This is a genomic window from Microbispora amethystogenes (assembly GCF_016863015.1).
In the GTDB taxonomy this organism is placed as follows: domain Bacteria; phylum Actinomycetota; class Actinomycetes; order Streptosporangiales; family Streptosporangiaceae; genus Microbispora; species Microbispora amethystogenes.
Window position 1 is genome coordinate 1 of sequence record NZ_BOOB01000026.1, and the last position, 55,001, is coordinate 55,001.

At 71.0% G+C, this 55,001-nt stretch carries 57 protein-coding genes, 2 tRNA genes and 1 other RNA gene; 35 read left to right on the forward strand and 25 right to left on the reverse strand.

Annotation, left to right across the window (positions count from 1 at the left end; genetic code table 11):
• Positions 1–139: 139 nt before the first annotated feature.
• A complete protein-coding gene (locus Mam01_RS17935; protein WP_204286464.1) occupies positions 140–676 on the reverse strand; it encodes an aminoacyl-tRNA deacylase in 537 nt (178 codons plus the stop codon).
• A gap of 143 nt (positions 677–819) precedes the next feature.
• Here Mam01_RS17935 and Mam01_RS17940 point away from each other — a divergent pair, with 143 nt between their 5' ends.
• A complete protein-coding gene (locus Mam01_RS17940) occupies positions 820–2,256 on the forward strand; it encodes a CCA tRNA nucleotidyltransferase (RefSeq protein WP_204286465.1) in 1,437 nt (478 codons plus the stop codon).
• Between the two features lie 19 nt (positions 2,257–2,275).
• Here Mam01_RS17940 and Mam01_RS17945 read toward each other — a convergent pair whose 3' ends face one another.
• Both Mam01_RS17945 and Mam01_RS17950 read right to left on the reverse strand, forming a co-directional pair.
• Entirely contained in the window at positions 2,276–3,520 is a 1,245-nt protein-coding gene (locus Mam01_RS17945) for an adenosylmethionine--8-amino-7-oxononanoate transaminase (protein ID WP_239101405.1), read from the reverse strand.
• 47 nt (positions 3,521–3,567) lie between these two features.
• Positions 3,568–4,866: an MFS transporter gene (locus Mam01_RS17950; protein WP_150933515.1), complete on the reverse strand. Its 1,299-nt coding sequence runs from the start codon at positions 4,864–4,866 to the stop codon at positions 3,568–3,570.
• 101 nt (positions 4,867–4,967) lie between these two features.
• Here Mam01_RS17950 and idi point away from each other — a divergent pair, with 101 nt between their 5' ends.
• Complete coding sequence (idi, locus tag Mam01_RS17955; RefSeq protein ID WP_204286466.1) at positions 4,968–5,558, forward strand: isopentenyl-diphosphate Delta-isomerase; 591 nt, start codon at positions 4,968–4,970, stop codon at positions 5,556–5,558.
• A 92-nt stretch (positions 5,559–5,650) separates the two neighbouring features.
• Here idi and Mam01_RS17960 read toward each other — a convergent pair whose 3' ends face one another.
• Together Mam01_RS17960 and Mam01_RS17965 are read right to left on the reverse strand one after the other, a co-directional pair.
• Positions 5,651–6,730 (reverse strand): inositol-3-phosphate synthase, encoded by a 1,080-nt coding sequence (locus Mam01_RS17960; protein WP_150933513.1) that lies wholly within the window; start codon positions 6,728–6,730, stop codon positions 5,651–5,653.
• Between the two features lie 13 nt (positions 6,731–6,743).
• Positions 6,744–7,382, reverse strand: a complete 639-nt coding sequence (locus Mam01_RS17965) for a PadR family transcriptional regulator (protein ID WP_150933512.1) — start codon at positions 7,380–7,382, stop codon at positions 6,744–6,746.
• Positions 7,383–7,507: 125 nt separating this feature from the next.
• Between Mam01_RS17965 and Mam01_RS17970 the strand changes: the two genes are divergently transcribed.
• From Mam01_RS17970 to Mam01_RS17985, 4 genes are all read left to right on the forward strand, one after another.
• Positions 7,508–7,891 carry a DUF5318 family protein gene (locus tag Mam01_RS17970; protein WP_204286467.1) on the forward strand — a complete coding sequence of 128 codons (384 nt, stop codon included), beginning with the start codon at positions 7,508–7,510 and terminating at the stop codon, positions 7,889–7,891.
• Between the two features lie 84 nt (positions 7,892–7,975).
• Complete coding sequence (locus tag Mam01_RS37365; protein WP_204286468.1) at positions 7,976–11,044, forward strand: transglycosylase domain-containing protein; 3,069 nt, start codon at positions 7,976–7,978, stop codon at positions 11,042–11,044.
• Positions 11,045–11,183: 139 nt separating this feature from the next.
• On the forward strand, positions 11,184–12,584 hold the full coding sequence (locus Mam01_RS17980; protein WP_204286469.1) for a glycosyltransferase family 87 protein: 1,401 nt from the start codon (positions 11,184–11,186) through the stop codon (positions 12,582–12,584).
• A 124-nt stretch (positions 12,585–12,708) separates the two neighbouring features.
• Complete coding sequence (locus Mam01_RS17985; protein ID WP_204286470.1) at positions 12,709–13,944, forward strand: glycosyltransferase 87 family protein; 1,236 nt, start codon at positions 12,709–12,711, stop codon at positions 13,942–13,944.
• Between the two features lie 46 nt (positions 13,945–13,990).
• Here Mam01_RS17985 and Mam01_RS17990 read toward each other — a convergent pair whose 3' ends face one another.
• Positions 13,991–14,779: a deoxyribonuclease IV gene (locus tag Mam01_RS17990; protein ID WP_204286471.1), complete on the reverse strand. Its 789-nt coding sequence runs from the start codon at positions 14,777–14,779 to the stop codon at positions 13,991–13,993.
• 178 nt (positions 14,780–14,957) lie between these two features.
• Here Mam01_RS17990 and Mam01_RS17995 point away from each other — a divergent pair, with 178 nt between their 5' ends.
• A complete protein-coding gene (locus tag Mam01_RS17995) occupies positions 14,958–15,134 on the forward strand; it encodes a hypothetical protein (RefSeq protein WP_165900793.1) in 177 nt (58 codons plus the stop codon).
• Positions 15,135–15,224: 90 nt separating this feature from the next.
• On the opposite strand, the gene Mam01_RS18000 is transcribed toward Mam01_RS17995, so the two are convergent.
• A complete protein-coding gene (locus tag Mam01_RS18000) occupies positions 15,225–15,557 on the reverse strand; it encodes a hypothetical protein (RefSeq protein WP_150933506.1) in 333 nt (110 codons plus the stop codon).
• A gap of 180 nt (positions 15,558–15,737) precedes the next feature.
• On the opposite strand from Mam01_RS18000, the gene rpsF reads away from it, so the two are divergent.
• The 7 genes from rpsF to Mam01_RS18035 all read left to right on the forward strand — a co-directional run bounded on the left by rpsF (position 15,738) and on the right by Mam01_RS18035 (position 20,223).
• Positions 15,738–16,028, forward strand: a complete 291-nt coding sequence (gene rpsF, locus Mam01_RS18005) for a 30S ribosomal protein S6 (RefSeq protein ID WP_117408411.1) — start codon at positions 15,738–15,740, stop codon at positions 16,026–16,028.
• A gap of 91 nt (positions 16,029–16,119) precedes the next feature.
• Positions 16,120–16,668, forward strand: coding sequence for a single-stranded DNA-binding protein (locus Mam01_RS18010; RefSeq protein ID WP_204286472.1), 549 nt, complete (start codon positions 16,120–16,122; stop codon positions 16,666–16,668).
• Positions 16,669–16,778: 110 nt separating this feature from the next.
• On the forward strand, positions 16,779–17,015 hold the full coding sequence (gene rpsR, locus Mam01_RS18015) for a 30S ribosomal protein S18 (RefSeq protein ID WP_036324737.1): 237 nt from the start codon (positions 16,779–16,781) through the stop codon (positions 17,013–17,015).
• Positions 17,016–17,032: 17 nt separating this feature from the next.
• A complete protein-coding gene (rplI, locus tag Mam01_RS18020) occupies positions 17,033–17,479 on the forward strand; it encodes a 50S ribosomal protein L9 (RefSeq protein WP_204286473.1) in 447 nt (148 codons plus the stop codon).
• A 184-nt stretch (positions 17,480–17,663) separates the two neighbouring features.
• On the forward strand, positions 17,664–18,551 hold the full coding sequence (locus Mam01_RS18025; protein ID WP_204286474.1) for an ABC transporter substrate-binding protein: 888 nt from the start codon (positions 17,664–17,666) through the stop codon (positions 18,549–18,551).
• The gene (locus tag Mam01_RS18030; protein ID WP_204286475.1) at positions 18,548–19,483 is read left to right on the forward strand and encodes an amino acid ABC transporter permease; all 936 of its coding nucleotides are present in this window, start codon (positions 18,548–18,550) and stop codon (positions 19,481–19,483) included. Before Mam01_RS18025 ends, Mam01_RS18030 begins: the two co-directional genes overlap by 4 nt.
• The gene (locus tag Mam01_RS18035) at positions 19,480–20,223 is read left to right on the forward strand and encodes an amino acid ABC transporter ATP-binding protein (RefSeq protein WP_204286476.1); all 744 of its coding nucleotides are present in this window, start codon (positions 19,480–19,482) and stop codon (positions 20,221–20,223) included. The genes Mam01_RS18030 and Mam01_RS18035 overlap by 4 nt, the downstream gene beginning before the upstream one ends.
• 1 nt (position 20,224) lies before the next feature.
• On the opposite strand, the gene Mam01_RS18040 is transcribed toward Mam01_RS18035, so the two are convergent.
• Entirely contained in the window at positions 20,225–21,553 is a 1,329-nt protein-coding gene (locus tag Mam01_RS18040) for an MATE family efflux transporter (RefSeq protein WP_204286477.1), read from the reverse strand.
• A gap of 291 nt (positions 21,554–21,844) precedes the next feature.
• Between Mam01_RS18040 and dnaB the strand changes: the two genes are divergently transcribed.
• Entirely contained in the window at positions 21,845–24,715 is a 2,871-nt protein-coding gene (gene dnaB / locus Mam01_RS18045) for a replicative DNA helicase (RefSeq protein ID WP_275409030.1), read from the forward strand.
• Between the two features lie 40 nt (positions 24,716–24,755).
• Here dnaB and Mam01_RS18050 read toward each other — a convergent pair whose 3' ends face one another.
• Positions 24,756–25,700 (reverse strand): SDR family oxidoreductase, encoded by a 945-nt coding sequence (locus Mam01_RS18050; RefSeq protein WP_204286478.1) that lies wholly within the window; start codon positions 25,698–25,700, stop codon positions 24,756–24,758.
• A 173-nt stretch (positions 25,701–25,873) separates the two neighbouring features.
• Between Mam01_RS18050 and Mam01_RS18055 the strand changes: the two genes are divergently transcribed.
• A complete protein-coding gene (locus Mam01_RS18055) occupies positions 25,874–26,467 on the forward strand; it encodes a TetR/AcrR family transcriptional regulator (protein WP_204286479.1) in 594 nt (197 codons plus the stop codon).
• 51 nt (positions 26,468–26,518) lie between these two features.
• Here Mam01_RS18055 and Mam01_RS18060 read toward each other — a convergent pair whose 3' ends face one another.
• A complete protein-coding gene (locus tag Mam01_RS18060) occupies positions 26,519–27,196 on the reverse strand; it encodes a PadR family transcriptional regulator (protein ID WP_239101406.1) in 678 nt (225 codons plus the stop codon).
• Positions 27,197–27,292: 96 nt separating this feature from the next.
• Between Mam01_RS18060 and Mam01_RS18065 the strand changes: the two genes are divergently transcribed.
• Positions 27,293–27,868 carry a hypothetical protein gene (locus Mam01_RS18065; RefSeq protein WP_204286480.1) on the forward strand — a complete coding sequence of 192 codons (576 nt, stop codon included), beginning with the start codon at positions 27,293–27,295 and terminating at the stop codon, positions 27,866–27,868.
• A 52-nt stretch (positions 27,869–27,920) separates the two neighbouring features.
• Positions 27,921–29,219 carry a carotenoid oxygenase family protein gene (locus Mam01_RS18070; RefSeq protein WP_204286481.1) on the forward strand — a complete coding sequence of 433 codons (1,299 nt, stop codon included), beginning with the start codon at positions 27,921–27,923 and terminating at the stop codon, positions 29,217–29,219.
• A 65-nt stretch (positions 29,220–29,284) separates the two neighbouring features.
• Here Mam01_RS18070 and Mam01_RS18075 read toward each other — a convergent pair whose 3' ends face one another.
• The 5 genes from Mam01_RS18075 to Mam01_RS18095 all read right to left on the reverse strand — a co-directional run bounded on the left by Mam01_RS18075 (position 29,285) and on the right by Mam01_RS18095 (position 33,372).
• The gene (locus Mam01_RS18075) at positions 29,285–30,019 is read right to left on the reverse strand and encodes a metallophosphoesterase (protein ID WP_204286482.1); all 735 of its coding nucleotides are present in this window, start codon (positions 30,017–30,019) and stop codon (positions 29,285–29,287) included.
• Positions 30,020–30,185: 166 nt separating this feature from the next.
• Positions 30,186–30,638, reverse strand: coding sequence for an SRPBCC family protein (locus tag Mam01_RS18080; protein WP_204286483.1), 453 nt, complete (start codon positions 30,636–30,638; stop codon positions 30,186–30,188).
• Positions 30,639–30,727: 89 nt separating this feature from the next.
• A complete protein-coding gene (locus Mam01_RS18085) occupies positions 30,728–31,519 on the reverse strand; it encodes a helix-turn-helix domain-containing protein (protein ID WP_204286484.1) in 792 nt (263 codons plus the stop codon).
• Between the two features lie 138 nt (positions 31,520–31,657).
• Positions 31,658–32,419, reverse strand: coding sequence for an ABC transporter permease (locus Mam01_RS18090; protein WP_204286485.1), 762 nt, complete (start codon positions 32,417–32,419; stop codon positions 31,658–31,660).
• Positions 32,416–33,372, reverse strand: coding sequence for an ABC transporter ATP-binding protein (locus Mam01_RS18095; protein WP_204286486.1), 957 nt, complete (start codon positions 33,370–33,372; stop codon positions 32,416–32,418). The genes Mam01_RS18090 and Mam01_RS18095 overlap by 4 nt, the downstream gene beginning before the upstream one ends.
• A gap of 132 nt (positions 33,373–33,504) precedes the next feature.
• Between Mam01_RS18095 and Mam01_RS18100 the strand changes: the two genes are divergently transcribed.
• From Mam01_RS18100 to dnaN, 3 genes are all read left to right on the forward strand, one after another.
• Positions 33,505–35,004 (forward strand): sensor histidine kinase, encoded by a 1,500-nt coding sequence (locus Mam01_RS18100; protein WP_204286487.1) that lies wholly within the window; start codon positions 33,505–33,507, stop codon positions 35,002–35,004.
• On the forward strand, positions 34,995–35,648 hold the full coding sequence (locus Mam01_RS18105) for a response regulator transcription factor (protein WP_204286488.1): 654 nt from the start codon (positions 34,995–34,997) through the stop codon (positions 35,646–35,648). Before Mam01_RS18100 ends, Mam01_RS18105 begins: the two co-directional genes overlap by 10 nt.
• A 130-nt stretch (positions 35,649–35,778) precedes the next feature.
• Positions 35,779–36,870 carry a DNA polymerase III subunit beta gene (gene dnaN, locus Mam01_RS18110; protein ID WP_204286489.1) on the forward strand — a complete coding sequence of 364 codons (1,092 nt, stop codon included), beginning with the start codon at positions 35,779–35,781 and terminating at the stop codon, positions 36,868–36,870.
• A gap of 35 nt (positions 36,871–36,905) precedes the next feature.
• On the opposite strand, the gene Mam01_RS18115 is transcribed toward dnaN, so the two are convergent.
• The 6 genes from Mam01_RS18115 to upp all read right to left on the reverse strand — a co-directional run bounded on the left by Mam01_RS18115 (position 36,906) and on the right by upp (position 41,007).
• On the reverse strand, positions 36,906–37,595 hold the full coding sequence (locus tag Mam01_RS18115; protein ID WP_117408393.1) for a FadR/GntR family transcriptional regulator: 690 nt from the start codon (positions 37,593–37,595) through the stop codon (positions 36,906–36,908).
• A gap of 99 nt (positions 37,596–37,694) precedes the next feature.
• Complete coding sequence (locus Mam01_RS18120) at positions 37,695–38,972, reverse strand: helix-turn-helix domain-containing protein (RefSeq protein ID WP_239101407.1); 1,278 nt, start codon at positions 38,970–38,972, stop codon at positions 37,695–37,697.
• 182 nt (positions 38,973–39,154) lie between these two features.
• Positions 39,155–39,685, reverse strand: coding sequence for a PH domain-containing protein (locus Mam01_RS18125; RefSeq protein ID WP_204286491.1), 531 nt, complete (start codon positions 39,683–39,685; stop codon positions 39,155–39,157).
• Entirely contained in the window at positions 39,682–39,858 is a 177-nt protein-coding gene (locus Mam01_RS18130; RefSeq protein WP_165900791.1) for a hypothetical protein, read from the reverse strand. Before Mam01_RS18130 ends, Mam01_RS18125 begins: the two co-directional genes overlap by 4 nt.
• A 73-nt stretch (positions 39,859–39,931) precedes the next feature.
• The gene (locus tag Mam01_RS18135) at positions 39,932–40,150 is read right to left on the reverse strand and encodes a hypothetical protein (protein ID WP_150933485.1); all 219 of its coding nucleotides are present in this window, start codon (positions 40,148–40,150) and stop codon (positions 39,932–39,934) included.
• 218 nt (positions 40,151–40,368) lie between these two features.
• Positions 40,369–41,007, reverse strand: a complete 639-nt coding sequence (gene upp, locus Mam01_RS18140) for a uracil phosphoribosyltransferase (protein ID WP_204286492.1) — start codon at positions 41,005–41,007, stop codon at positions 40,369–40,371.
• Positions 41,008–41,145: 138 nt separating this feature from the next.
• On the opposite strand from upp, the gene Mam01_RS18145 reads away from it, so the two are divergent.
• From Mam01_RS18145 to Mam01_RS18160, 4 genes are all read left to right on the forward strand, one after another.
• Positions 41,146–41,634 carry a tRNA adenosine deaminase-associated protein gene (locus Mam01_RS18145; RefSeq protein ID WP_117408420.1) on the forward strand — a complete coding sequence of 163 codons (489 nt, stop codon included), beginning with the start codon at positions 41,146–41,148 and terminating at the stop codon, positions 41,632–41,634.
• A 15-nt stretch (positions 41,635–41,649) separates the two neighbouring features.
• Positions 41,650–42,132, forward strand: coding sequence for a tRNA adenosine deaminase-associated protein (locus tag Mam01_RS18150; protein ID WP_117408388.1), 483 nt, complete (start codon positions 41,650–41,652; stop codon positions 42,130–42,132).
• A 32-nt stretch (positions 42,133–42,164) separates the two neighbouring features.
• A complete protein-coding gene (locus Mam01_RS18155; RefSeq protein WP_204286564.1) occupies positions 42,165–42,650 on the forward strand; it encodes a nucleoside deaminase in 486 nt (161 codons plus the stop codon).
• A 63-nt stretch (positions 42,651–42,713) separates the two neighbouring features.
• Positions 42,714–42,801 (forward strand) — tRNA-Ser (locus Mam01_RS18160).
• Between the two features lie 87 nt (positions 42,802–42,888).
• On the opposite strand, the gene Mam01_RS18165 is transcribed toward Mam01_RS18160, so the two are convergent.
• Together Mam01_RS18165 and ypfJ are read right to left on the reverse strand one after the other, a co-directional pair.
• Positions 42,889–43,185, reverse strand: a complete 297-nt coding sequence (locus tag Mam01_RS18165) for a type II toxin-antitoxin system VapB family antitoxin (protein WP_150933483.1) — start codon at positions 43,183–43,185, stop codon at positions 42,889–42,891.
• A gap of 78 nt (positions 43,186–43,263) precedes the next feature.
• Positions 43,264–44,124 (reverse strand): KPN_02809 family neutral zinc metallopeptidase, encoded by an 861-nt coding sequence (gene ypfJ / locus Mam01_RS18170; RefSeq protein WP_204286493.1) that lies wholly within the window; start codon positions 44,122–44,124, stop codon positions 43,264–43,266.
• Between the two features lie 140 nt (positions 44,125–44,264).
• Here ypfJ and Mam01_RS18175 point away from each other — a divergent pair, with 140 nt between their 5' ends.
• On the forward strand, positions 44,265–45,842 hold the full coding sequence (locus Mam01_RS18175; protein ID WP_239101408.1) for a dolichyl-phosphate-mannose--protein mannosyltransferase: 1,578 nt from the start codon (positions 44,265–44,267) through the stop codon (positions 45,840–45,842).
• 98 nt (positions 45,843–45,940) lie between these two features.
• On the opposite strand, the gene Mam01_RS18180 is transcribed toward Mam01_RS18175, so the two are convergent.
• A tRNA-Ser gene (locus tag Mam01_RS18180) sits at positions 45,941–46,026 on the reverse strand.
• Between the two features lie 85 nt (positions 46,027–46,111).
• Here Mam01_RS18180 and ffs point away from each other — a divergent pair.
• The 9 genes from ffs (at position 46,112) to Mam01_RS18225 (ending at position 53,762) form a co-directional block, all read left to right on the forward strand.
• Positions 46,112–46,207, forward strand: an RNA gene (gene ffs / locus Mam01_RS18185) — signal recognition particle sRNA small type.
• Positions 46,208–46,249: 42 nt separating this feature from the next.
• Positions 46,250–48,415, forward strand: a complete 2,166-nt coding sequence (locus tag Mam01_RS18190; RefSeq protein ID WP_204286494.1) for a DNA polymerase III subunit gamma and tau — start codon at positions 46,250–46,252, stop codon at positions 48,413–48,415.
• A gap of 191 nt (positions 48,416–48,606) precedes the next feature.
• Entirely contained in the window at positions 48,607–48,960 is a 354-nt protein-coding gene (locus tag Mam01_RS18195; protein ID WP_150933480.1) for a YbaB/EbfC family nucleoid-associated protein, read from the forward strand.
• Positions 48,961–48,963: 3 nt separating this feature from the next.
• The gene (gene recR, locus Mam01_RS18200; RefSeq protein WP_150933479.1) at positions 48,964–49,563 is read left to right on the forward strand and encodes a recombination mediator RecR; all 600 of its coding nucleotides are present in this window, start codon (positions 48,964–48,966) and stop codon (positions 49,561–49,563) included.
• Complete coding sequence (locus Mam01_RS18205; protein WP_111697605.1) at positions 49,556–50,086, forward strand: DUF5063 domain-containing protein; 531 nt, start codon at positions 49,556–49,558, stop codon at positions 50,084–50,086. The genes recR and Mam01_RS18205 overlap by 8 nt, the downstream gene beginning before the upstream one ends.
• Before the next feature lie 108 nt (positions 50,087–50,194).
• Positions 50,195–51,469, forward strand: coding sequence for an aspartate kinase (locus tag Mam01_RS18210; protein WP_150933478.1), 1,275 nt, complete (start codon positions 50,195–50,197; stop codon positions 51,467–51,469).
• Positions 51,466–52,533 (forward strand): aspartate-semialdehyde dehydrogenase, encoded by a 1,068-nt coding sequence (locus Mam01_RS18215; RefSeq protein ID WP_204286495.1) that lies wholly within the window; start codon positions 51,466–51,468, stop codon positions 52,531–52,533. The genes Mam01_RS18210 and Mam01_RS18215 overlap by 4 nt, the downstream gene beginning before the upstream one ends.
• A gap of 72 nt (positions 52,534–52,605) precedes the next feature.
• A complete protein-coding gene (locus Mam01_RS18220; RefSeq protein WP_225311379.1) occupies positions 52,606–53,253 on the forward strand; it encodes a TetR/AcrR family transcriptional regulator in 648 nt (215 codons plus the stop codon).
• A 113-nt stretch (positions 53,254–53,366) separates the two neighbouring features.
• Positions 53,367–53,762 (forward strand): YkvA family protein, encoded by a 396-nt coding sequence (locus Mam01_RS18225; RefSeq protein ID WP_204286496.1) that lies wholly within the window; start codon positions 53,367–53,369, stop codon positions 53,760–53,762.
• Here Mam01_RS18225 and Mam01_RS18230 read toward each other — a convergent pair.
• Positions 53,759–54,955: an amidohydrolase family protein gene (locus Mam01_RS18230; protein WP_150933474.1), complete on the reverse strand. Its 1,197-nt coding sequence runs from the start codon at positions 54,953–54,955 to the stop codon at positions 53,759–53,761. The genes Mam01_RS18225 and Mam01_RS18230 overlap by 4 nt on opposite strands.
• Between the last annotated feature and the right edge of the window lie 46 nt (positions 54,956–55,001).

The window sequence follows — 55,001 nt, forward strand, 5'->3', positions numbered from 1 at the left end:
CCCCGCCGGTACGGCGGCAGCCGTACCGGCCATGCCCGCGGGGGACGCGAGCAGGGCGGTCAGCAGGGTCAGCAGTGCGGCCTTGCGAATCATGTGCGGGCCAGCGGTGAGGAACGGCGCACGCCCAGAATGCTATGGCCTAAGCGGTCCGCATAGGACTCGCGAGGCTCGCCACGCCCCTCCGGGGGATCGTCCTGATGTCCACGGCCTTGGCCGCGACCAGGTCGAACAGGTGGATCGCGCGCAGCCGCAACGCGGTGCGGCGCTCGCCCGTCGCGGTGTGGACGACCTCGTCGGGATCGAGGCGGTCCCGCAGCCGCTGGTCCACCAGCACGGTCAGCTCGTCGGGCAGCAGCAGCGGGCAGACCAGCCCGTCGGCGTAGTCGGTCGCCGAGTTCACCGTGAAGGACGAGGCGGGGCGTACCCTGGGGGTACGCAGCAGGGAGGCCACCGCCGCGGGCGCGGGAGAGCGGCCGACCGTGCTCACCACGGCCACCGCCTGGGTGCCCGCCCGCGCGGTCACCTCGAACAGCGACACGCACAGGCAGGTCTCGGGGGCCACCCCCAGGACCTCGGGCAGCTCGTCGGCGCAAGTCAACGGACGCGGAAGACGTACGATCTCATGGTGGATCTGGTGGGCGAGGAGCCAGCGGTGAATCGCGAGAGCGTCTTTCATCTCTTGTGCTCCTTGCGTCGTCCAGCGCCCCCGAACCGTCCGTGGCCTGGTGATCGCTAGGCGTGTCTCCCCCTGGGTGACACTCCGGCACCTGGGCCATCGGGGGAGAGTCTCTGTTCCGTGACCGAAGGACCTACCCAGCCTTGTCCGTTTCAAATCTGAGCGACAGCCAGCAGCACGCCGTGAACGAACTGTTCCGCCGGATCGCCCCGGTCGCCGACGAGCTCGGCGAGCTGTTCGCGGCCCGGGGACACGAGCTGGCCCTGGTCGGCGGATCCGTCCGCGACGTCTTCCTGGGCCGCGTGGGCAAGGACATCGACCTGACGACGGACGCCAGGCCCGACCGGGTGCTGGAGATCGTCAAGGACTGGGCCGACGCCGTCTGGACGATCGGGATCGAGTTCGGCACGGTCGGCGTCCGCAAGGGCGGCTGGCTCCTGGAGATCACCACCTACCGCAGCGAGTCGTACGACCCGGCCTCCCGCAAGCCGGACGTGATGTACGGCGATTCGCTCGACGGCGACCTCGCCCGCCGCGACTTCGCGGTCAACGCGATGGCGGTCCGCCTGCCCGGCCACGAGTTCGTCGACCCGTACGGCGGGCTGCCCGACCTCGCCGCCAAGGTGCTGCGCACGCCCGGCGCCCCGGAGCAGTCGTTCGACGACGACCCGCTGCGGATGCTGCGCGCCGCGCGCTTCGCCGCGCAGCTCGGGTTCGCGGTCGCCCCCGAGGTGGTCGAGGCCATGACCGCGATGGCCGGCCGCATCGAGATCGTCTCGGCCGAGCGCATCCGCGACGAACTCGACAAGCTGGTCTGCGGCACGCACCCGAGGGCCGGCCTCACGCTGCTCGTGGACACCGGGCTCGCCGCGCACGTGCTGCCCGAGCTGCCGAAGCTGCGGCTGGAGATCGACGAGCACCACCGGCACAAGGACGTCTACGAGCACACGCTGATCGTGCTGGAGCAGGCGATCGGGCTGGAGACGGCCGGGCCGGACCGCGTGCTGCGGTGGGCCGCCCTGCTGCACGACATCGGCAAGCCGAAGACCCGCCGCAACGAGCCGGGGGGCCGGGTGTCGTTCCACCACCACGAGGTGGTCGGGGCGCAGATGGCCAAGAAGCGGCTGACCGAGCTCAGGTTCCCCAAGGACGTGGTGGCCGACGTGTCCAAGCTCGTGGAGCTGCACCTGCGTTTCCACGGGTACGGCACGGGAGAGTGGACCGACAGCGCCGTGCGCCGCTACGTCCGCGACGCCGGGCACCTGCTGTCCGGCCTGCACAAGCTGACCAGGGCCGACTGCACCACCCGCAACAGGCGCAAGGCGCAGGCCCTGTCGCGCACCTACGACCAGCTGGAGGTGCGCATCGCCCGGCTGGCCGAGGAGGAGGAGCTCGCCAAGATCCGGCCCGAGCTGGACGGCAACGAGATCCAGGAGATCCTCGGCGTGCCGCCCGGCCCGGTCGTCGGCCGGGCGTACAAGCACCTGCTGGAGATCCGCATGGACCACGGCCTGATCGGCAAGGAGGCGGCCGGGGAGGCCCTGCGCACCTGGGCCCGCGAGAACGGTCTCCTGTCCTGAGCTCGGTTCACCGCGGCGTTCAGCTTGTGGCGGCGGCGACCATGGCGCGGGTGATCGCGGCGATGTCGCCGGGCTCGCAGGCGTACGGCGGCATCGTGTAGATCAGCCGGCCGAACGGCCGGAGCCACACGCCGTGCCGCAGCACGACGTCCTGGACGCGCGGCACGTCGACGGGATCGCGCATCTCGATCACCCCGATCGCGCCGAGGACCCGCACGTCCCGTACGCCGGGGTGGCCGGCGGCCGGGGCGAGGCCGTCGAGGAGCCCGGCCTCGATCCGCTTGACCTCCTCCCGCCAGGGACGCTCGGCGAGCAGGTCGAGTGAGGCGCCCGCGACCGCGGCGGCGAGCGGGTTGCCCATGAAGGTCGGCCCGTGCATCAGCACGCCGACCGCGTCGGCCACCCGCGCCGTGCACAGGGTGGCCGCCAGGGTGAGGTATCCGCCGGTGAGCGCCTTGCCGAGGCACATGATGTCCGGCCGGATCCCGGCGTGGTCGCAGCCGAACAGCTCGCCGGTGCGGCCGAAACCCGTCGCGATCTCGTCGGCGACGAGCAGGACGCCGTGTTCGTCGGCCAGCTCACGCAGCCGCCGCAGATAGGCGGGATGGTAGAAGCGCATGCCACCGGCGCCCTGCACGACCGGCTCGACGATGATCGCCGCCAGCTCCGCCGCGTGCGCCGTGACCAGCGCCGACAGCTCCGCCAGGTACGCCTCGTCGGGCGGCGTGCCGTACCCGGCGGGCGGAAGCGGAGCGAAGACGTGCCGAGGGAGCACGCCGGAGAACAGGTGGTGCATGCCGTTCACCGGGTCGCACACCGCCATCGCGCCGAACGTGTCGCCGTGGTAGCCGCCCCTGACCGTGAACAGCCTGGTCCGCCCGGGTCCCGCGGCCTGCAGGGCCATCTTGATCGCCACCTCGACCGCCACCGAGCCGGAGTCGGCCAGGAACACCCGGTCCAGCCCGGTCAGCTCCGCCAGCCGCTTCGCGAGCCGTACGGCGGGCTCGTGCGTGAGGCCGCCGAACATCACGTGCGCCATATCGTCGAGCTGGTCGCGGGCGGCCTGGTTCAGCCGGGGATGGTTGTACCCGTGGATCGCCGCCCACCAGGACGACATGCCGTCGACGACCTCCCGCCCGTCGCCGAGAGTGAGCCGCACGCCGTGAGCCCCCCGGACCACCTGCGCCGGCGCCCCCGGCGGCACCGCCGCGTACGGATGCCAGACATGCTCCCGATCCAGCCGCGAGATCTCCTCAGCCTCCACGCCCCGGACCCTACGCGACCACCGACGCCGCGGGCCGGTTGCGGGTGTCAATCGGAGGCGGCGACGGGGTGGCGGGGGGTGGAGGAGGGGAGGACCACGCGGTAGACCACCGCGCCGAGCACGTAGCCGGCGGCGATCACGCCGAGCGCCGGGTAGGACCTGCCGTCATGGGGCAGCAGAGCCGCCGCCAGCACCGCGCCGAGCACCGTCATGCCGTTGAACAGCATGTCGTACACCGAGAAGGCGCGGCCGAGGTAGGCGTCCTCGACGTCGCGCTGCACGACGGTGTCCGCGCAGATCTTCACGCTCTGTCCCGCGATGCCGATCACGAACCCGGCGCCGAGGAACCCCCACTCGCGGAACGTCACGCACAGCGCGAACTCCAGGATTCCGCAGGTGACCAGCATGGCCGGGACCCAGGTCTCGATGCGGACGCGTTCGGTGGCCCACGGGGTGACCAGCACCGCGGCGAAGCTCCCGGCGCCGACGGCGCCCAGCACGAGCGCGATGCCCTTCAGCGCGTCGTCGGGGTCGGTGGTGAACGAGTAGCGGTAGATGAGGACCACCGCCGCCGTCGAGATGCCGAACATGAGACGGTGGGCGGCCATGCCGGTCAGGGCGGCCGCCGCCGGCCGGCGGTGCGCGACGTGCCGCGCGCCGTCCACCAGCCCGGTCAGCACGTGCCGTACGGCCTCGCGGGCCTGCGGGCGGTCCGGGTCGTACGCGGGGCCGAGCAGGGAGCGCTCCATCGTCCGGGCGATCAGCGCGCTCAGCCCGAAGACGACGCCGGAACAGATCAGCAGCACCGCCACGCCCCGGTCGTCCGATCCGGCGACGGTGCGGAGCGCCATGGCCGTGCCCATCCCGACGAACGTCGCGACCGTGCCGGAGGTGGGCGTCACCGCGTTGGCCATCATCAGCTGGTCGCCCGGCACGACGTGGGGCAGCGACGCGCCAAGGGCCGCCAGGAAGAAGCGGTTGACCGCGAGCACGCCGAGCGCCGCCACGTAGAAGACGACGTCGGAGGTGCCCGCCGCGACGAGGCAGGCGGCCAGCACCAGCAGCGTCCCGCGCACGATCGGCGCGATCACGAGGATCTGCCGCCGCGACCAGCGGTCGATGAACACCCCGACGAAGGGCCCGAGCACGCTGTACGGCAGGAGCAGCACGGCGAGGCCCGCCGCGATGTCGGCGGCGTTGGCCTGCCGTTCCGGGCTGAAGAAGGCGTACCCGCCGACGGCGAGCTGGAAGATCCCGTCCGAGAACTGCGAGACGAGCCTTGTGGCGAAGAGCCGCCGGAAGTTGCGACCCCGCAGGACCACCCGCAGATCGGACACGTAGGACACGGCGACAGCCTACGCGGACGATCTCCGAGAGGCATCAGGATCAACCCCGATAAAACCCCCTGCCACTGACCGGCGACAGCCTGACACCGTACTCTCTGACGGTGACCTCACCGGAACATGTCGTGCTTGTCGACGTCGAGGGCAACCCGATCGGCACCGCTCCCAAGTCCACCGTCCACGGCGCGGACACTCCGCTGCACCTGGCGTTCTCCAGTTATGTCTTCGACCGGCAGGGCCGGGTGCTGCTGTCGCGGCGGGCGGGCCACAAGCTGACCTGGCCCGACGCGTGGACCAACAGCTGCTGTGGCCACCCGCTGCCCGGGGAGCCGCTGTCGTCGGCGGTGGTCCGCCGCCTGGAGTTCGAGCTGGGGCTGGTCGTCGAGTCCGTCGACCTGATCCTGCCGCGCTTCGCCTACCGCGCGGTCATGGACAACGGGATGGTCGAGCACGAGCTGTGCCCGGTCTACCGGGCGGTGGTGACGGGAGAGGCCGTGCCCAACGCCGAGGAGGTCGGCGAGGTCCGCTGGGAGCCCTGGGCGAGCTTCGCGGCCGGTGTGCTGAGCGGAGAGCTGGACATCTCGCCCTGGGCCCGGGAGCAGGTGCCGCAGCTCGTCGCGCTCGGGCCGGACCCGCTGGCCTGGCCGGTGGCCGACCCGGCCGCCCTGCCGCCGGCCGCGCTCCCCGTTTCCTGAGTCACGGTCGCCTGAGCCAAGGAACGTGCCCTGGGAAGACCACCGCCCCGGTCCGACACGGAACCGGGGCGGGACACGGGGAGAAGAGCCCGTCAGCGCTCGTTCTCGCCCCGGATGAACTTCTCGACGGCCTCGCGGGCGGCGTCGTCGGAGTACTGCTCCGGCGGCGACTTCATGAAGTACGACGAGGGCGACAGCAGCGGGCCGCCGATGCCCCGGTCCAGGGCGATCTTGGCCGCGCGGACCGCGTCGATGATGATGCCGGCCGAGTTGGGCGAGTCCCAGACCTCGAGCTTGTACTCCAGGTTCAGCGGGGTGTCGCCGAACGACCTGCCCTCCAGGCGGACGTAGGCCCACTTGCGGTCGTCCAGCCACGGCACGTGGTCCGACGGGCCGATGTGGACGTCGGCCTTCCCCATCTCGTGCGGGATCTGCGAGGTGACCGACTGTGTCTTGGAGATCTTCTTGGACTGGAGGCGGCTGCGCTCCAGCATGTTCATGAAGTCCATGTTCCCGCCGAAGTTGAGCTGGTAGGTGCGCAGCAGCTCCACTCCGCGGTCCTCGAACAGCTTGGCCAGCACGCGGTGCGTGATCGTGGCGCCGACCTGCGACTTGATGTCGTCGCCCACGATCGGCACGCCGGCCTCGGTGAACTTCGCGGCCCACTCGGGGTCGGAGGCGATGAAGACCGGCAGCGCGTTGACGAAGGCGACCTTGGCGTCGATCGCGCACTGCGCGTAGAAGCGGTCGGCCTCCTCCGAGCCCACCGGCAGGTAGGAGACGAGCACGTCCACCCGGGCGTCCTTGAGCGCCTGGACGACGTCCACCGGCTGCTCGTCGGACTCCTCGATGATCTCGCGGTAGTACTCGCCCAGCCCGTCGAAGGTGGGACCACGCTGCACGGTGACGCCGAGCGGCGGCACGTCACAGATCTTGATCGTGTTGTTCTCGGAGGCGACGATGGCCTCCGACAGGTCGCGACCGACCTTCTTGGCGTCCACGTCGAAGGCGGCGACGAACTCCACGTCACCGACGTGGTAGTCACCGAACCGCACGTGCATGAGGCCCGGCACACGGCTGCCCGGATCCGCGTCCCTGTAGTAGTGGACGCCCTGCACCAGCGATGAGGCGCAGTTGCCCACACCGACGATGGCTACGCGCACCGAACCCATAGCACTCGCTCCTTTACCTATCTGCCTCGGGCGTGTCCGCCCTCTGGGTCTCTTCCTGTACGGCCTGCGCGGGACCCCGGGGGTGATCCCCCTCGCCGGGAGCCGACCGGCTCCGCCGTTCCGAGTCGATCAGCTCGTTCAGCCAGCGAACCTCGCGCTCGACCGACTCCAGCCCGTGGCGCTGGAGCTCCAGCGTGTAGCTGTCCAGTCGCTCTCTCGTGCGGGACAGAGCCTCGCGGACGCGGTCGAGGCGTTCTTCCAGGCGGCTGCGGCGGCCCTCAAGGATGCGCAGCCGCACCTCGGCTTCCGTGTGGCGGAAGAAGGCGAAGCGGATGCCGAAGCTCTCGTCCTCCCAGGAGGACGGGCCCGACTGGTTGAGCAGCTCCTGCAAGCGCTCCTTACCCTCCGCCGTCAGCCGGTAGACGATCTTCGACCGGCGGCCGAGGACCGTGTCCTGCGGGGGCTCCTCCTCGACGATGAACCCGTCGTTGAGCAGGCCCCTGAGGCAGGGATACAGCGAGCCATAGGAGAACGCACGGAACATGCCGAGCAGCGTGTTGAGCCGTTTGCGCAGCTCGTAACCGTGCAGGGGTGTTTCGTGCAGCGACCCCAGGACGGCGAGCTCCAGCACACCTCCACGAGAGCCCGTCACTGGAACCACCCCCTGTGTCCGACCGATGTATCGACTCGATACATCAGCAGGATACGTCGGGGTGTCATATATGGCAACGGGTCAACAGTTGGGCAAGATTTGGCAAAGGGCCGTAATCTGGCCACATGTGCTCACAGCGATCGGTCGAGGCCCGTGGCTTCGCCAGGCGGGCGGCCGTACGGTCCGTCCGTGCCGATCGCACGCGGGCGCGGGACTTCTGGGACGCCCGCCCTCCACTCCCACATGCGGCCCGGCCTCACGCTGAGCCCATGCCTCGCATCTGCCCCACGCGCGGGCGAAGGAACGTGACCAACGTCACACCTGTGTACGGGGCCGAACGGGGACGAGCGGCGGGACGGGCCAGGGGGAGGGCGGAGCGCGCCGCGACGGCCCGGGAATACGGCGAATCCCGGGTCTGCGTGGGGGAGGTCTGCCAAGGTTGTACCTGGAACCACCTGGCGGTGTCGTTCGTCCACGGAACAGCCGATCCCCCGGGCCCTTCCCTGTAGGGCGACCTCCACCTTTCCAGGAGGAACGCTCCCGGCCTGCCGGCCGACGTCGATCAGTTTCCCGAGAACATCTGACGAGGACGTGTGACTTACAGCAGCTACGGACCGGAATCGTCCGGCCGCCCCGAGGACGCCTCGGGCTCCGGTGGATCATCCCGCCCTGGGCGCCGCCGTCGCTCGCCCCGGGAATCCGACGAGTACGGCGCCTATGGCGACCACGGGGGCGAATACGGCGAACCCGCCCCGCCGCGGCAACGCGGCCAGGGGCCCGCGCCGCAGCCGCCCCGCCCCGAGCAGGACCCCCGCCGCCGTGAGGCGGCGGCCTTCGAGGACACGGCCGCCATGGGCGCGGTGCCGCCTTCGCCACAGGGTCAACCACACGGCCCCGCACAGGGTCCGCGGGGTCCCGTGGGCGGCGGCCGCCCGCCGGGAGGCCGCGACCCGCGCTACGGCGCCCAGGGCCCCGGCGGTCCCGGCGTCGGAGGCCCGGGTGGCCCCGGCGGTTTCGGTGGTCCGGCCGGCCCCGGTGGTCCGGGAGGTCCGGGACGGCCGGGGGCTCCGGGCGCCGACGAGCGCACCCAGGCGCTGGGCATGCCGGCGGGCGGCCCCCGTCGCGACGCCGAGGGGCAGCCCACCGAGTCGATGCAGACCGGCGGCCAGACCGGCGGAAGGCGCCGCAGGCCGCCCGGCCGCGGCGGACGCGGGCCCGGCGGCCCTGGAGGCCCCGGTGGTCCGGGGGGACCGGGTGGGCCCGGTGGTCCGGGAGGACGTGGTCCGCGTGACCCGCGCGACTTCGACGACGACGACTTCGAGGAGAACGACAAGCCCCGCCGTACGGGCTGGAAGCGGTTCGTCCCGAGCTGGAAGATCCTCCTCGCCAGCCTCACCGTGCTGTGCGCCGGCCTCTTCGGCATGATCGCGGTCGCCTACGCCAACACGGATCTGCCCTCCGAGCACGACGCGCAGGAGACGGCCAAGGCCCAGGGCAGCACCTTCTACTACCGCGACGGCTCGGTGCTGGCCCGCCTCGGCACCAAGCGGGTGGCGGTCACCATCGACCAGGTGCCGCAGCACGTCCAGGACGCGGTGGTGGCGGCGGAGAACCGCTCGTTCTGGGAGGACGGCGGCATCGACATCGCCGGCCTCACCCGGTCGGTCTGGATGACCGCCACGGGCCAGCAGACGCAGGGCGGTTCGACCATCACCCAGCAGATGGCCCGCAACTACTTCAACGGCCTCAGCACCGAGCAGACCATCAAGCGCAAGGTGAAGGAGATCTTCATCGCGGTCCGGCTCGACAAGGACTGGTCGAAGAACAAGGTCCTCGAGTACTACCTGAACACGGTGCCGTTCGGCCGCAACACCTACGGCATCGAGGCGGCGGCGCGCGAGTTCTTCAACGTGCCCGCCAAGAAGCTGACCGTGGCGCAGGGGGCCTACCTGGCCGGGCGCATCCAGCAGCCGAGCAACTTCGACAAGGCCGAGGCCGACGGCAACTACGCGGGCACCGAGGAGCGCTTCAAGTACGTCCTCACCGGCATGTCCCTGATGACGGACAAGGACGGCAAGCCCAAGTATCCGGATGTGCTGACCGCGAAGTTCCCCAAGCCGAAGCCGCAGAAGAATCCGCAGGAGTTCAGCGGGCTCAAGGGCTACATGCTCAGCCAGGCGCTGCACGAGCTGGAGGGCCGCAAGCTCAGCCGCGAGCAGATCGAGAGCGGCGGCTACAAGATCTACACCACCTTCGACAAGAAGCTCATGCAGGCCGCGAAGAAGGCGGTCCTGAACACCACGTCGTCGATGTCGAAGGAGTTCCACACCGGCCTTGCGGCCGTGGACCCGACGAACGGCCGGGTGATCGCGTTCTACGGCGGCAGCAACTACCTCAACGAGACCTGGAACGAGCCCTTCGACTCCAGGAAGCAGGCGGCCTCGGCGTTCAAGCCGTACGTGCTGGCCGCCTGGCTCGACGCGGGCTACAGCCTCAACAGCTACGTCCCCGGCAAGGAGACGATGCCGAAGACCCTGCCCGGCACCACTCCGATCACGAACGGGCACTCCGTGCCCGCGTCGATCGACGTGATCTACGCGACCGCGCACTCGATCAACACGGCGTTCGCCTCGATGGCGTTCAAGCTGCCCGGCCAGCTGGACGACCTGCGGTCGCTCACCGAGGCGGCCGGCATCAGCAAGCGGGCGCTGGAGGAGGACAAGAACGGCGTCGGCGGCCAGAGCGGGCACGGCTACCAGCTCGCGATCGGCAGCGTCGGCGTCACGCCGGTGGAGCAGGCGGCCGGCTACTCGATCTTCGCCAACGCGGGCAAGCACGTCGACTACCACGTGATCAAAGAGGTCAAGCAGGGCAACACCGTCGTGCTGACCGAGGCCCGCGAGGTCAAGCAGGTGATCTCGCCGGAGGCCGCGGCCGACGCGACCTACGCCATGGAGCAGGTCATCAAGTCCGGTACGGCCAGCCGCTGGGGTCCCATCGGGCGCCCCGCCGCCGGCAAGACCGGCACCAACAACGACGAGAAGGAAGCCTGGTTCGTCGGCTACACGCCGCAGCTGGTGACCGCGGTCGGCATGTACCGCGAGCAGTGCGTGACCAAGAGCGGCAAGATCGTGCAGCCGCGCTACTCCAACTGCCCGATCACGCCGAACGGCAAGGAGCACCCGAAGTACAACGGGAACAACCCGTACACCCGCGTCAAGGAGGTGTCGCTGGGCTTCGAGGGCGCCGACGCCCCGACGCACATCTGGCACGACTTCATGGTCGCGGCGCACGAGGGCAAGCCCGTCGAGCAGTTCCCGGCGAAGGCCGGCATGGGCAGCCCGGAGAACATCGTGCCGAGCCCGACGCCCACCCCGTCTCCCAGCCCGGAGGACGGCGGCGGCGGGTTCCCCAACGACATGCCGACCGACTTCCCGAACGGCGGCGGCGACGGCAGCGGCGGCGACGGCTCCTGTCTGCCCGGCGACCTGTCCTGTGACGGCGGCGCCGGTGGTGGCGACGACGGCGTGGGTCTCGACCTCGGCGAGGACGGCCCCGGACAAGGGGGGCCGCCGGGAGGACCGGGGGGACAGGGCGCTCCGGCCGACGGCGGCAGCGCCCCGGCGTCGGCGCCCGTGCCGCAGTCCGGGACCAGTCCCTGATCCCGTCCCGGGTCGTCCCGAGACCATGAGCCCGGGACGTCCCTGAGACCGTGACGAGAGGGCCCGCGGCGACACGCCGCGGGCCCCCTCGACTCGCCGGAGTCGCCAACTCACGGCGTTCGATGGTGCAATACCCACCATGACGACCCGGACCACGAACGACTCCGCCCCGATGCCCGGGGTCGCCGCGCGAACGGTGCCGTACCTGCCTCTCGGGCTCCTCGCGGGACTCGGCGCCGTCCTCGCCTATCTGTGGAAGTATCCCTGCCGGTTCGGCGGCGCCTGGGACGGCGGAATCGGGCAGTACACGCACTTCTGCTACACCGACATCTATCCGCTGTTCTGGGCGGAGAAGCTCAACGAGGGCAAGGTCCCGTACGTCGACTACCCGGTCGAATATCCGGTCGGCATCGGCGGGATCATGGAGTTCGCCCGGCGTCTCGCCGGCGGCGACGGGGTCGTGTTCTACGACGTCACCGTGGTCCTGATGGGTCTTGCGCTGGTCGCGGGCGTGCTGCTGACGGCCGCGCTCGCGGGCCGCCGCCCCTGGGACGCCCTGTGGTACGCCATCGGCCCGGCCGTCATCCTCTGCGCGTACATTAACTGGGACCTCGCCGCGGGCGCGCTCGCGCTGGGCGGCCTGCTGGCCTGGGCCCGGAACCGGCCGTGGCTGGCCGGCGTGCTGCTGGCCCTCTCCGTGGCCACGAAGTTCTATCCGCTGATGTTCTTCGGCGCGTTGTTCCTGCTCACCCTGCGTACGGCCAGGTGGGTGCCGTTCCTGAAGACCGTCGCTGGAGCGGCGGGCGCCTGGCTGCTGGTCAACGTGCCGATCATGATGGTCAACTTCGAGGGCTGGCAGCGGTTCTACGCCTTCAGCAGCGAGCGCGGCGCCGACTGGGGCGGCCTGTGGTTCTTCTTCCAGAAGACGCAGTGGTTCGGCCACGACCGGCCCGAGTTCCTGGCCTTCCTCGGGGACTCCGAGAAGCTGAACACGATGGCCATGGCGGCGCTGGCGGTGCTGCTGCTGGGAGTGGCCGTGCTCGCCCTCGTCGCGCCGCGACGGCCGCGCCTGATGCAGCTGTGCTTCCTGGCCCTGGCCGCCTTCATGATCACCAACAAGGTCTGGTCGCCGCAGTACGTCCTGTGGCTGGTGCCGTTCGCGGTGCTGGCCAGGCCGAGGTGGGGGGCCCTCGCCGCCTGGCAGGTGGCCGAGTGCTGGTACTTCTTCTCGATCTGGCTCTACCTGATCACCCAGATCCCCGACCAGGCCTCGCTCGGCATCGGCGACGACCCGTACTTCCTGTCGGTCTGGGCCCGGCTGCTGACCATCCTCGTTCTCATGGGGCTGGTGGTCTGGGAGATCCTGCGCCCCGAACACGACGTCGTCCGGCAGGGGGATGTGGACGATCCGTCCGGCGGCCCGTTCGACCAGGCCGAGGACCGTTTCGTACTGCGCCGCGCGTTCCTCTCCCGGGGCGGGAGCGAGGAGCGTGGCGGACCGGAGGAACGGGGCGGAGAGGCGCAGCCCGAACCGGTCTGAGTCATGAATCTTTCATCGGATTTCGCGGCCCGTGCGAGCCCTCTCCGGACGTCCCCGGGAGACGCGCGCGCGGGCTTCGCGTAACGTCGCTCGCAAGCGTGCGGCGAACGGGGAGGAGACGGTGATGCGCCGGAGGCCGCCATGGCTTCTGCTGCTCGTGTGGACGGTGACCCGGGCGGGGCTGTTCCTCGTCGCGACCCAGACCATCCCGACCGGCCACGGCGACTCGTTCAGCAACGACGTCACCCTCTACCAGGGCTGGTCGGACGTCCTGGCGCGCGGGGAGTTCCCCTCGGGGGACGACAAGTGGCAGTATCCGCCGTTCGCGGCGCTGCCGATGCTCCTCCCCAGGCTGCTGCCGTTCGAGTATCACGTCGCCTTCTATCTGCTGTCCCTACTGTGCGACCTCGCGATCCTGTTCCTGGTGTGGCGGTTCTCGCGCTCCCCGCGCGGCGGAGGCCGCACCGGCCCGTGGGCGTGGACCATCGGCGCGGCCCTGCTCGGGCCGGTGCTCCTCGGCCGGTACGACCTGATGGTCACCCTGGTGGCGGTGCTGGCGCTGACGGCCTCGGCGCACCCGGTGGTGCGCGGGGCGCTGATCGGCGTCGGGCTCATCGTCAAGGTGTGGCCGGTCGCGCTGCTCACCGGCCTGCGGCGGTGGCGTGAACTGCTGACCGCCACCGGCTCCACGATCGTCGTCGCGGTGGCCGGCTGCGGCATGGCCGCGCTGACCCTGCCGCACGCGCTCGACTTCCTGACCGCGCAGCAGGAGCGGGGGCTGCAGATCGAGTCGCTCGCCGCGACGCCGTTCGCGCTCGCCCGGGCCGTCGGGTGGTGGGACGGCTTCACCACCTACCAGCACGGCTCGATGGAGGCCGTGGGCCCCGGCGTGGACACCGCGATCTGGGTGAGCCTGGCGGCCACGCCCGCGGCGCTCGTGCTGATCGGGGTGTGGTGGCTGCGCGCCGCTCCGAGCCCGCGCTCCTACTACGACGCCGCGCTCACCACCGTGCTGTTCCTGGTCGTCACGAGCCGGGTGCTGTCGCCGCAGTACTTCGTCTGGGTGATCGGCGTCGCCGCCGTCCTCCTGTCGGTGCGGCGCACGGAGCCGGGCCCGACGCAGCGGCCGGCCGCCTGGCTCGTCGTGGTCGCCGCCCTGCTCACCGGGATCATGTATCCCTGGGTGGAGCAGGACTACAGCTGGGAGGGCGCGCTGCCCGGCACCGTGGTGCTGACCCTCCGGAACCTGGTCTTCCTGGCCGCGGCGGTCACGTCGTACGTGCAGCTGTGGCGGGCCACGCGCAGGCCGAAGCCGGCGAAGAACGAGCAGGACGTTCCAGAAGCTCTACCCGTTTTCTGAGCTTCGCAATCCGCAGATTTATCCACAGGCTGTGGACGGCCGTTCTCTACAGGTGTTTGCGCAGGAACGCGATGTCCTCGGCCTGACCCTCGAACGGTGTCTCGACCACGATCGGCGCGCCGGCCGCGCGGCAGACCGCGAGGATCAGCTCGGGGTCGATCCGGCCGGCGCCGAGGTTGGCGTGCCGGTCGGCGCCCGAGTCGAACGCGTCCCGCGAGTCGTTGCAGTGCACGAGGTCGATCCGGCCGGTGATCGCCTTCACCCGCTCCACCAGCCCCGCGAGCTCCTCGCCGCCCGCGTGGAAGTGGCAGGTGTCGAGGCAGAAACCGACCATCGACGCGTCCGGCGCCCCCGCCGTCGCGGCGTCCCACAGCCGGGCGATCCGCTCCAGCCGGCGCGCCATCGCGTTGCCGCCGCCCGCGGTGTTCTCGATCAGGACGGGAATCGGGCACTCGGTGCGCTCGAAGACCTTGCGCCAGTTGTCGAACCCGGTCTGCGGGTCGTCGCCCGCGTTGACGTGCCCGCCGTGGACGATCAGCCCCTTGGCGCCGATCGACGCCGCCGCCTTGAGGTGCGCGTCCAGGAGCTTGCGGCTCGGGATGCGGATGCGGTTGTTCGCGGTCGCCACGTTGATGACGTACGGCGCGTGCACGTAGACGTCGACGTCCGACGCGCGCAGGGCGTCGGCCGTGGCCGGGAGCACGGGGCTCTTCCAGCCCTGCGGGTCGCCGAGGAAGAACTGCACCACCTCGGCGTCGCGGGCCGCCGCGTGCGCCAGCGGGTCGTCCTGGTCGACGTGGGCCCCGATCCGCGGGCCGGCGCTGTGGCTGTCCATGGAGGTCCTCCAACACATGCGTGCCTGGTGAGCGGCTGCCGGACGCGGAGGGCGAACTGTAGGCGCTCTCCAAGAGCGTTTCAAGAGGGCGTGCTGTTTCAAGAGAGCACGCAGGGGAAGTCGCGTGTCACGCGCCCTGAGACCCGCGCGCCGATCCTACTTCGTCAGGGAGACGAGCATGAGATATCGCTTAGGCAGCTTCATCCTTCTCATCTACATCCTCGTCGGCCTCTACGTGGCCTGGATCCACCACTACATCACCCCCACCCTCATCAAGCAGGTCGCCCAGGCCCTGATCGCGGTCTTCCTGTGGTTCCTCGTGCTCCTCGGCGTCGACCTGCACATCGGCGGCTGAGGCATACCCGGTCGGAGCGGCGCCGCGGAGACGAGCCCGTCGCGCAGAGTTCGACAGGGTTCGATCGCGCGGGGTTCTCTTGCGCAGTGGTCAGTTGCGCAGGGTGAACCCGCGTGGGAAGAACCCGCCGTGCGCGATCCCCAGCGCCGCGCCGACGAACGACCCCACGATCCCCACGATGATCAGTGCTCGTTGCCTGCTGGTCGACGAGACGAACTGCGCGTAGAGGCCGCCCCAGAACCCGGCCGCGCCGACCCATGACGCGACCATGTGCGCCCGCACGACGAACCCCGTGACGAACGCCACCAGACCACACGCGAGCGTGGCGATCGTCATCGCGTTCTCCCGCGGGTGCGGCCGCCCGTCGGTGTTCAGCGTCAGGCGAACGGGGCGCCTCTTTCCCCGGCCGATGACACGTGGCATCACGCCTCCCCCCTCTGACCTCCAGTTTCGCTCTCCGTCCGGCTCACGGCCAAGGGGCTGGTAGCCTTGTTCGACTGCGTCTGACACAGCGCGGGCGGCTGACCGCCCGGCATCGCGCAGGGTCCTCCTGTCACGGCAAGGTGTCGTGACCGCAAGAGTCCAGAGGAGGTTGGATAACACATGCGTCGCTACGAGATGATGGTCATCCTCGACCCGTCCCTCGACGAGCGCACCGTGCAGCCGTCGCTCGACCAGTTCCTCGCCGTCGTCCGCAATGACGGCGGAAGCGTGGAGAAGGTCGACGTCTGGGGCCGTCGCCGCCTGTCCTACGACATCGAGAAGAAGTCCGAGGGCATCTACGCGGTGGTCGACCTGACCGCCGAGCCCGCCACCGTGAAGGAGCTGGACCGCCAGCTCAACCTGAACGAGGGCATTCTCCGCACCAAGGTCATCCGCCCCGAGCTGCACTAGACGGCTCCGAAGCCCGGCGGTTTGTCGGGCCCGAGCCGTACTCTGAGCCCTTGACGGCTCAGCTGACGGGATAGGAAGGCGAAAGCGACCGATGGCAGCAGGCGACACACAGATCACCATTGTCGGCAATCTTGTCGACGACCCGGAGCTGCGCTTCACCCCGACGGGGCAGGCCGTGGCCCGGTTCCGCATCGCGTCCACTCCGAGGTTCCTGGACAAGCAGACCAACGAGTGGAAAGACGGCGAGGGCCTGTTCCTCACCTGCAACGTCTGGCGGCAGGCGGCGGAGAACGTCGCCGAGAGCCTCCAGCGCGGCATGCGGGTGATCGTGCAGGGACGGCTGCGCCAGCGTTCGTACGAGACCAAGGAAGGCGAGAAGCGCACGGTCTACGAGGTCGAGGTCGACGAGGTCGGCCCCTCGCTCCGCAACGCGACGGCGAAGGTCAACAAGACCTCGCGCCAGGGCGGAAGCGGCGGCGGGGGCTTCGGCGGCGGCCCGGCCAACGACCCGTGGGCGTCCGCGTCTCCCGCTCCGCAGGGTGGCTACGGCTCCGGCGGAGGGGGCGGTGGCGGTTTCGGCGGCGCTCCCCAGGGTGGCGGCGGCTTCGGCGGCGACTTCAGCGACGAACCGCCCTTCTAGGGAAACGACCTTCGGGAACGACCCGGTCCCGGGCCTTCCGGTCCCACTCACCGTAAACACAACCGAGCGACCATTCCCGCGAAACGCGGGGCTCTGAAAGGAGCACCACGATGGCGAAGCCGGCAGTGCGCAAGCCGAAAAAGAAGGTTTGCCTCTTCTGTCACGACAAGATCTCCTACGTCGACTACAAGGACACGGCGCTGCTGCGGAAGTTCATCTCCGACCGCGGCAAGATCCGTGCCCGCCGGGTGACGGGCAACTGCACCCAGCACCAGCGCGACGTGGCCACCGCTATCAAGAACGCTCGTGAGATGGCCCTGCTGCCGTACACGAGCACCGCGCGCTGAGAAGGGAGACCCAGGACATGAAGCTCATTCTCACCAATGAGGTCTCCGGGCTCGGCGCTCCCGGCGACGTTGTCGAGGTCAAGGACGGCTACGGCCGCAACTACCTCATTCCCCGTGGCTTCGCCATCCGCTGGACCCGCGGCGCCGAGTCGCAGGTCGCCTCGCTGAAGAAGGCACGCGCCTCCCGCGAGATCCGCGACCTCGGCTCCGCCAAGGAGGTCGCCGGCCAGCTCGGCGCGCTCAAGGTCAAGCTGAAGGTCCGCGCCGGCGAGTCCGGCCGGCTGTTCGGCTCGGTCACGACCGGTGACATCGCCGACGCCGTCAAGGCCGCCGGCGGTCCCCAGCTCGACCGCCGCCGCATCGAGATCGGCAACGCGATCAAGAGCGTCGGCACCCATAAGGTGAGCGTCCGGCTGCACCCGGAGGTCGCCGCCACCATCGATGTCGAGGTGGTCGCGGGCTGACACCCGCAGCACGTCCGTCGAGGGCCCTTCTCCGTCCGCGGAGAGGGGCCCTTCGTCGTCCCGGCCGTTCCGGAGGGCCTGGATGTCCGCGATATCCCCAGGTAAAGGGGGGTTATGCGGAACGCTAGTATCGTCCCATCCGTTTCAACGGATTTCGTGGAAAGACCCTCTGATGGAGGCTGTGATGCGCCGTCCCTCTCTCCTGCTGGCGTCAGGCGCCCTCACGCTGGCGGCCGCCGCCTGCGCCCCGGCGAACGACGCCTCCACCACCGCGAGCTCTTCGGCGGGCACGTCGGCGGGTGCCTCCACGGGCGCCGACGCCTGCGCCAAGGAGAGCCTGAAGCTCACCACCCCCGGCAAGCTCACCGTCGGCACGGACAAGCCGGCGTACGAGCCGTGGTTCAAGAACGACGACCCTTCCAGCGGCCAGGGGTTCGAGAGTGCCGTCGCCTACGCGGTGGCCGGGCAACTGGGCTTTACCCGGGACGAGGTCGCGTGGACGGTCGTGCCGTTCGACTCGTCGTTCGCCCCCGGGCCCAAGCAGTTCGACTTCGACGTCAACCAGATCTCCATCACCCCCGAGCGGGCCAAGGCCGTCGACTTCAGCCAGGGCTACTACACGGTCAAGCAGGGCGTGGTCGCCCTGGAAAGCGGCAAGTACGCTTCCGCCACCAGCCTCGCCGATCTCAAGGACGCCAAGATCGGGGTGCAGGCGGCCACCACCGCGCTGCAGGCCGTACGGTCGGTCATCCAGCCGGCCGAGGACCCGAGCGTGTTCAACCAGCAGGTCGACGCGATCACGGCGCTGAAGAACAAGCAGATCGACGCCATCGTCGTCGACCTGCCCACCGCCTTCTACGTCACGGCTGCGCAGGTCAAGGGCTCGAAGATCGTCGGCCAGTTCGCCGCGACCGGCGGCGAGCCGGAGGAGTTCGGCCTGCTGTTCCAGAAGGGCAGCTCCCTGGTGAGCTGCGTCGACAAGGCGCTCGGCGAGCTTCGGAGCTCCGGTGAGCTGGCGAAGATCGAGGGCGAGTGGCTGACCGCCGCCGCGGGCGCGCCGGAGCTCAAGTGACCGACGGGCACGCGGCGGCGCCGTACGGGCCGCCCGGCTGGGAGGACGATCCCGATCGCGATCCGGCCGGGCCGGGCGATCCGCCGGAGTGGGTGAAGAGCGAGCGGCAGCTTCGCCGGGAGGCGGAGCTGCGCGCCCGCGGGCGGCGGTCGGTGTCCATCGCCACCGCCTCCACCATCGTCGTGGTGGTCGCCCTGGTCGTCGGGATCACCAAGTCGCCGGGGTGGCCTCGCGTCCAGGAGACCTTCCTCAGCCCCGAGGCGTTCGTCGCCGCCCTGCCCGACGTGCTGCGCGGGTTCCTGCTCAACATCAAGATCTTCCTCATCGCCGAGGCGTTCATCCTGGTGGTGGGCCTTCTCGTCGCGCTGGTGCGCGGCCTGCGCTCGCCGGTGTTCTTCCCGCTGCGCGCGCTCGCCGTGCTCTACACCGACGTCTTCCGCGGCATCCCGACCATCCTGCTCATCTATCTGGTCGGGTTCGGCATCCCGGCGCTCCAGTTGCAGGGCGCGCCGAGCGACCCCGTCACGCTCGGCATCATCGCGCTCGTCCTGTCCTACGGAGCGTACGTCGCGGAGGTGTTCCGGGCGGGGATCGAGTCGGTGCACCCGAGCCAGCGGGCGGCGGCGCGGTCGCTGGCCCTGAGCCACGGCCAGACCATGCGCTACGTGGTGCTGCCCCAGGCCGTCCGCCGGGTGGTCCCGCCGCTGCTCAACGACTTCGTGTCGCTGCAGAAGGACACCGCCCTGGTGGCCGTGCTCGGGCCGCTGGAGGCGCTGCGGCAGGCTTACATCCACGCCTCCTACGACTTCAACTACACGCCCTATCTCGCCGCCGCGCTGCTGTTCATCGCGCTGACCGTGCCGATGGCGCGGCTCACCGACCATCTCGCCGCGCGGGTCGCCCGGCGCCAAGCGGGAGGCGGCACGGCATGAGCCTGCTCACGATCGAGGGCGTCTGGAAGCACTACCACGGGCAGAGCGTGCTGCGCGGAATCGACCTGGAGGTCGCCCCGCACGAGGTGGTCTGCCTGATCGGGGCGTCCGGCTCGGGCAAGTCGACGCTGCTGCGCTGCGTCAACCTGCTGGAAACCATCGACGACGGTGCGATCCACCTGGACGGGACGGAGATCACGGACCCGCGGGCCGACGCGGACGACGTCCGCCGCCGCATCGGCATGGTGTTCCAGGCCTACAACCTGTTCCCGCACATGACCGTGCTGGAGAACATCACGCTCGCGCCGCGCAGGGTCCACGGCGTACGGGCGGAGGAGGCCGAGGCGCGGGCGCGCGAGCTCCTGGACAGGTTCGGGCTGGCCGGCAAGGCGGACGAGTATCCCGACCGGTTGTCCGGCGGGCAGCAGCAGCGCGTCGCCGTGATCCGCGCGGTCGCGACCGGCCCGCGCCTGCTGCTGCTCGACGAGGTGACCTCCGCGCTCGACCCGACGCTGGTCACCGAGGTGCTGGGGATCATCCGCGAGCTCAAGGACACCGGGATGACCATGATCCTGGCCACCCACGAGATGGGCTTCGCCCGGGACATCGCCGACAAGGTCTGCTTCCTCGAAGGCGGCGTGCTGCTGGAGAGCGGCCCGCCCGGGCAGATCTTCACCGAGCCCCGGCACCCCCGCACCCGCGCGTTCCTCCAGCGGGTGCTGGAGGCCCGCCGCATGTGAGTCAGGTCGCCGTCCGCGAGGTGCCGGTGACCATCCAGGCGGTGCCGTACGCGCGGACGCCGAGCGTGACCAGCCGGGCGGCCATCCAGGCGCCGAGCGCGAGCCACAGGGCGACCAGCGTGTCCGCGACCATGGCGAACGGCAGGAAGGCCAGCGTCGTCCACAGCCCGGCGTGGGCGAGGTAGCGCTGGTCGCCGGCGCCGATCAGCACGCCGTCCAGCACGAACACGACACCCGCGACGGGCTGGAGGAGGGCCACCGGCCACAGCACGGCCAGCAGCTCGGCCGCGGCCTCGCCCCGCGCGTCGAACAGGGCCGGGACCAGCGGCCGGGCGGCCAGCACGAGGGCCCCGAACACCACGCCGCAGGCGACCCCCCAGATCAGCATGCGCCGGGTCGCCGCGCGGGTGCCCGAGGTGTCTCCCGCGCCCAGCGCCCGGCCGGTGATGGCCTGACCGGCGATCGCGATGGCGTCGAGGGCGAAGGCGAGGAACGTCCAGATCCGGGTCGCGATCGTGTGCGCGGCGATCCGCTCGTCACCCATGCGGGTGGCGATCGCCGCGGCGACGAGCAGCACCGCCTGCAGGCACGCCGTACGGACGACCAGGGCGAGCCCGGCCGTTCCGGCGGCGCGCAGCCCCGCGAGGTCGGGCAGCAGCGAGGCGCCGTGCGCGCGGGCGGCGCGCACGACCATCACGAGATAGGCCGCCGCCGCGAGGGCCTGGGCGAGCACCGTGCCCCAGGCCGACCCGGCGAGCCCCCAGCCGAGCCCGAGCACGAACCAGGCGTTGAGCAGACCGTTCAGGGCGAAGGACGCCACGGAGACCACGAGCGGCGTGCGCGTGTCCTGCATCCCGCGCAGCACGCCGGTGCCGGCGAAGACCAGCAGCATCGCGGGGACGCCGATGAGGCTGATGCGCAGGTAGGTGACGGCCTCCGTGGCGAGCTGGCCCACTGCTCCGAACAGGTGTACGATAAACGGAGCAAGAGGCCAGCACGCCACACCGACGGCCAGGCCGATGATCGCGGCCAGCCACAGGCCGTCCATCCCCTGGCGCATCGCCTGCCTGACGTCCCCCGCCCCGAGCCTCCGCGCGACCGCGGCCGTGGTGGCGTACGCGAGGAACACGCACAGCCCGACGAGAGCCGACAGTGCCGCGCTGGCCACACCGAGCGCGCCCAGTGCAGGATCGGGGAGGTGGCCGACGATGACGGAGTCGGTGAGCAGGAAGAGCGGCTCGGCCACGAGTGCCCCGAATGCCGGGATCGCGAGCCTCAGGATCTCCCTGTCGTGGGCGCGTCCGTGTCCTGTTCTGGGGGTAAGGGACATAAGCCTATTTTGCGGCTTACGAGGTGATGCTCGACCGGCATCGCGAATCCGTCTGCGACTTTCTTTCCTCCACAGGCGGTGGACAGCGAAACCGCAGGTGACGAGGGATTTCCGGGATGAGGCCGCGACTGTGTCCACAGGCTCGTCCCCAGGCTTCCCACATGTCACGGCCGTGCCTGCACACGTTGTCCACAGGCTTGTCCACCGGCCGGGTTGCCGCCCTGCCCCGAGGTTGGGGAGACTGTCGCACTCGGGTTGGGGATGCTGTGACCGCTGGGCAGGGGGTGTGAGGTGAGCGTGCTCGACTTCCCGGGAGGCCCGGGAGGCTCCGAATCGTCGTTCGAGCGGACGCCGCCGCACAACATCGAGGCCGAGCAGTCGGTGCTGGGCGGCATGCTGCTGTCCAAGGACGCGATCGCCGACGTCATCGAGGTGCTGCGGGCCGACGACTTCTACCGTCCGGCCCACCAGATCGTCTTCGACGTGATCACCGACCTGTACGGCCGGGGCGAGCCCGCCGACTCGGTGACCGTCTTCGACGAACTGCAGAAGCGCGGCGAGGTCGCCCGCGTGGGCGGCGGCGCCTACCTGCACACCCTGACCGCGATCGTGCCCACCGCCGCGAACGCCGGCTACTACGCGAAGATCGTCCGGGAGCAGGCCGTGCTGCGGCGCCTCATCGAGGCGGGCACCCGCATCGTCTCCTACGGCTTCGGCGGCCAGGGCGAGGAGGTCGACGACCTGGTCGACCGCGCCCAGGCCGAGATCTACAAGGTCACCGAGCGCCGCACGTCCGAGGACTACCTCCCGCTGTCGGACATCATGCCCTCCGCCCTGGACGAGATCGAAGCCATCGGCAGCCGCGGCGGCCAGATGGTCGGCGTCCCCACCGGCTTCCAGGACCTCGACGCCCTCACCCACGGCCTCCACCCCGGCCAGATGATCGTCGTAGCCGCCCGCCCCGCGATCGGCAAGGCCCTCGCTCTCGACACACCCCTGCCCACACCCGACGGATGGACCACGATGGGGGAGGTGCGGGTCGGCGACCGTCTCATCGATGCCGACGGCCGCCCGACCCGTGTGGTGGCCGCCACGGACGTCATGGTGGACAGGCCCTGCTACGAGGTCGAGTTCAGCGACGGCACGGTCATCGTGGCCGACGCCCGGCACCAGTGGCGGACGAGCACCCGGGCCAGTCGGCGGCAGCGCTCCGAGAGCAGGACTGGTTTCCACTGGCCACAGGAGTCGCTGCAGCGCGTACAGGGTGCCTGCGGCGACTCGGCGGCCCGCCCCGACGAGCTGATCACATACCAGGAGGCGCTGGCCGTGGTCGGCTCGGAGTTCCGCAACGCGCTGCATACTGTGCAGCGCGTGGTCGGATCGGAAGAAAGGGCGCCCCGCCCGGTGAGCGGACCGGCCCGGAGCTATGTCTGGAACACGCCCGTGTACTCCCGCAGGCGACTCTTCGAGGCTCTGAGCGAGCACGTGAGCAGGCCGAAGAACGCCGCTGTCACCGTGGTGCACGACGACGTCGTGACCACCGAGCAGATCGCGGCCACCCTGCGCTGCACCTCGTCGGACAACCGTCCGAACCACGCGGTGGCCGTTGCGGCCGCGTTCGACCTGCCCGAACGGGATCTGCCACTCTCGCCGTACGTGCTCGGGGCCTGGCTGGGCGACGGCCACAGCGACAGCGCGAGGATCACCGCGGTCGAGCCCGAGATCATCGCCCAGCTGGAGGCGGAGGGACTGCGTGTAGTCCGGCTGGACTCCGGTATTCACCACACTCTCAAACTCCCCGAGACAGAGCTTCGGCCGGAGCGTCCCTGCGTCGTCTGCGGAACGCTGTTCGTGCCCAAGACATCTCAGGTGCGTACGTGCGGGCAGTCCTGTGGCGGCAGGGCCCGCTTCTTCTCGGCTCCCGTCGCCCCGCCGACCTGCGCCGACTGCGGCAGGCCGTCCTCCGGCGGGAGGCGATGCCAGCAGTGCCGTGACCACCACGGCACAGTGCAGGCGATCCTGCGCAGCTTGGGGGTGCTCGGGGACAAGCACATTCCGGCGGTATACCTGCGCGCCTCCGAGCGCCAGCGACGGGATCTCCTTGCTGGGCTCCTGGACACCGACGGCTATGTGAACCGCGGTGGGCAGGTGCAACTCGCTCTCACGAACCGCAGGCTCGCCGAGGACGCGTTCGAACTCGTGCTCAGCCTGGGCTACAAGGCGACGATGAGGACGAAAGCGGTCAAGGGCAGGACCGCTGAGTCGTCCACCTGTTACATGATCAACTTTACTCCGGCAGAGAAGGTCTTCCGTCTCCCGCGTAAGGCCGGCAGGCAGGTGGTGAAGGCTCACCCGTCCACCCGGGTGCGATACATCGTGGATGTACGCCCGGTGCCCTCCGTGCCGGTCAGGTGTGTGGAGGTTGACAACGCCGATCACATGTACCTTGCCGGCAGGTCGTGTGTCCCCACCCACAACTCGACGCTAGGTCTGGATTTCGCCCGGTCTGCGGCGATCAAGCATGGGATGACCACGGTCATCTTCTCGCTGGAGATGTCGCGCAACGAGATCACGATGCGCCTGCTGTCGGCGGAGGCGCGGGTCCCGCTGCACACGATGCGCTCGGGCTCGATGAGCGACGACGACTGGACCCGGATGGCCCGCCGGATGGGGGAGGTCGCCGAGGCGCCGCTCTTCATCGACGACTCCCCGAACATGTCGATGATGGAGATCCGGGCCAAGTGCCGCCGCCTGAAGCAGCGGCACGACCTGCGCTTCGTGATCGTCGACTATCTGCAGCTCATGAGCTCGCCGAAGAAGACCGAGAGCCGTCAGCAGGAGGTCTCCGAGCTGTCCCGGGCGCTCAAGCTGCTGGCCAAGGAGCTGGAGGTGCCGGTCATCGCCATCTCCCAGCTCAACCGTGGCCCGGAGCAGAGAACGGACAAACGACCCCAAGTGTCCGATCTTCGCGAATCGGGATCTATCGAGCAGGACGCCGACATGGTCATCCTGCTGCACCGGGAGGACGCGTACGAGCGGGAGTCGCCGCGCGCGGGCGAGGCGGACCTGATCGTGGCCAAGCACCGAAACGGCCCCACGGCCACGGTCACCGTCGCCTTCCAGGGCCACTACAGCCGCTTCGTCGACATGGCCACCCACTAGTGCCTCTCCCGGGACAGGTGGTGGCGGGGCGCCGAGTGTCTCAGCCGGTGGGGAACGACACCTTCGTCAGTTCTTCGGAGACTTGCCAGACGCGTCGGGCGTCCTCGGTGCCGCGCAGGCGGGAGTAGAGCTTCTGTTCGGCGGGCGGGCCTCCGAGGTGCCCGAGCCCGCTCGGGCCGTAGAGGCCGCCGGGCCGGGCTTCGGGGGCCGTCGCGGCGTACAGGGCGGGGAGCGCCGCGGTCTCGGCGGTCCCGAGGAGGATGCCCCGGCGGGACAGGGCACCGATGAGTTTCCTGCCTCCGGTCTCCGTGTCGCGGCCGACTTCGGGGCGCGCGGCGAGCAGGTTGGTCGGGGCGACCCCGGGGTGGGAGAGGTTGCTCGTGATGCCCCAGCCATGGGTCCGGCTGAGCCGGTCGAGTTCGAGGCCGAAGAGCCCGAAGGCGATCTTCGACTGGCTGTACGCCTTCATGCCGTCGTAGGAGCGTTCCCAGTTCAGGTCCTGCCAGTTGATGCCGCCCCGGTTCGCGGCGACGCTGATCTGCGAGGTCACGCGGGCCTGTCCGGCGCGCAGCAGCGGAAGCAGGTGAGCCACCAGGGCGAAGTGGCCGAGGTGGTTGGTGCCGAACTGGAGCTCGAACCCGTCGGTCGTCGTCTGGCGGTCGGGCGGGGTCATCACCCCGGCGTTGTTGACGAGGATGTGGATCGGGCGGCCTTCCTCGCGCAGGGTGTCGCCGAGGGCCGCGACGGAGGCGAGTGACGACAGGTCGAGGGCGTGGAGCGACACGTCGGCTCCGGGGGCCGCCTGCGAGATCCTGTCGACCGCCGCCCGGCCCTTGTGCGGGTTCCGTACCGGCAGGAGGACCTCGGCCCCGGCCGCGGCGAGCCTCGTCGCGAGTCCGAGGCCGATGCCGTCGCTCGCTCCGGTGACGAGCGCGCGCCGCCCGGTGAGGTCGGGCACGGTGATGTCGATGGGTCTGCGCGGCATGCGCTCCTCCTGGGGTCGTTTTCGTGAACCGTCGGCGCTGGTGGGGGACCGCCCGGGTGAGGGACGGGACGTCCGGCGGACCGAGGGTCTACGGGCTTCGTTCCCCAATGTATGCAACGATTACAATGTATGCAATGCATACAACGCAGGAGTGATCGGATTAGGCTGACGGCATGAAGAAGCGCCCCTACCACCACGGAGACCTCCGCGCCGCCCTGCTCGAACGTGCCGAGCAAACGCTGCGCGAGCGTGGATCGGGCGCGCTGTCACTTCGTGAACTCGCCCGCGACCTCGGTGTGAGCCCGGCGGCGCCCAGTCGCCACTTCAAGACCAAACAGGCGTTGCTGGACGCCCTGGCCCTGGACGGCTTCGAACGGCTCGTCGAAATCACCGCGGCCGCCCAGGACGGCGCCGGCGAGACGTTCGGCGAGCGCCTGAACGTCATGGCCCGGGCCTACGTGGGCTTCTCCGTGGCGAACACCGCCCTGCTCGACCTGATGTTCTCGACCAAGCACAGCCCGGAGGCGTCACAGGCGCTGGGAGCGGCCGCCGGCCGGTGGATCGAGCAGAGCCTGGAACTGGTCAGCACCGGGCAGCGCCGGGGCGAGGTCCGCGAAGGACCGCTGGACCGTATCGCCCTGACGGTGTTCGCGCCGCTGCACGGATACGTCGGCCTGGCGGTGAGCGGCGTGCCGCTGCCCGAGACGGACGAGCACGGACTCGACGACGTCATCGCGTCCATCATTCGTGCGTGCAGGCCGGAATGAGCCGGGCCGGCCGTGGCCACGGCGCCGGGTCTGTCCGCGGTTACAGACGGTTCATGCGGGCCGCGGGCCGGGCGCGGTGGTTCCGGCTGGCCCAGTGGTTCCGGCCGGCCCAGTGGTTCCGGTAAGCCCCGTGGTTCCGGTGAGCCCCATGGTTCCGGTGAGCCCAGTGGTTCCGGTGAGTTCGGTACTCTCGGGTTCGCTCTGGTGGGGCAGGGCCGCGATCCGCCCGGCGGCCCATTCGGCCCAGTCGCGCTGGGCGGCGGTCAGGCGCAGGCCCCACTCCAGCGCGAGGTCTCCGTACAGCCTCAGCGCGTCCTCGCCCTGGCTGATGACCTGTTCGCGCACCTCCCGGAGCGCGGCGTGCTCCTCGCGGGCCTGGACGGCCAGTCCCTCCAGATAACCGTGGGCCTCGTCCGGCGGGACCGTGTCGAGGAAGAACACCCGCAGCAGCATGTCGCTGCGCCGGTTCTGGGTGGGCGGCTCCTCCACCAGCCAGCGGCGCAGCTCGGCGAGACCGTCACCGGTGATCCGATATTCCTTGCGTCCGCGCGGGCCCTCGGCGGCGACCTCGATCAGATCCTCGCGGGACAGGCGGCCCAGCTCCGAGTAGAGCTGGCTCTGGGTGGCCGGCCACACGTTGGCCAGCGATATCTCGAACGTCTTCAGCAGGTCGTATCCGCTGGCCGGGCCGGCCGACAGGAGCCCGAGAAGTGCGTGACGAAGACTCATGCGCCAGATCCTACATTCCTGTGTTGACATGTCATCTCTGGAGCTTCTACTTTTGACATGTCACACATGGAACGTCGTCTCTCGAAGGAACCCCCAGTGCTCCGTTATGTCCTCACCTTCCTCCCCTGGATCGTCTTCTCCGTGCTCAGCACGAACGGCGAGGCGAGGTACGGAGCAGGAGCCGGTCTCCTCGTGTCGATCGTCCTGCTGGTCGCCGACCGGCGCGCCGGGCGCGGCTGGGACGAGATCGTCCTGGAGCTCAGCTCGGGCGTCTTCTTCGCGGCGCTCGCGCTCATCGCCTTCACGGTCACCCCGGCGCCGTTCGGCGCGTACGGACCGGCCGTGTCGGTCGGCTGGCTCGCTCTCACCGCCTGGGGGTCGCTGGCGGTCCGCAGGCCGTTCACGCTGGGCATGGCCCGCCGTTCCACCACCCCCGAGGTGCACGCGACCGAGATCTTCTACCGGGTCAACGCCGTCATCACCACCGTCTGGGCCGCCGCGTTCACGCTCAGCGCCGTCGCGCTCGCCCTGCTGCTCGCCTTCGAGCCGCAGGCCACCGCCGCCCTCGTCACCGTGAAGATCTGCGGTCTCGCCCTGCCCGCGCTCTTCACCGTCCGCTACCCCCGGATCGTCCGCGCCCGCTACAACGCCGCCCGCTACAACGCCGCCTGAAAGCCGCCTGAAACCCGTCGTACGAAAGCCGCCCTGAAAGGAGCCACGAGACATGACCACCGCCTCCTACCTCTCCGGCCGCCTCGCCCCCGTACCCGACGAGATCGACGCGCTCGACCTGCCCGTGGAGGGCGCCCTGCCGCCCGAGCTGACCGGCCGCTACTTCCGCAACGGGCCCAACCCCCGCCCCGGCGACGACCCCGGCCACTGGTTCGTCGGCCACGGGATGATCCACGGCATCCGGCTGCGCGACGGGCGCGCCGAGTGGTACCGCAACCGGTGGGTGCGCACCACCCGCCTCGACGGCGCGTCCTACCTCGGCGACAGGGGCGTCGACCTCGCCGCCGTCCCGGCGAACACCCACGTCATCCGGCACGCCGACAAGATCCTCGCGCTGGTCGAGAACGGCCTGCCGTACGTGATGACGCCGGAGCTCGACACGGTCGGCCCCTGCGACTTCGGCGGCCGGCTCGCCACCGCGATGACCGCGCACCCCAAGGAGGACCCGGTCACCGGGGAGCTGCACTTCTTCGGGTACGGCTGGGCGCCGCCCTACCTCACCTACCACCGCCTGTCGGCCGCCGGTGAGCTGGTGGAGACCCGTGAGGTCGAGGTGCCCGGGCCCACGATGGCGCACGACTTCGCGATCACCGCGAACCACGTCGTGTGGCTCGACCTGCCGGTCGTCTTCGATCTGACCATGGTGGGCCGGGGCATGCCGTACCGGTGGGACGACCTGTACGGCGCCCGGCTCGGCGTGATGAGCCGGAGCACCGGGAAGGTCCGGTGGTTCGAGATCGACCCCTGCTACATCTTCCACGTGGGGAACGCGAGCGAGGACGAGCACGGGCGGATCGTCGTCGACGCGGTGCGTTACGCACCGGAGGCGTTCCAGGCCTTCTGGCCGACCATCGGCGGCAAGGCCAATCCCGCCGCGCACACCGGCGGCGCGGCCCTGCACCGCTGGGTGCTCGACCCGGCGACCGGTGTGGCGAAGGACGAGGCCCTCGACGACCGGGAGGTCGAGTTTCCCACCGTCAACGAGACGCTGACCGGGCTGCGCAGCCGCTACCTCTACGCGGTCACCAAGGGCGCGGTCGTGAAGTACGACACGGGCACCGGCACGAGCCTGGCCCACGAGACGGGCGACCGTACGCCCGGCGAGGCCGTGTTCGTGCCCGCCGCCGGCGCAACCGGCGAGGACGCGGGCTGGCTGCTGTCGATCGCCGGCACCGACGACAGCGCCGAGCTGCTCGTGCTCGACGCGTCGGACCTGTCCCAGGTGGCGTCGGTACGGCTGCCGCGGCGGGTGCCCGCGGGATTCCACGGCTCGTGGATCCCCGACGCCTGAGAACCGCCGGCACGTCCGTACGGCCCGCGCGGAAGGTCCCCGCGCGGGCCGTACGGGCGCCGTATCTAGGGAACTGGCCGGAAGTGGGTGGTGACCCGGCCGTCGTCGAGCACGTGCAGGGCGACGGCGGGAGGCAGGTCGTGGTCGACCGGCGGGTGCGCGGAGGTCTCGGACGGCAGCAGCCCCGTGTTGACCACGCCCGGCGCGACCAGCAGCGGCAGCCCGGCGAACGTCGTGGCCGCGGCGGTGTGCGCGTGCCCGGCCAGCACTGCGATGGCGTGCGGGTGGCGGCCGAGGACCTCCGCCAGCCCCTCCGGCCGCCCGAGCCGGATGCCGTCCACGTACGGGATGCCGAGCGCGACCGCCGGATGGTGCATGCCGACGAAGGCCGGAACCCCGGGGGTCGCGGCGAGCACCGAGTCGAGCCAGGCCAGCGTGTCGTCGCTCAGCTCACCCTCGGGCCGCCCGGGGACGCTGGAGTCGCACAGCGCGATCGTCGCGTGGTCGAGGTTGAGTGCCTGGTTGACCGGGTGGTCGCCGTCCTGCTCCAGCAGGACCTTGCGGAGGTGGGCGCGGGTGTCGTGGTTGCCCGGGCACAGCACGAGCGGCACGTCGTCACCCGAGACGAGCTCACGGACGATCTCGTACTCCTCCATCGCGCCGTGGTCCGCGAGGTCACCGGTGAGCACGATCGCGTCGGGCCGCAGCGACCTCGCGTACGTGAGCGCGCGTGCGGCGCGCGAGGTGTTCCGCTCGCTTCCGTCGATGTGGATGTCGCTGACGTGCGCCAGCACGAGCATGTGATACCTCCGGCCATGGATGGGGGGCTACAGCTTCTCATGCGAGAGCGCGGCAGACGTGATCAAGAGACGCGGCCCGCGTGCATGCATCGCGAGCCGCCGCCCGTGAGCCGTCACCGGCGGGCCGCCGCCCGCGACCGCGCCGTACGCCGTGGGGCCGCTTCCGTCACGGCTTCAGGGCGGACCCCTCCGACAGCCGTTCGGCGAGGATCCGGGCCCGCGCGAGCTGCACCTTCCGCGCCTGGCCCGCCGCGAAGCCCAGCAGGAACCACGCCGCGCTCACGTCGAGCCGGTCGTCCACCCGGGTTCCCGTCCCCTCCGGGGACAGATCGAACCGGTAGCCGAGCCCGACGCCGCCCGGGCTGCGCACCTGCCCGCGTACGGACAGGCCCTCGGTGAGGAGCGTCACGGCGATGGGGTTGTCGTACTTGAGGCCGAGGAAGCGGAACCGCTCGACGGAGGTGTACCGCACCACCCCCGGCTCGGACCGGTCGACGTCGCGTACGGCGACCACGAGCGGCGACAGGCCGACATAGCTCTCGGGCGTCGTGAGATGCGCGAAGACCTTCTCCGGCGCGGCGTCCACCTGGAACGTGTTAAGCAGTACTCGTGTGGGCATTCCGGCTTCCTTCGGCTCAGGCGCGGCCAAGGCACGTGTCGATGCACGAAGTGTGACAGAACGCCGGACGCCGGATGATCTCCGGACGATCACGAAGACGTGTCGCGCAGAAAGGCGGCGGTCGCGTCGTCCGCCGGGTAGAACGACTCGATGGCCAGCTCGGAGACCGTGATGTCGAGCGGCGTGCCGAAGGTGGCCACAATGCTGAAGAACGACAGCTCCCGCCCGGCCCGCCGCACCCGCAGCGGCACCATGATGTCTCCCGGCCCGGGCAGCTCCACCTCCGGCTCGGGCTGGTCGCAGGGGTAGCCGCGCAGTTCGGCGTACAGCTCGGTGAGCCGGGGGTCGGCGGTGTGGGTGATCTGCCGTCGCAGCCGTCCGAGCAGGTGCGCCCGCCACTCGCCGAGGTTCAGGATGTGCGGCGCGAGGCCCTCCGGATGCAGGCTCGCCCGCAGCACGTTGCCCAGCAGGTCGGGATCGACGCCCTCGGCGAGCAGCGCGATTCCCTCGTTGGCGTCGACGAGCTCCCAGGCCCGGTCCACCACCACGGCCGGATAGGGGTCGTGGGCCGACAGCAGCCGGCGGATCGCCTCGCACACCGCCGCCATCCCCGGGGAGTCGAGCGGCGACTCGGCATAGACCGGGGCGTACCCGGCGGCCAGCAGCAGGTGGTTGCGCTCGCGTAGCGGGAGGTCCAGGTGCTCGGAGAGGTGGAGGACCATGTCGCGGCTCGGCGTGGCCCGGCCGGTCTCCAGGAAGCTGATGTGCCGCGTGGAGATCTCGACCCGGTTGGACAGATCGAGCTGGCTCAGCCGCCGGTGCTCGCGCCAACCGCGCAGGAGCTCACCGAACGGCCGCTGGTGGATCTGGGCGACGGTCACGCCCCCGACGCTATCTCCGGCCGGGCGGCGCGGCGATTACCCCTGGGGTAACCGCCGCGCCGCACCGGCCGCGGGCTCGTCCCTGCCCCCGCCCCCGCGACGGGGCACGGGACGGCCCGCGTCTCACTGCCACCGGTCTCACTGCCAGCGGAACAGCCGCGCCGCGGCGAGCCCGGCGGCCAGCGCCCAGCCCGTTAGTACGGCGAGGTGGACGGCCTGGGGACCCCCGCCGCCCAGCGCGTCCGTGAGCGCCTGCCCGAAGGCCCCGGTGGGAGTGAAGTCGCTGATCCGGCGCAGGATCTCCGGCATGAGCGGCCGGGGAAGCCACATCCCGGCCAGGAACAGCAGCGGGAACATGAGCGCGGCTCCTGCCCCCTGGACGACCTTGGCGTTCGGCGCCACGGCGGCGAGGAGGAGCCCGATGGCGAGCATCGTGGTCGAGCCCAGGACGAAGACCCCCGCGAAGGCCCAGGGCGAGCGGGGCGGCGGCACCCCGAGGAACACGTGCCCGAGCCCCAGCGTCAGCGCCGTCGCCACGATGGCCACACTCACGTTGATCAGCAGTTGCGCGGTCAGCAGGGCGACCGGCCGTACCGGCGTCGTGGACAGCCGCCGCAGCACGCCGCGCTCGCGGTAGGCCACCAGGACCGCCGGCAGCGCGCTGAGCGCGAGCGTCACGACCGACAGCAGCACCATCATCGCGGTGAAGGGCGCGTCAACGAAGCGCTGCCCGCCGAGGGACGGGTCCGCGTCGCGGAAGCCGGGGATCGTGGCGCCGAGGGTCAGCAGCAGCGCCACCGGCAGCACGACCGCGAAGAACACGGCGGCGGGCTCGCGGAGGAAGAGCCGGGCCTCCACGGCCGCGATCCGGACGAGAACCGGCGTACGGGCGGCGGTCATGATTCCTCCTGGGAGGGCGCGTGCGTGGGTGCGTGCGAGGGTTCGGTGAGGGCGAGAAACGCGTCGTCGAGGGTGGTGCGCTCCATGCGCAGGCCCCGCATCAGGGAGGCGGGCAGTACGGCCGTGACCGCGCTCAGCAGGTCGCCGTCGCCGGCGATCGTGGTCTCCCCGCCATCCACGGCGCCCTCGACGCCGCCATCCACGGCGCTCTTCACCGTGGCCGACGTCACCTCGGGCAGTGCCCGCAGCCTCGCGATCCGCTCGTCCGTCAGCGGCTTGTCCGTACGGAAGACCAGGCGCTGCTCGCCGCCGGCGCGGGCGACGAGCCCGGCGGGCGTGTCGACCGCGCGGACCCGGCCGCGCGAGATGACCGCGACCCGGTCGCACAGCCTCTCCACCTCCTCCATGAAGTGGGTGACGAGCAGGACCGTCACTCCCCGTCGCCTGATCCGGGCGACCAGTTCCCAGGTCTCCCGCCGGGCCTGCGGGTCGAGGCCGGTGGTGAGCTCGTCGAGGATCGCCACGCGCGGGCTTCCCACCAGCGCGAGCGCGACCGACAGCCGCTGGCGCTGCCCGCCGGAGAGCGTGGCGAACGACGCGCGGAGGTCGAGCCCGGCCTCGGCGGCCAGTGCCCGCCAGTCGGCGGGCCGGCGGTAGAACGAGGCGTAGAGCGACAGCGCCTCCCCGACCCGGATCTTGTCCGGCAGAGAGCACTCCTGGAGCTGCACGCCGACCTGCTCCTTCAAATCAGTGCCCGGGCCGACGTCCAGTTCGATCGTGCCTGACGTGGGGGTGCGCAGCCCGGCGACGCACTCGACCGTCGTCGTCTTGCCGGCCCCGTTGCGGCCGACGATGCCGAAGACTTCGCCCTCCTCCACGGAGAACGACACGTCCTCGACCGCCACGCGTGCTCCGTACGTCTTGCGGAGGTGGTCCACGGTGATGATTGCCATGTCGACGACGCTAGAAATAGGGCGGCCCGCCCGGAATGCGGCTGCGGACCCGGCGGGGGTGCACTTTTCCCCACCCCCGCCGGGCGCCCGGGCCCACTGTGCGGAACTGCCCGGAACTCGCAGACTGGACCCATGAACGCAGCTCGCCGGACCCTCGTCGCACTCGGCAGAGGCGCGGCCCTCACCGGCCTCGCCCTGCTGGGCCTGGCCGTCGCCCTGGTGATGCTGACGGCGGCACTGCTCACCTTCATGGTCGGCCTGGTCTTCGTCGTGTCCCCGGCCGTACGGCTCGTGCGGGCCGTGACCGGGCTGGCGCGCGATCTGTCCGGCCGCTGGTCGGGCATGCCGGTCGACGCCCCGTACCTGCCGGCGCCGCTTCCGCCGGTGCCGCAGGCGGACGGCTGGTACCGCGACGGCCGCACCCTGTACAAGAAGCCCACGATCCCGGCTTTCAACAAGCGGTGGAACTGGCTGATGAAGGACCCGGCGACCTGGCGCGACCTCGCCTACCTGCTCGCCGCGCCGGTGACCTGCGGGCTCGTGGCCGCCGCTCCGCTGCTCGCGACGGCGTACGGCGTCGTCCGGGTGGCGGGGGGCGATCCGCTGGGCGTGGTGTGGATCCTGCTCGCGGCGGGCGTCGCCTACTGGTACGCGCCGTGGGCCCTGCGCGTTTACGGCGGTGTCGCCGCCGTGCTCCTCGGGCCCACGGAGAAGGCGCGGCTGGCCCGGCGGGTCAGCCACCTGGACGCGGCGCGCACCGAGGCCGTCGACTCGCAGGCCGCCGAGCTGCGGCGGATCGAGCGCGACCTGCACGACGGCGCCCAGGCCCGTCTCGTCGCGATCGGGATGACGATCGGCGCGGCCGAGCAGCTGCTGGAGACCGATCCGCGGGCCGCCCGGGCGCTGCTCGGCAAGGCGCGGGACGCCTCGGCGGACGCGCTGCAGGACATCCGGCGGCTGGTGCGCGGCATCCATCCCCCCGTGCTCGCCGAACGCGGCCTCGGCGACGCCGTACGCGCACTCGCCCTGGACAGCCCGCTGCGCGCGCACGTGACCGTCGACGTGCCGGAGCGCGCGTCCGCGCCGCTGGAGTCCGCGGCGTACTTCGCGGTCAGCGAACTGCTGGCCAACGCCGCCCGGCACGGCGACGCGACCGAGGCGTGGGTGGACGTGAGCGCGCGGGGTCCCGCGCTGCGGGTCACGGTGACCGACGACGGCCGGGGCGGCGCGGACCCCGGACGCGGCACCGGTCTGCGCGGCATCGAACGCAGGCTCGGGGCGTTCGACGGCGTGTTCGCGCTGAACAGCCCGGCGGGCGGCCCGACCACGGCGGTCATCGAGCTGCCCCGGGCCTTCCCGCTGCGGACGGCGCCGCGGTCTCCGTGGCGCCTTCTCGGCGGCCTCTGCTGGGCGCTGTGGCCGATCGCGCTGTTCCCGCAGGGGCTGGTGGCGATGGTGCTCAAACTGCTCGGTTCGCCGGTGAAGTCCTGGTTCCTGGGGTTGCACATGCCCGAGCCCTTCCAGTGGCCGGTCATCGTCGGCATGATGCTGCTCGGCGGCGGCCTGCTGACCGTCGCGCTGACCACGACGGCGCGGGCCATGCGGGAGAAGGAGGGCGGCGGGTGCGGGTAGTCCTGGCGGAGGATCTGCACCTGCTGCGGGAGGGCCTGGTCCACCTGCTGCGCGCGCACGGCTTCGAGGTCGTCGCCGCGGTCGAGTCCGGCCCGGAGCTGCTCGCCGCGCTGGTCGGCGAGCGCCCGGACGTGGCCGTCGTCGACGTACGGCTCCCGCCGACGTTCACCGACGAGGGGCTGCAGGCCGCGCTCACCGCGCGGCGGAGAGTGCCGGGGCTGCCGGTGCTCGTGCTCTCCCAGCATGTCGAGCAGCTGTACGCCAGGGAGTTGCTGGCCGACGGCTCGGGCGGGGTCGGCTACCTGCTGAAGGACCGGGTGTTCAACGGCGAGCAGTTCGTCGACGCCGTACGCCGGGTCGCGGCGGGCGGCACGGCGATGGACCCGGAGGTCATCGCGAGGCTCCTGGCGAGCAACTCGCGCAACGAGCCGCTCGGCCGGCTCACCCCCCGGGAGCGGGAGGTGCTGGAACTGATGGCGGAGGGCAGGTCGAACGCCGCCATCGGCCAGCGGTTGTTCCTCAGCGACAGCGCGGTGGGCAAGCACACCGCGAACATCTTCGCCAAGCTCGGCCTCGCGCCCTCCGACGACGACAACCGCCGGGTGCTCGCGGTGCTGGCCTTCCTGGGGAGCAGGCCCGGCTGAGCCGTGTGCCCGACCCTTGTAATCGACGCTGTGACTCGCCCCATGTGACTCGTCCCGTGAATGTCGGTGCCGGGCGCTACCTTGGGAGTCGAGTCGTGGCACAGGCAGGTGGCACAGGCAGGAGGTCGGGATGAAATTCCAGGTGAACCGCGACGTTCTCGCCGAAGCGGTGGCGTGGGCGGCCCGGGTGCTGCCCGCCAGGCCCGCCGTGCCGGTCCTCGCGGGGCTGCTGCTGGAGGCGGGGGACGACCTGCGGGTATCCGCCTTCGACTACGACGTGTCGGCGCGGGCCGACGTCGAGGCCGAGGTGGCGGAGCCGGGGCGGGTGCTGATCCCGGGGAAGGTCCTCGCGGAGATCACCCGCAGCCTGCCCGCGCGGCCCGTCGAGATCGTCACCAGCGGGTCGGAGGCCGTGCTCACCTGCGGCAGCGCCGAGTTCGGCCTGCTGACCATGCCGGACGAGGACTTCCCCGCGATGCCGCCGATGCCGCCGAGGATCGGCGCCGTGGGCGGGGGCGTCTTCGCCACCGCCGTCAACCAGGTCGCGCCCGCCGCGAGCCGCGACGACACGCTGCCCATGCTCACGGGCATCCGGATGGACATCGAGGACGTGCGCGTCTCCCTGGCCGCCACCGACCGCTACCGCATCGCGGCGAGCGAGTTCCTGTGGCACCCGGAGCGGCAGGAGGAGCGGCACGGAGTGGTCGTGCCGGCGCGGGTGCTGGTCGAGGTGGCGCGCTCGCTGCGCGGCGGCGAGGTCGCGGTCGGGCTCGGCGACAACGTGGCCGGCTTCGAGAGCCAGGGCCGCACCACCACCGTCCGGCTGCTCGACGAGCAGTTCATCGACTACCGGGCCCGGCTGACCGAGCACTGGCCGATCCACGCCGACGTCCCGGTGGGGCCGTTCGTGGAGGCCGTCAGGCGGGTGACGCTGGTCGCCGAGCGCAACACCGCGGTCCGGCTGTCGTTCTCCCCGGGACAGGTGCTGATCCAGGCCGGCGGCGGCGACATCGGCAGGGGCGCGGAGGTCGTCGAGGCCGAGCTGGAAGGCCCGGACATCCAGATCGCCTTCCAGCCCCATTTCCTGCTCGACGGTCTCGCGGGCGTCGGGACCGAGCGGGCGCGCGTCCACCTGGACTCGCCGACCCGGCCCGCCCTGGTCACGGACGAGGGTGACGACCCCGGCTACCGCTACCTGGTGATGTCCCTGCGGCTGGGCTGAGCTCCCGGTCCCGGTTCCGGGAGCCCGGGGGCGGCTCAGGAGGTGAGCGTCGCCGACTCGGTGAGGGCGATGAGGATGTGCTCCATGCACGCGTGACCCGCCCGCTCCGCCGCGGTGGCGTCACCGGCGACGATCGCGCGGACGATGGCGTCGTGGGGGATGTAGTTCTGCTCCAGCGAGCCGCCGGCCGCGGCGATGCTCGCCCGGAGGGCCGCCGAGAAGTCGACGTACAGGTCGATCAGCACGGTGTTGTGGGTGGCCTCGACCACCGCCACGTGGAAGGCGAGGTCGGACTCGACGAACGCCTCCGCGTCGCCGTCCGCCCACGCCTTCTCCCGCGCGGCCAGCGCGGCCTCGATGGACGCGATGTCCTGGTCGGTGCGCCGCGTCGCCGCGAGCCGGGCCGCCTCGACCTCCAGGGCGCGACGCACTTCGAGGATCTCCAGCTGCTCGGCGGCCCGCAGCCGCCGGGCCATGGCGCCCGACAGCTCACTGGTGGCCCGCACGTACGTGCCGTCGCCCTGGCGGCACTCCAGCAGCCCGGCGTGGGTCAGCGCCCGTACCGCTTCGCGGACGGTGTTCCGGCCGACTCCGAGGTGCTCGGCGAGCACGGTCTCGGTGGGAATCTTGGCATGCATCTGCCAGGAGCCGGAGGTGATCTGCTCCTTGAGCTGGTCGATCACCTGGTCCACGAGAGACGCCCGCTGCGCCGTCCGCAGGCTCACAGTCAGCCTCCTTTGGGTAGCCAATCATCCGATGATGGAATGACTGGTCGACCCTAATTATTCCAGAGCTTCCGGAACAAATCCGGAGCTCCAGGGAGGCTATCGAGCGAGCGCCGCCGCGGTGGTGGAGCCCGGTATGTTCACGCGGATCCCCACGGCTTCCAGGGCTCTACGATATGCCTCCGTCTGCTGGTTGAGAGCACCGGCCTGGCCCCACAGGTCGCCGAGCATCCGCCAGGCCCGGGCGGTGTCCCGGTCCGGCGTCTCGCCTCCCAGCAGGTCATGGGCCCGGGTGAGCGCGGGCACCGGATCTTCGGACCGTGCCAAAGCGATCTCGGCGAGCACCATGTTGGCGGTGGCCGCCGTGGTCCCCCGGGCGTCGCCCAGCAGAACCAGTGCCTCGTCGGCGAGTTCGAGTGCGGATTCCGTGTCTCCTGTCCGCAGCCGTACCGAACTCAGCACAACGAGGCCTCTCGCGTGCTCCTGCCGTTGGGCCGGGAATCGGGAGAAAACGCCCACAGCGGACGCCGCCAGGTCGTTGGCTCGATCCAAATCCGCACCTTCGGGATCCGCCGCTGTGATGCGGGCCCAGTGCATCGCGATGCGGGCGCACCGGACGGCGATCCGGGCCGGGCGGCCGGCCGCGAGGGCGTCCTCGGCGAGCTGCACGGCCAGCGCCGAGTCCTCGCCTTCGCCCGCCGTCACGCTTGCCTGCCACAGCGCGAGGATCTCTCCGCTGCGGTCGGCGGCCTGCGGCAGCCCCGCGCTCTCCAGCACCCGCTCGACGTACGGCAGGCCGGTCTCGGCCTCCACGAGCGCCAGCGCGAGCTCGACGGCGAGGTCGCCCTCGAGCACACCGAGCCGGTCGACCTGACCGAGCGCGTGGGCGCCGAGGTCACGGGCGCGCAGCCGGTCGCCGGCCCGCTGGTAGCAGCGGCACAGCGCGACGGTCAGCGGGAGGTCGGCGAGGCGCTCGGGGTGCGCGGCGGCCTCGCGGCGCAGCCGCTCGTACGCCTCGACGGCCCGGCCGATGCGGCCCTGGGCCTCCAGCGCCCGCGCCACGCCGAGCCGCGCGTGCGCGGCCAGCATCGCGTTGTCCTCGCCCGCGGCCTTGGCGATCTCGCCGAAGCGGTCGGCGGCCACGGCGGGGTCACCGTGGTACAGCTCCAGTTCGGCGTGCCGGAGGCCGAGCTCGGTGTCGATGCGCTGCCGAGGCTCTATCCCGTGAAGCAGGAACTCGGTGGTGCATCCGAGACGCTCGGCGAGCAGCCGGGCGACGACCGGCGTTGGCGTCCGCTTTCCGGACTCGATGAGTGAGACATAACTGTCGGATAGGTCGGGTCCGGCCAACTGGGCCTGCGACATTCGCCTGCTCAACCGCAGTCCGCGGACGCGGTCACCGATGGTTCCCTGACTCGGCATCTGATCTCTCAGGGCGGGGGAAGGGTCAATAGTGTCGCCATAATGGCACGAAGCGACCGATTCGTGTAACCCTCCGTCAAGAATCACGACGGTGAAGGTTCGATCACGGTGTCGAGATAACGGACGGCCGGAGGCCGTCAGTCGTCGTCCCCGTCCTTGCCAGGGAAGATCATCTGACAGACCTCTAGATAGAGGGTCTCCGGATAAGGGATGTGGGGAACGGTGCGGAAGGCCTGATCCTGGCCGGCCGACTCCAGTACGAACTCGCCGTAGCCGAGCATGCGGCCGAGGAGCGAGCGCTGGAAGCTCATGTCGGTGACCTTGCCCAGGGGCATCATCGCGACCTTGCGCGTGATGAGGCCGGTGGTGAGAAGCATGCGCTGGGAGGTGACGACGAAGTAGTCGACCGACCACTCCGCCACCTTCCATACGAAGCGGACGAGCAGCAGCAGCCAGGCCCACCAGACGATGGCGAGGGCCTGGGCGGCGCCGCCGTCGCTCAGGAACTTGCTGAGAACCCCGGCGAGGATGAGCCCTCCGAAGATCTCGGCGATCGGACGCAGGAGCACGGCAGGGTGCCGCCGCACCATGATGACCTGCTGTTCGTGGGGGAGGAGGTAACGGTTGACCGACGACGGGGCGGAGTCCCCGTGGGTCACAAGTCTCATGTCAGGGAGGCGAAGAACTGCGCCATCGAGTCGGCCGCGTTGATCATTCCGTTGAGGGCTCCGTGGACCGTGTGGGCCGCGTCAGTCGGCCTCGTGAGCAAGTAGAAGGCCACCACGACAATGACCGTCCACTTGAGGATCTTCTTCCCCTGCACCGCCGTCACCACTCCCATGACCAATACATTACCCAGTCACCCCGTTTGGTAAAGCGGCGAACCGCGAACGGGATCAGTGATCGTGACGGTGTCAGCCCCGCCCCTCGGCGGCGGTCGCGAGCACCCGCAGGTGTTTGCGGGCGATCCGCTCCACGAGCCCGGCGGGCGCGTGGCCGATGACCTCGACGGCGCCGTGGTGGGCGGCCTGCACGCACCGGGCCACCGTCGCGGGCGGATGCACTCCCGCGAACTCGTCCCTGAGCAGGGCCTCGAGCTGCTCGTAGTGCTCGCCGCCCGGATGCTGGCTCAATCGCTCTCCCTGTGGCGCCCCGCTCGCGTGAGCGCGAGGTGACGTCGTCATCACACTGCGTACCCTATCGGCAGCAGCGCGTAACCAGGGAGAGAAGGGCGCGGAGCGTGCGGAAGGAGAGGGAAATCAGACCACGCCGTCAGCCCGCGTCGTCAGTCTGTGCCTTCAGAAAGTGCCTTCAGAAAGTGCCATCGGACAGTGCCGTCAAGAAGGTGCTGTCAGACCACGCCGTACAGGCGGTCGCCGGCGTCGCCGAGGCCGGGCACGATGTAGCCGTTCTCGTTGAGCCGCTCGTCGAGGGCGGCGGTCACCACCCGGATGGGCCGTTCGCCGCCCCGGAACGCCTCGTCCAGATACGCGATTCCCTCGGGAGCGGCGAGCAGGCAGATCGCGGTGACGTCCCGCGCGCCGCGGCCGAACAGGAACTCGATCGCCGCCGCGAGAGTGCCGCCGGTCGCCAGCATCGGGTCCAGCACGTAGCACTGGCGCCCGGAGAGGTCCTCGGGCAGCCGGGTGGCGTACGTCTGGGCCTTGAGCGTGGACTCGTCGCGGATCATCCCGAGGAAGCCGACCTCGGCGGTCGGCAGCAGCCGGGTCATCCCGTCGAGCATCCCCAGCCCGGCCCGCAGGATGGGCACGACGAGCGGGACGGGACGGGCGAGCCGTACGCCCTGGGCGGGGGCGAGCGGCGTGTCGACCGTGACGTCGGTCACCTGCACGTCGCGGGTCGCCTCGTAGGCGAGGAGGGTGACCAGTTCGTCGGCCAGACGGCGGAACGTCGGCGAGTCGGTCCGCGCGTCGCGCAGCGCCGTGAGCTTGTGGGCGACGAGCGGGTGGTCGACGATGAGGGTCTGCATGGGAACAAAAGTTACCGTCTCCGACGTCCTGCCTCGACGTCGCCTGACTCTTTGATCACGATTTGGCGTGAGCACCGTACGGCGGGACCCCGATTCTGCGACGATTCCGTGCGTGAGGACCGTGCGGTGGGGAAGACGATGACAGACGTGGACACTCTTGACTTCGCCATCGTTGTGTATCGGGAAGAGGACCGCTGGGAGGCCGAGATGCTCCCGGTGGCGCTCACCTCTGACCTGGACGGGCTCATTCACGCGCTGCGGCAGACGCCGAGCATGGGGACCACGATTGGCATGGTCGCCGTAGGGGATGACTTCTTCGTGGCGTTGCGGGTCTTCGGCGAGCAGGTCGACGTCTTCCTCTCGGATGTCACGGCCGCCTGGGAGTGGCCGCTGGCGCAGCAGGCCCTCGAGTATCTCGAGGTGCCGGTGCCCGAGGAGGAGGAGCTCGACAGCGTCCTTCCGGCCGGTGACCTGTCCATCTTCGCCGACCTCGGGCTCGACGAGATGGAGCTGGGCGCCCTGTCCGGCGACCTCGACCTGCTGCCCGACGAGGTGCTGTCGAGTATCGCCGCGCGGCTGGGCTTCTCCCAGCCCTTCGAACGCGCCGTCGACGCCGCCATCGGCTGACCTGGGGAGACGGCAATGCCCTCCAGATCCAACCTCTTCTCCGCCGGTTTCGCCCGCATCGACGGCCGCTGGGCCGGAGCCGAGGTCGACCTCGGCGAGGCCGAGATCGCCGACGACCTGGGCGACGCCCTGCAGGAGGCGCTCGGGCTCAACGGCGACGAGCTGGCCCTGCTCTGCGTGGAGGTCGAGGACGAGTGGTTCGCGATCATCCGCTACGAGGACGATCTCGATCCGCGCGTGTTCATCTCCGACGCGCACGCGGCGCAGCACGACCCGCTCGGGGAGATCTTCGCCGAGCTCGCCGGTGTGGTGGTGGACAAGGACACCCCCGATCTCGGCATCCGCCCGGTGGGCGACCTCGAACTGCTCGCCGACTTCTCGCTGAGCGCTGAGGAACTGCTGGAGCTCAGCATGGAGGAGGGCGTGCTGCCCGCCGACATCCTGTCTCTCATCGCCGAACGGCTCGGGTTCGCCGACGAGCTCGAACGCCTGCGGTGACCGGCTCGCCGCCGGGGCCGTACGACGCCGCCATGCGGCTGGCGCTGGCGGAGGCCGTACGGGCGGGCGAGCGCGGGGAGGTGCCGGTCGGCGCCGTGCTGCTCGGTCCCACGGCGGCCGGTGGTTTGGAGGCTGGTGGTTCGGCGGCGGGCGATCGGGAACCGGGTCGCGTGCTCGCGGCGGCGGGCAACGACCGCGAGGCGAGCGGTGACCCCACCGCCCACGCCGAGGTGCTCGCCCTCCGGGCCGCCGCGGCCGTCCGGGGTGACTGGCGGCTGACCGGCTGCACCCTGGTCGTCACCCTGGAGCCCTGCACGATGTGCGCCGGCGCCGCCGTGCTCGCCCGGGTCGACCGGGTGGTGTACGGCGCGGTGGACGAGAAGGCGGGCGCGGCCGGCTCCCTGTGGGACGTCCTGCGGGACCGCAGGCTCAACCACCGGCCCGAGGTCGTCATGGGAGTGCTGGCCGGCGAGTGCGCGGCCGTGCTGAGCGGCTTCTTCTCCGATCGCCGCGCCTGATCGCGGGGCCGCTGGGCGAAACGGGTGCGCGGGCAGTGGTGTTCGTCCGGTAAGCTGCTGCGCGGTGGAGTCGCCTAGTGGCCGAGGGCGCACGCCTCGAAAGCGTGTGTAGGGCAACCTACCGTGGGTTCAAATCCCACCTCCACCGCCACTGTCCTGGGACCACTGCCTTGGGACACCGAAAGAGCCGCCGACCCGCGTGAGCAGGTCGGCGGCTCTTCTCGTTGTGCGGGTGGCGTCAGTCCTGCAGCTCCAGCACGCGGGCGTGCAGCACGGAGCGCTGGTGCAGCGCGGCCCGCAGCGCGCGGTGCAGGCCGTCCTCCAGGTACAGCTCGCCCTGCCACTGCACCACGTGCGGGAACAGGTCGCCGTAGAAGGTCGAGTCCTTGCTGAGCAACGAGTGCAGGTCCAGCACCGCCTTCGTGGTGACCAGCGTGTCGAGCCGGACCTGCCGGGGCGGGATCCGCGCCCACTCTCGGGAGGACAGTCCGTGTTCCGGGTAGGGCCGTCCGTCGCCGACCAACTTAAAGATCACGCTATGTAGTTTAGGAGACGTGGCAAACGGAGCCGCCGCAGGCCGTGCGGCGGCCCCTGCATCGGCCTCACATGGGTCTCAGATGCTCCCGGAGAAGGTGTCGCAGCGTCCAGGGTCGCCCGACTCGTAGCCGTTCTTGAACCACTTGGTCCGCTGGGCCGACGTGCCGTGCGTGAACGCGTCCGGGTTGACCCTGCCCTGCGCCTGCTCCTGGATGTGGTCGTCGCCGACCGCCGCGGCGGCGTCGATCGCCTCCTTGATGTCGGCGTCGGTGAACTCCTCGGCGTAGAAGCCCGTGCTCACCGCGTTCTTCGCCCACACGCCCGCGTAGCAGTCCGCCTGCAGTTCGAGCCGTACGGAGCCGCTCTCCGCGCCCTGCTCCTGGCCGACCTTGTTCATCGTGCCGAGCAGGTCCTGCACGTGGTGGCCGTACTCGTGGGCGATCACGTACGCCTGCGCGAACGGGCCGCCCTTGGCCCCGAACCGCGACTGCAGTTCGTCGAAGAACGACAGGTCGAGGTAGACGTGCTTGTCGTTGGGGCAGTAGAAGGGGCCGACGGACGAGTCGGCCGCGCCGCATCCGGTCTGCACCCCGCCCGAGAACAGCGTGGTCTTCGCCTTGGTGTAGCCCTGGACCTGGTCGCCCCAGTACTTCTGGATGCTGTTGACCACTCCCACGACCCGGCACTTCTCCGACTGGTCGGCGTCGGCGCCGCTCTTGCACTGGGAGTTCAGGTCGGTGGTGGGCTGCGCCCCGGTGGGCTCGTCCCCGCCGCCCGTGATGTTCCCGGGGTTGATACCGAAGATCAGGGCCACGATGAGGGCGATGATGCCGGCGGCGCCGCCGCCGACGGCCAGGCCGCCACCCCGGAACCCGCCACCTCCGCCGACGTCCTCGACCTGCGAGGTGTCGAGTTGCGCTCGATCATCGAAATCCATCTGCGACGCTCCCGATGGCGTTGCCGTCACTGCCGTCACTCACTGCCGCACTGCGTTGCTCGACTGCGTTGTTGCTCGCCGGGCCTACTGCCCCGCTTAGGAGTGATCATGCCTGACTCCGCGCGGGTTAGGATGCGCGCGTGCCCAGGAGCGCCGCACACCGGCTGGTGCCGCCGATGCCGGGCGGGCGCGACGGGCTCGGCCGGCTGGGCCGGCTCGGCTGGTTCGGCCCCCTGGCCGTGGCCGCGTTCGGGGGGTTCCTCCGGTTCGATCGTCTCGACATGCCGCACGCCTTCGTCTTCGACGAGCTGTACTACGCCAAGGACGCCTACTCGCTGATCACGTACGGGGTCGAGCGGCAGTTCGCCGACGGCGCGGAGGAGACGATCCTGCGCGGCGGCAGGGACGTCTTCCGCGCCTGCGCCCAGCCGGAGGACTGCGCCGCCTACGTCGCCCATCCGCCGCTGGGCAAGTGGCTGATCGGCGCGGGGGAGTGGCTGTTCGGCCTGACGCCCTTCGGCTGGCGCTTCGCCGCCGCGCTCGCCGGAACGCTGAGCGTGCTGGTCCTGGCGCGGGTCGCCCGCCGGATGACCCGTTCGACGCTGCTCGGCTGTCTCGCGGGCCTGCTGCTGGCGCTGGACGGCCTGCACCTCGTGCTGTCGCGGTCGGCGCTGCTCGACGTCTTCCTCACGTTCTGGGTGCTCGCGGGCTTCGCCTGCCTGGTCGCCGACCGCGACGCCGCCCGTGCCCGCCTGGCGGAGTGGCACCGCACCTCGGCCCCGGAAGGACCCGGGCTCCCTCTCGGTCCGCGGCTCGGCCCCCGGCTCTGGCGGCTGGCCGCCGGGCTGTGCCTCGGGGCGGCGACGGCCACGAAGTGGACCGGCGTGCTCTTCGTCGTGGCGTTCGCGGTGATGGCGTTCGCCTGGGACCGCGGCGCCAGGCGGGCCGCCGGGCTGCGCCGCCCGGGCCGGCAGGCGGCCCGCCTCGACCTGCCGCTCGTGCTCGCGTGGCTCTGCGCCGTCCCCGCCACCGCGTACGTCGCGTCGTTCGCCGGGTGGCTGGCCTCGGCCGGCGGCTACGGCCGCAACTGGGACCGCGCGAGCCAGAACGGCTGGGCCTACTTCGTCGTCGACTCGCTGCGGTCCCTGATCGACTACCAGAGCCAGGTGCTGGGTTTCCACCAGGGCCTGAGCGCCCACCACGACTACCAGTCGGACCCCTGGGGCTGGCCGCTGCTGTTACGCCCGGTCCTCTTCTACTACCGCTCGTCGCCCGGAGCTTGCGGGGCGCGCTCCTGCAGCCAGGCGATCCTCGGGACCGGCACCCCGGTCGTCTGGTACGCCGGACTGCTCGCGCTGCTCGCGATGGTGGTGTGGCACCTGACCACCCGCGACTGGCGGGCGGGGACCGTCGTGCTCGGCTACGCGGCGGCCTGGCTGCCGTGGTGCTACTTCGCGCTGGCCGACCACCGCACGACGTTCCTGTTCTACCTGCTGCCCGCGCTGCCGTTCCTGATCCTCGCGATCGTGCTCGCCTGCGGGCTCGTCCTCGGGCCGCCGGGCTCCTCGGCCATGCGGCGCTCCACGGGCGCGGCGCTGGTGGGCGCGTTCGTCCTGCTGGCCCTGGCCGACTTCTGGTGGCTGTCCCCGGTCCTCACCGCCGTCCCCGTGCCGTACGACACCTGGCTGAGCCGCATGCTCCTGCGCAGCTGGATCTAGCCGGGTCCGGTCGGCTGAGAGCAAGATCGAGGCCCAGACGCGCGAAAGGCCCGGTTGGATGGACCGGGCCTTTCGCGTTCTTGCTGCTCAACCAAGCGCGGAGGATAGGAGATTCGAACTCCTGAGGGGTTGCCCCCAACACGCTTTCCAAGCGTGCGCCCTAGGCCAACTAGGCGAATCCTCCGTCGGACAGCTTAGCTCACTTCCGGTGTGGTTTCGACGTGTGATTCGACGTCCCGCGCACCCCCGGCGAGTGGCTAGACTGTCCAGCGGACCCCTCGCGCGGCGTCATCCTGTGAACCTCCCCAGGGCCGGAAGGCAGCAAGGATAAGCGGGCTCTGGCGGGTGTGCGAGGGGTCTCTCAGTTAGCGGGTACGCCGGCCGGGTCGACCCCCCGAGGAGGCGGCATGAGTCTTGCGCTGTACCGCAAGTACAGACCCGGGACGTTCGCCGAGGTCAAGGGGCAGGAACACGTCACCGACCCGCTGCGCCAGGCGTTGCGCAGCGGCCGGATCCACCACGCCTATCTCTTCAGCGGCCCGCGCGGCTGCGGCAAGACCTCCAGCGCGCGCATCCTCGCGCGGTCGCTCAACTGCGAGCAGGGCCCGACGCCGGACCCCTGTGGCACGTGCGAGTCCTGCGTGGCGCTGGCGCCCACCGGGCCCGGCCACCTCGACGTCATCGAGATCGACGCGGCGTCCCACGGCGGCGTGGACGACGCGCGTGATCTGCGCGAGCGGGCGTTCTTCGCCCCCGTCTCGGCGAGATTCAAGATCTACATCATCGACGAGGCCCACATGGTCACCCGTGAGGGCTTCAACGCGCTGCTGAAGCTGGTCGAGGAACCGCCGCCGCACCTCAAGTTCGTCTTCGCCACCACCGAGCCGGAGAAGGTCATCGGGACGATCAAGTCCCGCACCCACCACTATCCGTTCCGGCTGATGCCGCCCGCCACGCTGCGGCGGCTCATGGAGGAGATCCTCGAATCCGAGTCGGTGCCGTACGAGCCGGCCGCGTTACCGCTCGTCGTCCGGGCGGGCGCCGGGTCGGCCCGCGACACGCTGTCGATCCTCGACCAGCTTCTCGCGGGCGCGGACGAGGCCGGCATCACCTACCCGCGGGCCGTGTCCCTGCTCGGCTACACCGACGGCGACCTGCTGGACGAGGTGGTCGACGCGTTCGCCAAGCGGGACGGCGCGGCCGTGTTCCACGCGGTGCACCGGGTGATCGAGGGCGGTCACGACCCCCGCCGCTTCGCCACCGACCTGCTCGAACGCTTCCGCGACCTGGTGATCCTCTCCAACGTCCCCGAGGCCGCGGGCAGCGGCCTGCTCGACCGGCCGGCCGACGAGCTGGAGCGCCTCCAGGCGCAGGCGGCGTCCATGGGCCCCGCCGAGCTGACCCGGGCGGCGGAGGTCTTCAACGCCGGGCTGACCGAGATGCGCGGCGCGACCTCTCCCCGCCTGCTGCTGGAACTCGTGTGCGCCCGCGTGCTGCTGCCCGGCGCCGACCAGGGCGAGGCCGCGCTGCTGACCCGGCTCGAACGGCTGGAGCGCGGCGTCGTGGCCGGGACGCACGCCGTCGCCGCCGCCCCGCCGCCGGCCGCGCCGCCTGCGGCACCACCGGCGGCACCTCCTGTGGCCCCGCAGGCGGCGCCATCCGCGGCACCGTCCGCAGCGCAGAGCCCGCGGCCACCGGCGGCCGCCCCCGCGAGGACCGGCGACGCCGACGACTGGCCCACTCCCGTACGGCCCGGCTCGGGGGCCGCGCAGCCGCCCGCGCAGGCCCAGGCCCAGGCGCCCTCGACGGGCGTGGTCCAGGGCGGCGGGCCGGTGCACCAGGCCTGGCCGCGGGTGCTGGAGGCGATCAGGAACCGGCAGAAGGTCGCCTGGATCATCCTCAACGCCCAGGGCAGGCTGCTCGGCGTCGAGGGCAACGTGGTGACCATCGGCTTCGAGAAGCCGGGCGACGTGCAGGGCTTCCTCAAGGGCAAGCGCGACGAGACGGTGGCCGCCGCCCTCGGCGAGGTGCTCGGCGGCGTCTGGCGCGTCGAGGTGGTCGTCGGCGGCTCGGGCCCGGGCCCGTCCGGCTCCGCCGCGCGCGGCCCGTCCGGCCCGCCCGCCCCCGCGGCGCCGCCCGCGCCGGTCGCGCCCACCGGATCGTCGATGGCCACGGCGCCCGCGGCGTCCACAGCGCCGTCATCGGCCGCCGCGCCTCCCAGTGCCGCCCCGACTGCTGCCCCGGCTGCTGCCCCGACCGGCGCCCAGCCCACGGCTCCGCCGGCCGGGAACGGCGGGGCGGGCACCGGCGGGACGACCGACGAGAGCTGGCCGGACGCGCCCTCGGACGACTTCGACAGCCCGTCGCCCGGTCCGCCGTCGGGGGCGTCGTCCGCGTTCGCCACCGCGAGACCGGCCGGGCGGTCCGCCGCGCCGGCGAGGCCACGCCAGGCCTGGCCGGAGACGGTTCCCGGCCGCGGCGACGCGGGCGCGGACGTGAGCGAGCTGACCGGCATGGCCCTGATCCAGCACGAGCTCGGCGGCCGGATCATCGAGGAGATCGACCACTCCTGATCGGCCGCTCCTGAGCGCCTCACCCGCGCGGGAGACGGACACCGCATGGACGGAGACTGGTGGGGTAACCGGTGTCCGTCCGCCGACGGCCCCGGGCGGAACACGCGTACCGGCTCCGGTGCGGAAACGGGGACGGACGCCGTAGGCTCGTCGCGACGAACACGTCGCTGGATGCTGAGGAGCGCACCATCGTGAATCCAGGAGATGTCAATCTCCAGCAGTTGCTGGAGCAGGCTCAGCTGATGCAGCAGCAGCTCGTCACCGCGCAGCAGGAGCTCAGCGACGCCGAGGTCGACGGGACCGCCGGCGGCGGGCTCGTCCGCGCCACCGTGAACGGCAGCGGCGAGCTGCTGGAACTCGAGATCAGCCCGGTCGCCATCGACACGAGCGACCCGGAGGAGAGCGCGCAGACGATCGCGGACCTGGTGCTCGCCGCCGTGCGGGACGCCGTACGCGCCGCGGCCGAGCTGCAGCAGGAGAAGCTGGGCCCGCTCGCGCAGGGTCTGGGGGGCGGCTTCGGCGGCGGTCAGCTGCCGGGGTTCTAGAGCATGTACGAAGGGGTCGTCCAGAATCTGATCGACGAGCTCGGGCTGCTGCCCGGCGTCGGTCCCAAGAGCGCGCAGCGGATCGCGTTCCACCTTCTCGCCGCCGACCCGGCCGACGTCAAACGGCTGGCGCACGCGCTGCTGGAGGTCAAGGAGAAGGTGCGCTTCTGCCGGGTTTGCGGAAACGTCGCCGCGGAAGAGGAATGCCGCATCTGCCGCGACCAGCGGCGTGACCCGCAGGTGATCTGCGTGGTCGAGGAACCGAAGGACGTGGTGGCGATCGAGAGGACCCGCGAGTTCCGCGGCCGCTACCACGTGCTCGGAGGAGCGATCAGCCCGATCGACGGTGTCGGGCCGGACGACCTGAAGATTCGCGAGTTGATGGTCCGGCTGGCCGACGGCCAGGTCACCGAGCTGATCCTCGCTACCGACCCGAACCTCGAAGGCGAGGCGACGGCCACCTATCTGGCCAGGCTCGTCAAACCTTTGGGGCTGAAGGTGACCCGACTGGCCAGCGGCCTGCCTGTGGGCGGTGATCTCGAGTACGCCGACGAGGTCACCCTGGGCCGCGCTTTCGAAGGACGGAGGCTGCTGGATGTCTGACGAGTGGAACGACCTGGCCGCACGCGTCGCCGGACACGCGCAGAACTACATCGACGGCCTGACCCGCCTGGCCGGCGGCGAGGGCGGCGACGCGACGCTGCCGCTGCTTCTGGTGGAGGTGGCCCAGGTCAGCCTCGCGGGCACCCAGCTCGGGGCCGCGCAGGACGTGATCCTGCAGGGGAACGTCGAGCCCGTGCTGAGCGAGGACCCCGACATCGACCCCCTCCGTACGGCGCTGGCCGCCCGGCTCGGGCCGGTGGACGACTACGCCGAGGTGTTCGACCCCTACAAGGACGACGCCGTCACGCCGTACCGGCTGTCGGACGACCTCGCGGCGGTGGCGGCCGACCTCATCCACGGGCTGCGCCACTACGGCGCGGGCCGTCCTCTCGAGGCGCTGTGGTGGTGGCAGTTCTCCTACTTCAACACGTGGGGCAACCACGCCGGTGCGGCGCTGCGGGCCCTGCAGTCGCTTGTCGCGCACGCCCGCCTCGACGTGGTCGAAGAGGGGACGACGGTCTGATCGCGGTCTGATCGCGGTCTGACCGTCCACATGCTGGTCGCGTACGGTGGGCGTTTGGGACGCACAAGTACACTGTGAGCTCCACGTCCTGATTCGTTGGAGATTCCAGTGGCGCTCGTTGTGCAAAAGTACGGTGGTTCCTCCGTAGCCGACGCGTCCTGCATCAAGCGGGTCGCCCAGCGGATCGTGGCGACGAAAAAAGCGGGCAACGACGTCGTGGTGGTGGTCTCCGCGATGGGCGACACCACCGACGAACTGCTCGACCTGGCCCAGCAGGTGTCGCCGCTGCCGCCCGGCCGCGAGCTCGACATGCTGCTCACCTCGGGTGAGCGGATCTCCATGGCGCTGCTCGCGATGGCGATCGCCAACCTCGGTCACGAGGCGCGTAGCTTCACCGGCTCGCAGGCCGGCGTGATCACCGACTCGACGCACGGCAAGGCGCGCATCATCGACGTGACGCCGAGCCGCATCAGGGAGGCGGTCGACTCCGGGCAGATCGCGATCGTGGCCGGGTTCCAGGGGGTCTCCCAGGACAGCAAGGACATCACGACGCTCGGCCGGGGCGGCTCCGACACCACGGCCGTCGCCCTCGCGGCGGCGCTCGGCGCGGACGTCTGCGAGATCTACACCGACGTGGACGGCATCTACACCGCCGATCCCCGCATCGTCCGCACGGCACGGCAGATCCCGCGGATCTCCTACGAGGAGACGATGGAGATGGCCGCGTGCGGGGCCAAGATCCTGCACCTGCGCTGCGTGGAGTACGCCCGCAGGTTCAACCTGCCCATCCACGTCAGAAGCTCGTTCAGCACGAGGGAAGGCACCTGGGTCGTCTCCGACCCCTACAGCGAAGGAACCGAAGTGGAGCAGCCCATCATCTCCGGGGTGGCGCACGACCGGAGCGAGGCCAAGATCACTGTGGTCGGGGTGCCCGACAAGGTCGGCGAGGCCGCCGCCATCTTCCGCACGCTGGCGGACGCGGAGATCAACATTGACATGATCGTGCAGAACGTGTCGGCCGCCGCGACCGGGCGGACGGACATCTCCTTCACGCTGCCGGTGAACGACAGCCAGACGGCCCTCACCGCGCTGAAGAAGATCCAGAGCCAGGTCGCGTTCGAGTCGCTGCTGTACGACGACCAGATCGGCAAGGTGTCGCTCGTCGGCGCGGGCATGCGCTCGCACCCGGGCGTCACCGCCACGTTCTTCGGCGCGCTGGCCGACGCCGGAGTGAACATCGAGATGATCTCGACCTCGGAGATCCGCATCTCCGTCGTCGTGGGGCAGAACGAGGTGGACACCGCGGTCGCCGCCGCCCACCGCGCGTTCGACCTCGACTCCGACCAGGTCGAGGCCGTTGTGTACGGAGGTACCGGAAGATGAGCCGCAAGCCCGTTTTGGCCGTCGTCGGCGCGACCGGCGCCGTCGGCACGGTCATGCTCGACATCCTGACCAACCGCCGCGACCTGTCCGACGCGTACGGCGAGATCCGGCTTATCGCCTCCCCGCGTTCGGCGGGGAAGGTGCTGAGCGTGCGCGGCGAGGACGTCGTGGTCCAGGCGTTGTCGCCGGAGGCCTTCGACGGCGTCGACATCGCGATGTTCGACGTGCCTGACGAGGTGTCCGCCGAGTGGGCGCCGATCGCCGCCGAGCGCGGCGCGGTGGCCGTGGACAACTCCGGCGCCTTCCGGATGGACCCGGACGTGCCGCTCGTGGTGCCCGAGTGCAACCCCGAGCAGGCCCGCAACCGGCCCAAGGGGATCATCTCCAACCCCAACTGCACGACGCTGTCGATGATGGCCGCGATGGGCGCGCTGCACCGTGAGTACCGCCTGCGCGAGTTGGTCGTCGCCTCCTACCAGGCCGTCTCCGGCGCCGGAGTGGCCGGCCCCGAGCGGTTGTACGCCGAGATCGAGGCCGTCGCGGGCGACCGGACGATGGGCACGGTGGCCGGCGACGTGCGCAAGACCGTGCCCGACCTGGCCGACTCGCCGTTCCCGGCTCCGCTGGCGCTCAACGTGGTGCCGCTGGCGGGCTCGATCCGGGGCGGTGGCTGGACGTCGGAGGAGCTGAAGGTCCGCAACGAGTCGCGCAAGATCCTCGGCATCCCGGACCTGCGGGTCTCCGCGACCTGCGTGCGCGTCCCCGTGGTGACCACCCACTCGCTGGCCGTCCACGCGACGTTCGAGCGGGAGGTGACCGTCGAGGGCGCCCGGGAGATCCTCGACGCCGCGCCGACCGTGGTGGTGCTGGACGACCCGGCCAACGGCGTGTTCCCCACGCCGGCGGACGTGGTGGGCACCGACCCGACCTACGTCGGCCGGATCCGGCAGGCGCTCGACTTCCCCAACACGCTCGACCTGTTCGTGTGCGGTGACAACCTCCGCAAGGGCGCCGCGCTGAACACCGCCGAGATCGCCGCGCTGGTCGCCACCGAGTTCGCCTGAGTCCTCCTGAGTTCGCCTGACCCCCGCTCCGCGCCCGGCCGCGCCGTACAGTGACGCCGTACAGTGACGATCGTGGCCGAGAAGACACGGGAGCTCATCGTCGAGACGGCCCTCCGGCTGTTCCGGGAGCGGGGGTACGAGGCGACCACGATGCGTGCGATCGCCGCGGAGGCGGGCGTGTCGGTGGGCAACGCCTACTACTACTTCACGTCCAAGGAACAGCTGGTCCAGGCGTACTACGACCGCGCGCAGGCGACGCACGAGGCCGCCTGCCGCGAGGTGTTCGCCGCCGAGCGGTCCTTCGCCGGACGCCTCGGCGGCGTGCTGCGGGAGTGGGTGCGGATCTCCGAGCCGTACCACGAGTTCGCGGTGAAGTTCTTCAAGCACGCCGCCGAGCCGAGCAACCCGCTCAGCCCGTTCAGCGCCGAGTCGGCGCCCGCGCGGGAGTCGGCCATCGCGCTCTACCGGGAGGTCGTCGACGGGTCGGCGGGGCGCATGGACGACGAACTGCGCGAGGAGCTGCCCGAGCTGCTGTGGATGCTGTGGATGGGCGTCGTGCTGTTCTGGGTGCACGACTCCTCGCCCGGCTGCGCGCGCACCCACCGCCTCATCGACCGGGTCGTCCCGCTCGTCGACCGGCTGGTCGCCCTGTCGCACCTGCCCGGCATCAAGGGCGTGGCCAGGGAGGTCATCGAGGTGGTGCACGAGCTGCGGGCGTGACAGGAACCGGGCGGGCACGGCCGTACGTTAACGGGAGGACAGGGCGGGCAGTGTTCCTCAGCTGGTGTCCCGCAGCCGGTGCCCTGCACTGGTGTCCCCCGGGAGGTGTCCTCATGGTGAAGGCAGGACGTGCGGCGGCCACCTGGCGCGCCTACCGCGAGGTGTCCCGGCCGGGATCGCCCGGCGTCGGAGCGCGCCTCAAGGCCGTGCCCCGGATGATCCGCGCCGCCGTCAAGGGCGAGTATCACGGCCTGACGAAGGGCAAGCTGGCCATGCTCGGCATGGCCGTGGCGTACATCGTCTCCCCCATCGACGTGGTGCCCGACTTCCTCCTCGGCATCGGGATCGTCGACGACTTCGGCGTCCTGCTGTGGCTGGCGACCGCGCTGCTCGGCGAGAGCGGCCAGTTCGTCGACTGGGAGAACGGCGCCCGCTCCGTCCACACCGGGCCCGCGCACACCGGGTCCGCGCACACCGGGTCCGTGCACAAGGGTCGAGCGCGGCGTTAGAGCTGTTCCATCCGCAGCCAGGCCCGTGACGGCAACGGATGGCCGAACAGCCGGGCGGCATTGCCGTACGAGACCCGGGCGATGTCGGCCGGGGGCAGGCTGCCGAGGTTGCGGGCCACCGCGCGCTGGGTGTCCGGCCAGGTCGACTCGGCACGCGGATAGCCGGTCTCCAGCAGGACGTGCTCCATGCCGACGGCCAGCCGCACCGAGCTGAGCGCGCTGTCGTCGAGGGTGCCGAAGAAGAAGTTGCGCCGCAGCACCTCGCTGGGCTTCAGGCCGCCCTCCCAGGCGGGCTCGCCCGCGACGGGGTGGTCGAGCGCGTAGTCGGCCCGCTCGGCCAGCATCGGCAGCCAGCCCACGCCGCCCTCCACGATCAGGACGCGCAGCTTGGGGAAGCGCAGCGCGACCCCCGACCAGAGCCAGTCGGCGCAGGCGAACATCGCGCTGGCCGGGATCAGCGTGGTGATCGCCTCGACCGGGGTGTCGGGCGAGGGCACCGGCGCCCAGGAGGACGCTCCGGTGTGCAGGCAGACGACCGTTCCGGTCTCCTCGCAGGCGGCGAAGAACGGGTCCCAGTGCCGGCTGTGGATGGACGGCAGCCGCAGCCGGGTGGGGAACTCGGGGAACACGACGGCCTTGAAGCCGCGGGCGGCGTTCTCCCTGATCTCCTTGGCCGCGACCTCGGGGTCGGGCAGCCAGGGCAGCTGGAGCGCGATCATGCGCTCGGGGTAGCTGCCCGCCCACACGTCGACGTGCCAGTCGTTCCACGCCCGCACCAGCGCGAGCCCGAGGTCCTGGTCGCGGGTGCGGCCGAACGCCACGCCCGCCTGGCTCGCCAGCATCCCGGGGAAGCAGAGGGCCGCCCAGATCCCGGCGCGGTCCATGTCACCGATGCGTTCCTCGATGTCGTGGCAGCCCGGCCGCATGTCGTCGAAGCGCACGGGGTCGAGGGTCCACTGCTCCTTGGGCAGGCCCGCCCCCACGTCGACCCCGGCGCAGGGATAGGTGGCGCCGCCGTACCGCCACACCTGGTGACCCGCCTCGGTCTCGACGACCTTGGGCGCGAGGTCCTTGTACTTCTCCGGGAGACGGCCCTCGAAGAGGTCGGCCGGCTCGATCAGATGATCGTCGACCGAAATGATCACGTAGTCCCGCCGCCTCGGCTCTGGGTCGGGATGCAGCGGCGTCGTCACGAGAGTAAACGGTAAAGCCAAGGGATAACACCGTACAAGCTGCAAG

Bases quoted from the DNA above. Each gene is read 5' to 3' on its own strand.
- Mam01_RS18055 (WP_204286479.1), top strand. From the start codon at position 25,874: ATGAAGAAGCGCCCCTACCACCACGGAGACCTCCGCGCCGCCCTGCTC.
- Mam01_RS18215 (WP_204286495.1), top strand. From the start codon at position 51,466: ATGAGCCGCAAGCCCGTTTTGGCCGTCGTCGGCGCGACCGGCGCCGTC.
- rplI (WP_204286473.1), top strand. From the start codon at position 17,033: ATGAAGCTCATTCTCACCAATGAGGTCTCCGGGCTCGGCGCTCCCGGC.
- Mam01_RS17990 (WP_204286471.1), bottom strand. From the start codon at position 14,779: ATGGACAGCCACAGCGCCGGCCCGCGGATCGGGGCCCACGTCGACCAG.
- ypfJ (WP_204286493.1), bottom strand. From the start codon at position 44,124: ATGGATTTCGATGATCGAGCGCAACTCGACACCTCGCAGGTCGAGGAC.
- Mam01_RS18050 (WP_204286478.1), bottom strand. From the start codon at position 25,700: ATGCCGCGCAGACCCATCGACATCACCGTGCCCGACCTCACCGGGCGG.
- Mam01_RS18075 (WP_204286482.1), bottom strand. From the start codon at position 30,019: ATGCTCGTGCTGGCGCACGTCAGCGACATCCACATCGACGGAAGCGAG.
- Mam01_RS18225 (WP_204286496.1), top strand. From the start codon at position 53,367: ATGGTGAAGGCAGGACGTGCGGCGGCCACCTGGCGCGCCTACCGCGAG.
- Mam01_RS18080 (WP_204286483.1), bottom strand. From the start codon at position 30,638: ATGCCCACACGAGTACTGCTTAACACGTTCCAGGTGGACGCCGCGCCG.
- Mam01_RS18205 (WP_111697605.1), top strand. From the start codon at position 49,556: ATGTCTGACGAGTGGAACGACCTGGCCGCACGCGTCGCCGGACACGCG.
- Mam01_RS17980 (WP_204286469.1), top strand. From the start codon at position 11,184: ATGACGACCCGGACCACGAACGACTCCGCCCCGATGCCCGGGGTCGCC.
- Mam01_RS17995 (WP_165900793.1), top strand. From the start codon at position 14,958: ATGAGATATCGCTTAGGCAGCTTCATCCTTCTCATCTACATCCTCGTC.
- dnaN (WP_204286489.1), top strand. From the start codon at position 35,779: ATGAAATTCCAGGTGAACCGCGACGTTCTCGCCGAAGCGGTGGCGTGG.
- Mam01_RS18125 (WP_204286491.1), bottom strand. From the start codon at position 39,685: ATGAGACTTGTGACCCACGGGGACTCCGCCCCGTCGTCGGTCAACCGT.
- Mam01_RS18060 (WP_239101406.1), bottom strand. From the start codon at position 27,196: ATGAGTCTTCGTCACGCACTTCTCGGGCTCCTGTCGGCCGGCCCGGCC.
- Mam01_RS18070 (WP_204286481.1), top strand. From the start codon at position 27,921: ATGACCACCGCCTCCTACCTCTCCGGCCGCCTCGCCCCCGTACCCGAC.
- rpsR (WP_036324737.1), top strand. From the start codon at position 16,779: ATGGCGAAGCCGGCAGTGCGCAAGCCGAAAAAGAAGGTTTGCCTCTTC.
- Mam01_RS18155 (WP_204286564.1), top strand. From the start codon at position 42,165: ATGCGGCTGGCGCTGGCGGAGGCCGTACGGGCGGGCGAGCGCGGGGAG.
- Mam01_RS18010 (WP_204286472.1), top strand. From the start codon at position 16,120: ATGGCAGCAGGCGACACACAGATCACCATTGTCGGCAATCTTGTCGAC.
- Mam01_RS18040 (WP_204286477.1), bottom strand. From the start codon at position 21,553: ATGTCCCTTACCCCCAGAACAGGACACGGACGCGCCCACGACAGGGAG.
- Mam01_RS18025 (WP_204286474.1), top strand. From the start codon at position 17,664: ATGCGCCGTCCCTCTCTCCTGCTGGCGTCAGGCGCCCTCACGCTGGCG.
- Mam01_RS18150 (WP_117408388.1), top strand. From the start codon at position 41,650: ATGCCCTCCAGATCCAACCTCTTCTCCGCCGGTTTCGCCCGCATCGAC.
- Mam01_RS18145 (WP_117408420.1), top strand. From the start codon at position 41,146: ATGACAGACGTGGACACTCTTGACTTCGCCATCGTTGTGTATCGGGAA.
- recR (WP_150933479.1), top strand. From the start codon at position 48,964: ATGTACGAAGGGGTCGTCCAGAATCTGATCGACGAGCTCGGGCTGCTG.
- Mam01_RS17960 (WP_150933513.1), bottom strand. From the start codon at position 6,730: ATGGGTTCGGTGCGCGTAGCCATCGTCGGTGTGGGCAACTGCGCCTCA.
- Mam01_RS18100 (WP_204286487.1), top strand. From the start codon at position 33,505: ATGAACGCAGCTCGCCGGACCCTCGTCGCACTCGGCAGAGGCGCGGCC.
- Mam01_RS18130 (WP_165900791.1), bottom strand. From the start codon at position 39,858: ATGGGAGTGGTGACGGCGGTGCAGGGGAAGAAGATCCTCAAGTGGACG.
- Mam01_RS18000 (WP_150933506.1), bottom strand. From the start codon at position 15,557: ATGCCACGTGTCATCGGCCGGGGAAAGAGGCGCCCCGTTCGCCTGACG.
- Mam01_RS17985 (WP_204286470.1), top strand. From the start codon at position 12,709: ATGCGCCGGAGGCCGCCATGGCTTCTGCTGCTCGTGTGGACGGTGACC.
- rpsF (WP_117408411.1), top strand. From the start codon at position 15,738: ATGCGTCGCTACGAGATGATGGTCATCCTCGACCCGTCCCTCGACGAG.
- Mam01_RS18035 (WP_204286476.1), top strand. From the start codon at position 19,480: ATGAGCCTGCTCACGATCGAGGGCGTCTGGAAGCACTACCACGGGCAG.
- Mam01_RS17970 (WP_204286467.1), top strand. From the start codon at position 7,508: ATGTGCTCACAGCGATCGGTCGAGGCCCGTGGCTTCGCCAGGCGGGCG.
- Mam01_RS17935 (WP_204286464.1), bottom strand. From the start codon at position 676: ATGAAAGACGCTCTCGCGATTCACCGCTGGCTCCTCGCCCACCAGATC.
- Mam01_RS18090 (WP_204286485.1), bottom strand. From the start codon at position 32,419: ATGACCGCCGCCCGTACGCCGGTTCTCGTCCGGATCGCGGCCGTGGAG.
- upp (WP_204286492.1), bottom strand. From the start codon at position 41,007: ATGCAGACCCTCATCGTCGACCACCCGCTCGTCGCCCACAAGCTCACG.
- Mam01_RS18190 (WP_204286494.1), top strand. From the start codon at position 46,250: ATGAGTCTTGCGCTGTACCGCAAGTACAGACCCGGGACGTTCGCCGAG.
- Mam01_RS18095 (WP_204286486.1), bottom strand. From the start codon at position 33,372: ATGGCAATCATCACCGTGGACCACCTCCGCAAGACGTACGGAGCACGC.